At 66.0% G+C, this 57,671-nt stretch carries 48 protein-coding genes (2 of these 48 cut by a window edge); 24 read left to right on the top strand and 24 right to left on the bottom strand.

Going from position 1 to position 57,671, the window contains the following annotated elements; genetic code table 11:
- From K7G82_RS04990 to K7G82_RS04970, 5 genes are all read right to left on the bottom strand, one after another.
- Positions 1-763, bottom strand: the 5' portion of a protein-coding gene (locus K7G82_RS04990) for an MFS transporter (RefSeq protein ID WP_222988737.1). Its footprint begins 560 nt before the window's first position; only the first 763 of its 1,323 coding nucleotides appear in the window; its start codon is at positions 761-763; its stop codon lies off the left edge, out of view.
- Entirely contained in the window at positions 760-1,605 is an 846-nt protein-coding gene (locus K7G82_RS04985) for a ChbG/HpnK family deacetylase (protein ID WP_222988736.1), read from the bottom strand. The genes K7G82_RS04990 and K7G82_RS04985 overlap by 4 nt, the downstream gene beginning before the upstream one ends.
- Positions 1,602-2,876, bottom strand: coding sequence for a family 4 glycosyl hydrolase (locus tag K7G82_RS04980; RefSeq protein ID WP_222988735.1), 1,275 nt, complete (start codon positions 2,874-2,876; stop codon positions 1,602-1,604). Before K7G82_RS04980 ends, K7G82_RS04985 begins: the two co-directional genes overlap by 4 nt.
- Positions 2,873-3,841 (bottom strand): BadF/BadG/BcrA/BcrD ATPase family protein, encoded by a 969-nt coding sequence (locus K7G82_RS04975; RefSeq protein WP_222988734.1) that lies wholly within the window; start codon positions 3,839-3,841, stop codon positions 2,873-2,875. Before K7G82_RS04975 ends, K7G82_RS04980 begins: the two co-directional genes overlap by 4 nt.
- Before the next feature lie 181 nt (positions 3,842-4,022).
- A complete protein-coding gene (locus tag K7G82_RS04970; protein ID WP_222988733.1) occupies positions 4,023-4,817 on the bottom strand; it encodes an alpha/beta fold hydrolase in 795 nt (264 codons plus the stop codon).
- Positions 4,818-4,953: 136 nt separating this feature from the next.
- On the opposite strand from K7G82_RS04970, the gene K7G82_RS04965 reads away from it, so the two are divergent.
- A complete protein-coding gene (locus K7G82_RS04965) occupies positions 4,954-6,438 on the top strand; it encodes a CRTAC1 family protein (RefSeq protein WP_246623278.1) in 1,485 nt (494 codons plus the stop codon).
- Positions 6,439-6,501: 63 nt separating this feature from the next.
- Here the strand turns inward: K7G82_RS04965 and K7G82_RS04960 are convergent, their stop codons facing one another.
- From K7G82_RS04960 to pal, 3 genes are read right to left on the bottom strand one after another with little or no spacing between them, the layout of a single operon-like run.
- A complete protein-coding gene (locus K7G82_RS04960; RefSeq protein WP_222988731.1) occupies positions 6,502-6,804 on the bottom strand; it encodes a hypothetical protein in 303 nt (100 codons plus the stop codon).
- Positions 6,801-6,977 carry a hypothetical protein gene (locus tag K7G82_RS04955; protein WP_222988730.1) on the bottom strand — a complete coding sequence of 59 codons (177 nt, stop codon included), beginning with the start codon at positions 6,975-6,977 and terminating at the stop codon, positions 6,801-6,803. Before K7G82_RS04955 ends, K7G82_RS04960 begins: the two co-directional genes overlap by 4 nt.
- A gap of 1 nt (position 6,978) precedes the next feature.
- Positions 6,979-7,491, bottom strand: coding sequence for a peptidoglycan-associated lipoprotein Pal (gene pal / locus K7G82_RS04950; protein WP_343228528.1), 513 nt, complete (start codon positions 7,489-7,491; stop codon positions 6,979-6,981).
- Between the two features lie 295 nt (positions 7,492-7,786).
- Between pal and K7G82_RS04945 the strand changes: the two genes are divergently transcribed.
- The 5 genes from K7G82_RS04945 to K7G82_RS04925 all read left to right on the top strand — a co-directional run bounded on the left by K7G82_RS04945 (position 7,787) and on the right by K7G82_RS04925 (position 13,783).
- Positions 7,787-9,328, top strand: coding sequence for a sensor histidine kinase (locus K7G82_RS04945; RefSeq protein WP_222988729.1), 1,542 nt, complete (start codon positions 7,787-7,789; stop codon positions 9,326-9,328).
- Positions 9,325-10,005 carry a response regulator transcription factor gene (locus K7G82_RS04940; protein ID WP_222988728.1) on the top strand — a complete coding sequence of 227 codons (681 nt, stop codon included), beginning with the start codon at positions 9,325-9,327 and terminating at the stop codon, positions 10,003-10,005. The genes K7G82_RS04945 and K7G82_RS04940 overlap by 4 nt, the downstream gene beginning before the upstream one ends.
- Positions 10,006-10,152: 147 nt before the next feature.
- Positions 10,153-12,255, top strand: coding sequence for a PA5441 family protein (locus tag K7G82_RS04935; RefSeq protein WP_222988727.1), 2,103 nt, complete (start codon positions 10,153-10,155; stop codon positions 12,253-12,255).
- Between the two features lie 19 nt (positions 12,256-12,274).
- Positions 12,275-12,964: a DUF3142 domain-containing protein gene (locus K7G82_RS04930; protein ID WP_222988726.1), complete on the top strand. Its 690-nt coding sequence runs from the start codon at positions 12,275-12,277 to the stop codon at positions 12,962-12,964.
- 123 nt (positions 12,965-13,087) lie between these two features.
- Positions 13,088-13,783 (top strand): hypothetical protein, encoded by a 696-nt coding sequence (locus K7G82_RS04925; RefSeq protein ID WP_246623277.1) that lies wholly within the window; start codon positions 13,088-13,090, stop codon positions 13,781-13,783.
- A 572-nt stretch (positions 13,784-14,355) separates the two neighbouring features.
- Here K7G82_RS04925 and K7G82_RS04920 read toward each other — a convergent pair.
- Positions 14,356-15,384: a CapA family protein gene (locus tag K7G82_RS04920; RefSeq protein WP_222988724.1), complete on the bottom strand. Its 1,029-nt coding sequence runs from the start codon at positions 15,382-15,384 to the stop codon at positions 14,356-14,358.
- A 167-nt stretch (positions 15,385-15,551) separates the two neighbouring features.
- Here K7G82_RS04920 and K7G82_RS04915 point away from each other — a divergent pair, with 167 nt between their 5' ends.
- From K7G82_RS04915 to K7G82_RS04900, 4 genes are read left to right on the top strand one after another with little or no spacing between them, the layout of a single operon-like run.
- Positions 15,552-18,440, top strand: coding sequence for a TonB-dependent receptor (locus K7G82_RS04915; RefSeq protein ID WP_222988723.1), 2,889 nt, complete (start codon positions 15,552-15,554; stop codon positions 18,438-18,440).
- A gap of 29 nt (positions 18,441-18,469) precedes the next feature.
- Positions 18,470-20,023 carry an AbgT family transporter gene (locus K7G82_RS04910; RefSeq protein WP_222988722.1) on the top strand — a complete coding sequence of 518 codons (1,554 nt, stop codon included), beginning with the start codon at positions 18,470-18,472 and terminating at the stop codon, positions 20,021-20,023.
- Positions 20,020-21,855, top strand: a complete 1,836-nt coding sequence (locus K7G82_RS04905; protein WP_222988721.1) for a CocE/NonD family hydrolase — start codon at positions 20,020-20,022, stop codon at positions 21,853-21,855. The genes K7G82_RS04910 and K7G82_RS04905 overlap by 4 nt, the downstream gene beginning before the upstream one ends.
- 9 nt (positions 21,856-21,864) lie before the next feature.
- Entirely contained in the window at positions 21,865-22,782 is a 918-nt protein-coding gene (locus tag K7G82_RS04900; RefSeq protein WP_222988720.1) for a LysR family transcriptional regulator, read from the top strand.
- Positions 22,783-22,785: 3 nt separating this feature from the next.
- Here K7G82_RS04900 and K7G82_RS04895 read toward each other — a convergent pair whose 3' ends face one another.
- The 3 genes from K7G82_RS04895 to K7G82_RS04885 all read right to left on the bottom strand — a co-directional run bounded on the left by K7G82_RS04895 (position 22,786) and on the right by K7G82_RS04885 (position 27,643).
- Entirely contained in the window at positions 22,786-24,075 is a 1,290-nt protein-coding gene (locus tag K7G82_RS04895) for an aminotransferase class V-fold PLP-dependent enzyme (RefSeq protein WP_246623276.1), read from the bottom strand.
- A 35-nt stretch (positions 24,076-24,110) separates the two neighbouring features.
- On the bottom strand, positions 24,111-25,973 hold the full coding sequence (gene mdoH, locus K7G82_RS04890; RefSeq protein WP_222988719.1) for a glucans biosynthesis glucosyltransferase MdoH: 1,863 nt from the start codon (positions 25,971-25,973) through the stop codon (positions 24,111-24,113).
- A gap of 161 nt (positions 25,974-26,134) precedes the next feature.
- Positions 26,135-27,643 carry an OpgD/OpgG family glucan biosynthesis protein gene (locus tag K7G82_RS04885; protein WP_246623275.1) on the bottom strand — a complete coding sequence of 503 codons (1,509 nt, stop codon included), beginning with the start codon at positions 27,641-27,643 and terminating at the stop codon, positions 26,135-26,137.
- A 255-nt stretch (positions 27,644-27,898) separates the two neighbouring features.
- On the opposite strand from K7G82_RS04885, the gene K7G82_RS04880 reads away from it, so the two are divergent.
- Together K7G82_RS04880 and K7G82_RS04875 are read left to right on the top strand one after the other, a co-directional pair.
- Positions 27,899-29,653, top strand: coding sequence for a putative bifunctional diguanylate cyclase/phosphodiesterase (locus K7G82_RS04880; protein WP_222988718.1), 1,755 nt, complete (start codon positions 27,899-27,901; stop codon positions 29,651-29,653).
- A gap of 333 nt (positions 29,654-29,986) precedes the next feature.
- Complete coding sequence (locus K7G82_RS04875; protein ID WP_222989024.1) at positions 29,987-32,185, top strand: penicillin acylase family protein; 2,199 nt, start codon at positions 29,987-29,989, stop codon at positions 32,183-32,185.
- Positions 32,186-32,344: 159 nt separating this feature from the next.
- Here the strand turns inward: K7G82_RS04875 and K7G82_RS04870 are convergent, their stop codons facing one another.
- The 3 genes from K7G82_RS04870 to K7G82_RS04860 all read right to left on the bottom strand — a co-directional run bounded on the left by K7G82_RS04870 (position 32,345) and on the right by K7G82_RS04860 (position 36,612).
- Complete coding sequence (locus K7G82_RS04870) at positions 32,345-33,304, bottom strand: threonine ammonia-lyase (RefSeq protein ID WP_222988717.1); 960 nt, start codon at positions 33,302-33,304, stop codon at positions 32,345-32,347.
- The gene (locus K7G82_RS04865; protein ID WP_222988716.1) at positions 33,301-35,247 is read right to left on the bottom strand and encodes a S9 family peptidase; all 1,947 of its coding nucleotides are present in this window, start codon (positions 35,245-35,247) and stop codon (positions 33,301-33,303) included. The genes K7G82_RS04870 and K7G82_RS04865 overlap by 4 nt, the downstream gene beginning before the upstream one ends.
- A gap of 63 nt (positions 35,248-35,310) precedes the next feature.
- Positions 35,311-36,612 (bottom strand): Hsp70 family protein, encoded by a 1,302-nt coding sequence (locus tag K7G82_RS04860; RefSeq protein WP_222988715.1) that lies wholly within the window; start codon positions 36,610-36,612, stop codon positions 35,311-35,313.
- A 244-nt stretch (positions 36,613-36,856) separates the two neighbouring features.
- On the opposite strand from K7G82_RS04860, the gene K7G82_RS04855 reads away from it, so the two are divergent.
- Positions 36,857-37,699 carry a class I SAM-dependent methyltransferase gene (locus K7G82_RS04855; protein ID WP_222988714.1) on the top strand — a complete coding sequence of 281 codons (843 nt, stop codon included), beginning with the start codon at positions 36,857-36,859 and terminating at the stop codon, positions 37,697-37,699.
- Here K7G82_RS04855 and K7G82_RS04850 read toward each other — a convergent pair.
- Positions 37,651-38,637 carry an MBL fold metallo-hydrolase gene (locus tag K7G82_RS04850; RefSeq protein ID WP_222988713.1) on the bottom strand — a complete coding sequence of 329 codons (987 nt, stop codon included), beginning with the start codon at positions 38,635-38,637 and terminating at the stop codon, positions 37,651-37,653. The two genes, K7G82_RS04855 and K7G82_RS04850, sit on opposite strands and share 49 nt — an antisense overlap.
- A 30-nt stretch (positions 38,638-38,667) precedes the next feature.
- Between K7G82_RS04850 and K7G82_RS04845 the strand changes: the two genes are divergently transcribed.
- The 5 genes from K7G82_RS04845 to K7G82_RS04825 all read left to right on the top strand — a co-directional run bounded on the left by K7G82_RS04845 (position 38,668) and on the right by K7G82_RS04825 (position 43,850).
- Positions 38,668-39,177, top strand: a complete 510-nt coding sequence (locus K7G82_RS04845; RefSeq protein ID WP_222988712.1) for a phage baseplate assembly protein V — start codon at positions 38,668-38,670, stop codon at positions 39,175-39,177.
- Complete coding sequence (locus K7G82_RS04840; protein ID WP_222988711.1) at positions 39,177-39,494, top strand: DUF4280 domain-containing protein; 318 nt, start codon at positions 39,177-39,179, stop codon at positions 39,492-39,494. The genes K7G82_RS04845 and K7G82_RS04840 overlap by 1 nt, the downstream gene beginning before the upstream one ends.
- Positions 39,495-39,643: 149 nt before the next feature.
- Positions 39,644-40,036 carry a hypothetical protein gene (locus K7G82_RS04835; RefSeq protein ID WP_222988710.1) on the top strand — a complete coding sequence of 131 codons (393 nt, stop codon included), beginning with the start codon at positions 39,644-39,646 and terminating at the stop codon, positions 40,034-40,036.
- Positions 40,036-42,876 (top strand): response regulator, encoded by a 2,841-nt coding sequence (locus tag K7G82_RS04830; RefSeq protein WP_246623273.1) that lies wholly within the window; start codon positions 40,036-40,038, stop codon positions 42,874-42,876. Before K7G82_RS04835 ends, K7G82_RS04830 begins: the two co-directional genes overlap by 1 nt.
- A complete protein-coding gene (locus K7G82_RS04825; RefSeq protein WP_246623272.1) occupies positions 42,873-43,850 on the top strand; it encodes a diguanylate cyclase in 978 nt (325 codons plus the stop codon). The genes K7G82_RS04830 and K7G82_RS04825 overlap by 4 nt, the downstream gene beginning before the upstream one ends.
- A 44-nt stretch (positions 43,851-43,894) precedes the next feature.
- On the opposite strand, the gene K7G82_RS04820 is transcribed toward K7G82_RS04825, so the two are convergent.
- From K7G82_RS04820 to K7G82_RS04810, 3 genes are all read right to left on the bottom strand, one after another.
- Positions 43,895-45,811 (bottom strand): N-acyl-D-amino-acid deacylase family protein, encoded by a 1,917-nt coding sequence (locus K7G82_RS04820; RefSeq protein WP_222988708.1) that lies wholly within the window; start codon positions 45,809-45,811, stop codon positions 43,895-43,897.
- Positions 45,812-45,825: 14 nt separating this feature from the next.
- Positions 45,826-47,004, bottom strand: coding sequence for a serine hydrolase domain-containing protein (locus tag K7G82_RS04815; protein WP_222988707.1), 1,179 nt, complete (start codon positions 47,002-47,004; stop codon positions 45,826-45,828).
- A gap of 134 nt (positions 47,005-47,138) precedes the next feature.
- Complete coding sequence (locus K7G82_RS04810) at positions 47,139-48,161, bottom strand: alpha/beta hydrolase (RefSeq protein ID WP_222988706.1); 1,023 nt, start codon at positions 48,159-48,161, stop codon at positions 47,139-47,141.
- A 107-nt stretch (positions 48,162-48,268) separates the two neighbouring features.
- On the opposite strand from K7G82_RS04810, the gene modA reads away from it, so the two are divergent.
- Genes modA through K7G82_RS04790 form a run of 4 tightly spaced genes read left to right on the top strand, consistent with a single transcriptional unit; the run spans position 48,269 to position 50,783 of the window.
- Positions 48,269-49,039: a molybdate ABC transporter substrate-binding protein gene (modA, locus tag K7G82_RS04805; RefSeq protein WP_222988705.1), complete on the top strand. Its 771-nt coding sequence runs from the start codon at positions 48,269-48,271 to the stop codon at positions 49,037-49,039.
- A gap of 10 nt (positions 49,040-49,049) precedes the next feature.
- On the top strand, positions 49,050-49,760 hold the full coding sequence (gene modB / locus K7G82_RS04800) for a molybdate ABC transporter permease subunit (protein ID WP_222988704.1): 711 nt from the start codon (positions 49,050-49,052) through the stop codon (positions 49,758-49,760).
- Positions 49,750-50,400 (top strand): molybdenum ABC transporter ATP-binding protein, encoded by a 651-nt coding sequence (locus K7G82_RS04795; protein WP_222988703.1) that lies wholly within the window; start codon positions 49,750-49,752, stop codon positions 50,398-50,400. Before modB ends, K7G82_RS04795 begins: the two co-directional genes overlap by 11 nt.
- A complete protein-coding gene (locus tag K7G82_RS04790; protein WP_222988702.1) occupies positions 50,397-50,783 on the top strand; it encodes a hypothetical protein in 387 nt (128 codons plus the stop codon). Before K7G82_RS04795 ends, K7G82_RS04790 begins: the two co-directional genes overlap by 4 nt.
- 12 nt (positions 50,784-50,795) lie before the next feature.
- Here the strand turns inward: K7G82_RS04790 and dmeF are convergent, their stop codons facing one another.
- Entirely contained in the window at positions 50,796-51,734 is a 939-nt protein-coding gene (gene dmeF, locus K7G82_RS04785; protein WP_222988701.1) for a CDF family Co(II)/Ni(II) efflux transporter DmeF, read from the bottom strand.
- Positions 51,724-51,996, bottom strand: a complete 273-nt coding sequence (locus K7G82_RS04780; RefSeq protein WP_222988700.1) for a metal/formaldehyde-sensitive transcriptional repressor — start codon at positions 51,994-51,996, stop codon at positions 51,724-51,726. Before K7G82_RS04780 ends, dmeF begins: the two co-directional genes overlap by 11 nt.
- Before the next feature lie 161 nt (positions 51,997-52,157).
- Here K7G82_RS04780 and K7G82_RS04775 point away from each other — a divergent pair, with 161 nt between their 5' ends.
- Positions 52,158-52,505, top strand: a complete 348-nt coding sequence (locus K7G82_RS04775) for a MerC domain-containing protein (RefSeq protein WP_246623271.1) — start codon at positions 52,158-52,160, stop codon at positions 52,503-52,505.
- 210 nt (positions 52,506-52,715) lie between these two features.
- On the opposite strand, the gene K7G82_RS04770 is transcribed toward K7G82_RS04775, so the two are convergent.
- Entirely contained in the window at positions 52,716-54,200 is a 1,485-nt protein-coding gene (locus K7G82_RS04770; protein WP_222988698.1) for a serine hydrolase domain-containing protein, read from the bottom strand.
- A 151-nt stretch (positions 54,201-54,351) separates the two neighbouring features.
- On the opposite strand from K7G82_RS04770, the gene K7G82_RS04765 reads away from it, so the two are divergent.
- Complete coding sequence (locus K7G82_RS04765; protein ID WP_222988697.1) at positions 54,352-55,281, top strand: M55 family metallopeptidase; 930 nt, start codon at positions 54,352-54,354, stop codon at positions 55,279-55,281.
- Positions 55,282-55,321: 40 nt separating this feature from the next.
- Here K7G82_RS04765 and K7G82_RS04760 read toward each other — a convergent pair whose 3' ends face one another.
- Positions 55,322-56,446, bottom strand: a complete 1,125-nt coding sequence (locus tag K7G82_RS04760) for a PepSY-associated TM helix domain-containing protein (RefSeq protein WP_222988696.1) — start codon at positions 56,444-56,446, stop codon at positions 55,322-55,324.
- 2 nt (positions 56,447-56,448) lie between these two features.
- Positions 56,449-57,671 carry the 3' portion of a TonB-dependent receptor gene (locus K7G82_RS04755; RefSeq protein ID WP_246623270.1) on the bottom strand. 1,156 nt of this gene lie beyond the right edge of the window, so the window shows 1,223 of its 2,379 coding nt (coding positions 1,157-2,379); its start codon lies off the right edge, out of view — the gene reads right to left on this strand; its stop codon occupies positions 56,449-56,451.

The raw sequence follows: 57,671 nt of genomic DNA, 5'->3' as shown, positions 1-57,671 counted from the left end.
CGACATAATAGGTGAAATAATAGACGATCATCTTGCCGCTGATCACCGTGCCGATGCTCATCGCGGTGATCGCGGCGAGCAGCAGCAGCAGCGGCCTGTTGCAAAGGATCGCGCGCATCAAGGCTGCGATGGGCGGAGCCGCTTGTCCGTCTTCCGCGATCTCGTGCGTCGCCAGCACCATGAAGAGCAGGGCGGCGAAGGCGAGCGCGCCCCAGAGCATCGCGAGCGCGAACCAGCCAAGCGCGGGATCCTGCCAGAGCGCGACGAAGGGCTGGCTCGCCAGCGCGACCGCGAGCGCGGCGGCGGCACCGCCCAGCACCTTGAAGGTGGCGAGCGTGCTGCGCTCGCGCATGCTGGTGGTGAGCGACGCCGAGAGCGAGCCATAGGGGATGGAAACCACCGCATAGGCGGTCCGGAACAGCATCTGCGCGAGCAGCGCGAACCAGATTTCACCGGACAGGCCGAGCAGCGGCTGCGCGAAGACGAGCATGAACGAGAGCGAGAGCGGTGCCGCGCCGATCAGCACCAGCAGGCGATAACGGCCCAGCCGCGATCGGATGCGATTGGCGAACATGCCGACGAGCGGATCGATCAGCCCGTCCCAGATCATCGCCGCGCCGAAGATCAGCCCGGCGGCGGCATTGGGCAGGTGCAATATGTCGGTATAATAGAAAAGCAGGTAGAAGCTGGTGCTCTGCCAGAACAGGTCGGTGCCGAAGCACCCGAGCGCATAGCCCAGCCGCGTGCGCGCGGCGCCGGTCAAGCAAGGCTCCGCTGCAGATCGCGCAAGGGGCGATAGCTGATCCGCGTGAAGCCTTGCGCATTCACAAAGCCGGCGATCTCGGCGTCATGCGCGCAGCCATGATCGGCGACGCGGATATCGGCTTCGCGCAGATCATAGCCGCGCAGTTCAGGGCCATCGATCACGGGATGGATGTTGATTTCGCTGATGCCGGGCGGAAGGTCCGGAAAACGGTCATGGATCACGTCGCGCGTCGCCCGGCCCCATTCGGCGATCAATATATCGGGGAACGCGACGCCGCGCGCGGCCGCCCGGGCGCGGCCGGCATAGCCCAGCCGGGCCTCGTCCTCCGCGCTCGCCATTCTGAGCGGCAGGCGGAAGGTTTCCGCCATTTCCAGATAGATCTCGAACAGGCCGGCATCGAAATGCGTCGCGCCCATATGCGAGTCGAGATGGGTCACGTCGACGCCCCAGTCGAGCGCCTGTTCGATCTGCGCCCGGCATTCGCGGCGGACATCGTCGGGCCGCATGCGCGCATAAAGCTCGGCGACGGTCGCGGGCATATAACCCTCGGCATCGTGCAGCGATGCGGCCCCCGTCAGCGTGCGCCAGCGATAGCCGGGATATTCGGCGGTCAGCGTCAGGTGCACGCCCAGGTCGAGCCCCGCGAACATGCCGACGGCCTCGCGCGCCCAGGGGCACGGCACCATCAGCGTGCCGCTGGTCGCGAGCCCGTCGCGCATCGCCTGCTCGCAGGCCAGATTGGCGGCGTGGCTCGATCCCACATCGTCGCAATTGACGATCAGCAGCCGCGCATCGGCGGCGAAGCCGAGCCGCTGGTGGAGGGGCGGGCGGGCCGTCACCGGAAATCCAGCGCGTGCGCGGCCAGCATCTCGTCGAGCATCGGCACGGCGATATCGATGTCGCCGACCAGCGGATGCGCGAGCAGCGCCTGGAGCGCCACATCGCGCCGACGCGTCACCGCCGCTTCCACCGTCAGCGTCTCATGCGCCTTCACCGCCTGGACGAGCCCGCGAAAGGCGATCGGGATCTCCCCGGCGGGCAGCGGCGCGGCGCCCTGGGCATCGACGCGGCAGGGCAGTTCGACGACGGCATCGTCGGGCAGATCGCGAACCGCGCCGCGATTGAGCGTGCTCATCACGATCTCCCGCCCGCGATCGTTCAGAATGGCGTCGAGCGTGTCGAAGGTGACGCTGCTATAGCCATCGCCGCCCCGGCGCCGCAGCGCTTCGGGTTTCGTGTCCACGCATTGGTCGGCGGCTTCGGCCAGCACTTCCGCCTCGATCTCCGCCACCGCCTGCGCGCGGGTGCGGGGCGCTTCATGCATCGCCGCCACTTCGGCGCGGCGATGGAAATAGAGATCGCCGTATTTCTCGACCGGCAGCGCACCCAGCACCGCCGCCGTGCGCAGCGCGGAGGAGAAAAGCGGGTCTTCGTCGGTGTCGAGCCGGGCGAGCGCGGCGAGCGCGTCCGCCGTCACGTCGCGGCCATGCGCTTCGATCCGATGGATGAAGCCCAGATGGTTGAGGCCGATGCACGCGGTCCGGATATCGCCGAAGCGGGGGGCAAGCAGATGCGCCAGCCGCTGCTGCATGGTCGGGATGCTCGAACACAGGCCCAGCATGCGCGCGTCGCTGTGGTTGAGCACCGCTTCGGTCACCACGCCGCTGGGGTTGGTATAGTTGAGGATGAAGGCGGCCGGCGCGGCATCGGCGATCGTTCGCGCCATCTCGATCATCACCGGAATGGTGCGCAGCGCCTTGAACATGCCGCCGGGGCCCGTCGTTTCCTGGCCGATCACGCCGTAGCGCAGCGGGATCGCCTCGTCGGCGGCGCGCGCGCGCATGCCGCCGACGCGGATCTGCGTCACGACGAAATCGGCGTCGGCGACGGCCGCCCGCAGATCGTTTTCCGCCCGCACCGCGATCCGCGCCCCTCGCGCCGCGATCATCCGCCGCGTCAATCCCGCCATGATTTCCAGCCGATGGGGATCGGTGTCCGTCAGGCCGAGCGCACGGACGGGAAGCGCTTCGGCACGGTCGAGCAAGCCTTCGACGATCTCGGGCGTATAGCTTCCGCCGGCTCCGACGATGCAGATGTTCAGGTCTCTCACGCCGGAACCTCCGTTTTCGTGCCGCTATCCTGTGTTGCGAGCGTTTCGAACAATGCGGCCGGATCACCGCCCCAGGGGCGGGCGGCGAGCAGTACCGCGCCGAGCTCGGGTGAAAGGCGTATACCGGTCATGTCGGCGCGCGGGCAGATCGCCGCCAGTTCTTCGCGGAGCAGGCGCTGGAAGTCCGCCTGGCCTTCCAGGATGGTGCCGCCGCCAAATGCGGTGGCGAAACGCGCTTCGCCGGGCAGGCGGTCGCCCATCACCTTGGCGATCAGCGCATAATCGCGCGCGGCGGCATGGACCATGTCGGTCGCGGCGGGGTCGCCTTGCCGCCATGCGGCGAACACGATGCGCGCCATGCCGGTTCTTCGCGACGCCGCCTCGGGAGAACGCAGGTACCAGGCCGCGAAATCCGGCGCCGCGACGCCGCAATAAGCGAGCACCGCATCGAGAAGCGGGGTGGGCGCCGCGCGGCCGTCGATCATGCGCGCGGCGCGTGCGATCGCCGCGTCGCGGACGTCGTAGATGCGACCGACATCCAGGCTGTCATGGACGGTCTCGCCGCCGGGCTCGGCGCGATAGGCGCTGGTGAGCCCGGTGCCGAGCTGGACGAGCACGAGCCGGGCCTCAGGCGATACGCCGCACAGGGCGACGATGCCGTCATTGACGAGTGTCAGGCGCGATTCCAGGCCGTAGCGACGCGCGATGGTGGAGCGTTGTTCTGCCTGTTCATCGGTGAAATCGACACCCGAAAGCCCAATCGCGACATGTTCGATATCGCCGAGCGTCACGCCCGCATCGCTGCACAGGGTGTCGAGCAGGCCGGTGATTGTCGCGAAGAAGCGTTCGTTCGGTGCGCCGACGATCGCCGCGCCCTGCGCTCTGGCGCGTGCGACGATCCGTCCCTGCCTGTCGCAGATCGCGCCCGCGGTCTTCGCGCCCCCGCAATCCAGGCCGATGATCAAGCTTCCCCTCCCGCGGTATCATTACTTAGTAATCACTAGGTTTTGTGTATAGCAATTTGGGCAGGCGTGACAAGCGCCGATTCCGCGATGTTGAACGGGCATGTCGATACCTGCCACGGCCAGGGCGCTTGGCGGGCATCGGCAGATTTCGCTGGTGGTGCCGGGCGTTCCCGGCAAGCGGTCAGATCGCGGCGAGGAAAGCGGCGAAAAGGGCGGTCACTTCGGCTTCCCGTTCGCGATGCGGCACATGGCCGCAGCCTGCGATGATATGGACGGTCGCCGGGCCGCTCGTCAGCGCGGCGATGCGCTCGGCATGGACCGGCGATCCGAACTCGTCGGCTTCGCCATGGATGGCGAGCGCCGGGCAGGCCGGACGGATCTCGCTGCCGTTGAGCCGCCAATCGGCGAAGACGGGGGAAAGCCAGCTCTGCACCCAGGAATCGAGCACCCAGCGGGCCTTGTCGCCATGATAGCGGGCCAGCCTTTCGATCTGGCCGGGTTCGGCGAAGCCGCGTTCGGCGTCGCGGATGCCCTGGAGTGTGCGATCCTCGACAAAGGCCTGCGCGGATTCAGTGATCAGCGCGTGGCAGGTCTCGCCGAAATCGCTTGCGATCCAGGTCGCCATGCCGCCGCCGACGCTGTGGCCCAGGATCACGAAGTCGTCGATCGCGAGCGCTTCGCGTATCGCCGCGAAACCGCGCTGCGCTTCGGTGCGGATGAAGTCGGTTTCGATCGGGCGGGAATGCGCGTCGGATTGGCCGAAGCCGAGCCGGTCATAGGCGATCACGCGCCGGCCGGTCGCCTGTGCCAGCACGGCCGGAAAATCGCGCCACAGCGCGACGCTACCGAGCGAATCGTGCAGCAGTACGACGGGCGCCGCCCCGTCGTCGCCATCGACAGTCCAGCTTCGCGCGAAGAGTCGCCCCCTTGGCGTTTCGATCCAGTGATCTTGGACGGATGGAGCGGGCAGGGGCATGTCGGGTCCGGGGCAGGCGGGTGATGGCCGGCGACGTGGACCAGCAGGGCCGATGATGCAAGCGCTGCTGGCTCTTGCCCGTCGACGGCGGCACGTTCATGTCTGTCTGGTTCATGGCCTGCTCGAAAGGACAATGATGAGGCGTGCATCGGCCCTTGCCCTGTTGCTCCCTTTTGTCACCGCCGCGGCGGCACAACCGGCGCAATTGCCGTTCGAGCCCGTCCAGAGCGCTTTGTTCGCCATACCGGGAACGCTCGCCAATGCCTGGGCCGATTACGACCGGGACGGCGATCTCGATCTCGCGCTTGTCGGCCAGTCGGGCGCGGTCAGCCTGTATCGCAACGATCGCGGCAGCTTCGTGAGCGTCGGCGAGGCGCTCGGCCTGCCGCTTTCGGGGCCGGAGATGCGATCGGCGAGCTGGGGTGACTATGACGGCGACGGCTGGCCTGATCTGCTGGTCGGCCCCACCGACAAGGATCATTCCTCTCGCCTGTTCCGCAATGTCGGCGGCCGGCGCTTCGCCGATGTGACGGCGGAGACGGGCCTGGCGATTCCGGGCCGCTCGGCGCGTCACACCAACTGGATCGATTTCGACAATGACGGCGATGTCGATCTCTACGCGACCGATCGCGCCGGCGAGAACAGGCTCTACCGCAATGACGGCGGGCGGTTCGCGCTGGTGCCGTCCGATCGCGCGCCGGCGGACATGCGGCCGACGGTGGGGGCGTGCTGGCTCGACTATGACCGCGATGGCGACCTCGATCTGTTCACCGCCAATCAGGCGGGCGCGACCGACGGGCTCTGGCGCAACGATGGCGACCGCTTCGTCGATGTGGCGGCGGTGCTGGGCATGGACAATGCCGGCCGCACCAAGGACGAGGGCGGCGTGGGTTGCGCCGTCGGTGACTTTGATAACGACGGCTATCTGGACCTGTTCGTGCCCAATTACGGCCGCAACGCGCTCTATCGTGGCGGGCCGGGCGGCAGCTTCGCCAATGTCGCGGCGCAGGCCGGGGTGGGTGTCGACAACCATGCGGTCGGCGCCGCCTTCGGCGATTACGACAATGACGGCTGGGCGGATCTGATGGTCACCTCCTATGTCCGCTCGGGCAGCGATCTGCAGCCCAGGGATGCGCTGTTCCGCAATGGCGGCGGTGCCTTCGTCGATCTGCTGGCGAATGGCGGCATCGTCAATGTCGCCGATCATGGCGTGCAATGGGTGGATTATGACCGCGACGGCGCGCTCGATCTTTCCCTCACCGACAGTTTCGGAAAGGAAGGTGGGCATATCCTGTTCCGCAACACGATGCCGGGCGATGCCGCGCGACGCTCATTGAGCGTGCTCGTGCTCGACGCCCGGGGCCGCTACACCCGCGCGGGCGCGGAAGTGCGGCTCTACGATGCGGCCGGCGGGATCCTCGGGACCCGACAGGTGGAGACGGCGGGCGGCTATAGCAGCCAGAGCATGGGGCCGGTCCATTTCGGATTGAAGGCGTCCGATCCGGTGACGGTGGAGGTGAGCTTCATGGCCAAGGGCGGGCGCCGGACCGTGAAGGTCGCGGGCGTCCGCCCCCAGGCCTATGCCGGTCGGTCGCTGGTGGTCCGGCAGCCGGCGCGATAGGCCGGCCAGCGGGAGTCTCCGACAGGTGAAATTCCGGCGAGTGGCCTTTGTTGAAACCGATATTCAAGCCAGCCGGCACTTGAGATAGCGCGGCTCGCCGTCGATGACGAGCGATGCCGCGTCCCCGTCGATGACCAATGCGGCGATCGCCGAAGTATAGCGCCGGCCGATCGAGGACTCGATCTGCGTCAATGCGTAATTGCCTTTGGCCGTGGTCACATCGGCCAGCGTATCGGCATAACGAACTTCGAAGCCCAGATCGTTCGCGCAGCCGTAGATCGCGTCGGGCGGGTCGCGCGCCACGCCGCAGCCCGCAGCGAGCGGTATCAGGCAGAGCGACAGGACGATTGATTTCGGCCCGATCATCCGGCCCGCTCTTGCGGTTGAACGCGCGCCGCATCGATCGCCGCGATCCGGCGCGCATAACCGCTCGCCAGGCGATGATGCCTGTCGACCGCCTCTTCGCAGCCGGCATGTTCGGCGGCGCGCAACTCGTCCTTCCAGCGCCGGACCAGATAGGCCCTGTCGCGATCGCTCATTTTACAGCGGCGCGATGACCAGCGAGACGGCGCGACGATTGCGCGCATAGGACGCCTCGTCCGAACCGAGCGCTTCGGGACGTTCCTTGCCATAGGAAATGGTCGACAGGCGGGCGACGGAAACGCCCTGGCCGGCCAGGAAATTCTTCACGCTGTTCGCGCGGCGCTCGCCCAGCGCCAGATTATATTCGCGGGTGCCGCGTTCGTCGCAATGCCCTTCGATGGTCACGGCGATATTGGGATTGGCCTGGAACCATTGCGCCTGGCGCGCCAGAACCTGCTGCGCGGCCGGGGTCAGTTCGAACCCGTCCAGGTCGAAATAGACGCGGTCGGCGCCGGCCTTCGCGACCAGATCGGCCTGCAGCCGCGCGGTCGGATCGCCTTCCTCCTGCGCCGCCGTATATTCGCTGGCGCCGGGGGCCTGGCTGGCGACGGTTTCGGGTGCGGGCTTTTTCGCACAGCCCGATGCCAGCATTGTTCCAACGAGCAGTGCGGCGGCGATATGTGTCTTCACGTCGGTCCCCAAGATTGAGTGATGTCCGGGGTACGAGCCTAGGCGCTGTCGGTACGGCGGCGTTACTATAGGATTTAAATGCATGGACCCGGCGGCCCGGGGGGCTTAGCCCGGATCCTGCGCGGTGCCGATCTCACCCCCCAGATGTGAAATCGTTCCCAGACATCGCGCGTCCCACCACGACAGCGGACTGCTGTCAGCTCCCGGCATCAGTGCCGCTGTCGTGGACCAGAAGACCTGAAGCTGGAGCACGCGCCCAAGTGGAGATCGGTTTTTCGCACCGGACGCGTTCGAGATGATACTGTCCGGTTCCTATGGACAGATCCAGATGACTCCCGGCTTCGCCACAGACCGTTTTTCGCTCGCGTCGTTCCGCCCGCAATTCGGCCTGAAGGAATTCGCGGCGACGATCCTGATCGTACTCGCCTCGTCGGTCGCCGCGTTCGCGGTGGAACCCGAATATGGAGAGGCAGCGAGCGCGCTGATCTTCATGCTCGGCATCACCCTGGCGGGGGCCTTTTTCGGGCTTGTCGCGGGATTGCTCGCCGCGATCTCCGCTTTTCTCCTCTATAATTTCTATCTGACCGAACCCGTGCTGACGCTGCGCCTGGCGACGGGGCGTGACGTGGCGCCGCTGGTCGTGTTCAATCTCTGCGCGATCGTGACCGGCGTACTCGCCGGCCGGTTGAAGGATCGCGCCCAGGCCGCGAGCCGCAGCAATCGCAATCTCTCCACATTGCTGGGAGCCAGCCAGACGCTGCAGCGTGCGGTTCGGCCGCAGGATGTGGCGGAATCGCTCGACAGGGCGGCCGGACAGCTCGGCCTGGACATTTCCCTGTTCGTCTTACGCGGCGTGGCCCTGATCGCACTCGATGCCGCTGCCGACGAAGATGAACGCCGGGCTTTGGCCGAAACCGCGCTTGCGAGCATGGATGGATATGCGGAGGCCGGGGCATTGGTCGCGCACAGGCTGGATGGCAGCGATGGGATGATGGGGGTGATGACGGTCTCGGCCGGTTCGGAGCGTTTCGACGCGCCGTTTATCGCGGCGCTCGCCAATCTCCTGGCGCTCGCGCTCGAACGCGCGCTGCTCTCCGAACGCATCGCGGAGACCCGCGCGGCGGCGCGCACCGAAGAATTGAAGACCGCCTTGCTGTCGTCGGTCAGCCATGATTTCCGTACGCCATTGACCGCGATCAGCGCATCGGCATCCAGCCTGATCGATTATAGGGACCAGCTCGACGAACCCACATCGCTGCGTTTCCTGCGCGGGATCGTCGACGAATGCGACCGGCTGAACCGCTTCACCGCCAATCTGCTGGAAATGGGCCGGCTGGAAGCGGGGCAGGGCAGCGCCCGGCTGCAATTGCTTTCGGTGGGTGACATGCTGGGCACCGTCATCCATCGCGTGCGCACCCGCGCCGGCGACCGGGAGATCGTGCGAAGGCCGGGCGGCGCCGATCCGCTGGTGAATGCCGATGCGTCGCTCTTCGAACTGGTGCTGATCAATGTGCTCGACAATGCCGTGACGTACAGCGCGGATGGATCGCGGATCGAGGTGGATTGCGTGGAGGAAGACGGATTTTGCAGCATCACCGTGGCCGATCAGGGGCAGGGCATTCCCGATGCCGATCTTGAGCGGGTGTTCGAACGCTTCCACCGCGTCGTCCGGCCCGAACCGTCGCCGCGCGGCAGCGGGCTGGGACTGGCGATCGCGCGCAGCTTCGTCGAGGCATTGGATGGCGAGATCGTCGCGCGTACGCCGGGGATCGGAGCGGTGGGGACGCGGATCGTGATCCGTCTGCCCGTGGTGAAGCCCGGGGAGGTGCCGGCGTGAGTACCACCCGCATCCTGCTTGTCGATGACGAACCGTCCTTGCTCGCCGTGCTCGAACCGGTGCTGGCCGCCGCCGGCTACGCCGTCTCGGTGGCGAGCACGGGCATGAGCGCCCTGGCACAGGTGAACGACGACCGGCCCGATGTGATCCTGCTCGACCTCGGCCTGCCCGATATGGACGGCAAGGATGTGATCCGCAGCCTGCGCGGGCTGGAAGGGGTGCCCATCATCGTCATTTCCGCGCGTCACCAGGAAGCGGAGAAGATCGCCGCGCTCGACGAAGGCGCAGATGATTATGTCGACAAGCCCTTCGAGATCGGCGAACTGATGGCGCGCATCCGCGCCGCGCTGCGCCGCCATTCGCGCCAGCCCGCGACCTTCAGCGCCGGCCCTCTCGCGATCGACTTCGCGACGCGGATCGTGTCGCTCGACGGCGACGTGCTCAAGCTTTCCCCCAAGGAATATGAATTGCTGCGGACGCTGGCGCTGAGCGCGGGGCAGGTGGTGACGCACAAGCGGCTGCTGGCAGCCGGCTGGGGCGCGAGCGCCACCGATACTCAATATCTGCGCGTCTATATCAGCCTGCTCAGGCAGAAGATCGAGGAGGATCCCGCCGATCCGGAGATCCTGCTGACCGAACCGGGCGTGGGCTATCGTCTCGCCGCGCCGGTCGGCTGATATCAGCCTGCGCGGCGCTTGAGCGTTGCAAGGTGCAGATGCGTCGGCATCCCTGCACCTTGGCATGAGGACCGAACTTCGCGCTGGCGAAGCGGCCGGTTGCACGGCAATGGGCTGTGCCGCATCTTGCGCTTCGGGAGGATCGCCATGCAACGCGTCTGTTTCGCCTTCGCCTCGCTGCTTCTCGCCTCCGCCTGGTCGGCCCCGGCCGAGGCGAGCGGCGACTATGGCTGCTATTCGTCGTGGAAGCTGGCGCATCGCGACCTTAGCGGTTGCGACAATATGGCGGCGCTCGGGCCGGGCAACGATACGCGCGTGAACCTGACCCTGTTGATGCAGGATGCGCGTTCGGATGCGGCGCCCAACGCGCCCAACCTGCCGACGCCGGATCCGCTGTTCGAATGGTATGGTTTCCGCAAGAGCCTGGCGCCCCGCGCCGAAGGCGCGGAGGATGCGCGTTATGCCGATGGCGAGGGATCGCGATGCCGCAGCAATCCCACGGGGGCGGCGGGTTTCGAGGCGGCCGTCAACGCCGCCAGGAAGCTTTCCGACGGGGAACGCACGGCGCTGATCGCCGCGCGGCGCGGCTTGCAGCCCGATTGCGCCGGTGCTGGCGGCAGTCGGGCGGCGCTGGCGGGCACGGCGAATGCGCTGCGCTCGCCGCTGGCCGGCGCATTCGGCCATTATCTTCAGGGCGCGGCCGCCTTTTACGATGGAGATTATGACGCGGCGTCGGCCGAATTCCGCGCGCTCGGTTCCGCTGGCCAGCCCTGGCTCAAGGAAACCGCGCGATACATGATCGGCCGTGTCGAGGTGAATCGCGCGCAGATCGGCGCGTTCGACGAATATGGCTATCCGCGCGAGGCCGCGGAGAACGACAGTGCCGCGATCTCGGGCGCCGAGGCGGCGCTGCGTGCCTATCTCAAGGAGTATCCGCGTGGAACCTATGCCCCGTCGGCGCGGGGGCTGTTGCGGCGTGTCTATTGGCTGGGCGGGCAGACCGATCGGCTGACCGCCGAATATGCGGCCGCCTTTGTGCAAAGCCCGGCGGCGCGGGGCATCGACGACGTCACCCTGGCGGAGGAAGTCGACAACAAGCTGCTGTCACAGCTCAAGCCCGGGGCGGTGAAGGATCCGATCCTGCTTGCCACGCTCGATCTCGCCCGCATGCGCGGCGACGCGATCGCGTCCGACGGCATGTGCTGCGGCGGTGCGATCAGCCGTGAGGAACTTGAGGGGCAGCGCACCCTGTTCTCGGGCAAGGCGGCTCTGTTCGATTTCCTGCTGGCCTCTCACGCCTTCCATGTCGCCGGCCAGCCGGATGAGGTGCTGCGCCTGATCCCCGATGCCGCGCGGCAGCAGCGCTTCGGCCCACTCGCCTTCAGCCGTCAGATGCTGCGCGGCATGGCGCTGGAGGCGAAGCGGGATCGCAATGCACGCGGCTTCTGGCTGGAAATGCTGCCGGGCGCGACGCAGCCGCATCAGCGGGCGGCAATCGAACTGGCGCTGGCGATGAACGAGGAGCGCGGGAAGACGCTGGCGCGCGTCTTCGCTGCCGGCTCGCCGGTGCGCAACGCCATGATCCGCGAATTGCTGCTCGCCAATGTCGCCGATGCGGCGTTGCTGCGGCAGCAGGCGAAGGACGCCAATGCGCCCCGGCACGAGCGCGACGTGGCATTGTTCACGCTGCTCTACAAGGGCGTGACGCGTGGCGCCTATCGCGACTTTCTGGGCGATCTCTCGCTGGTGCCGGCCGATGCCAAGGCCGATTCCTATCTTTGGGGTTTTCCCGCCGTCGAACAGCCGCCGCTCGGCATCTTCACGCGTTCGACCGCGCTTGGCGATATCGGCTGCTCGCCGCTTCGCGATACAGCGACGCGGCTGGCCGCCAATCCGCGCGAACCGCGCGGGCTGCTTTGTCTGGCCGATTTCATGCGCGCCAATGGCTTCGACGGCTTCGCGCTCGATAGCGAACGGCCACGCGACGAACTGGCCGGCACCCCGTCGCTGTTCGCCGGCGGGGTGTTCTCGCGGCTGGAGATCTACAAGCGCGTGATCGGGGATCCCAAGGCGGCCGCCGACGACAAGGCCTATGCGCTGTATCGTGCGGTCAATTGCTATGGCCCGTCGGGCAACAACACCTGCGGCGGCACCGAAGTGCCGATCGATCAGCGCAAGGCCTGGTTCCAGCGGCTGAAAAAGGACTATCCGGCATCATCATGGGCGAAGGCGCTGCGCTATTATTGGTAGGCGCGCGCTCTGCTGCCTGATGTCGGCGCTGTCCCCGATGCTCGTTGCGGCATCCGTGCCTGCGGACAGGGTGGATGCGCGGGATCATGACGCCTTCTGGCTCTGGGCCGGCGTGCGGCCGCAGCCGGTGCTCGACCGGGCGAGGCGCGTCTATGTGCTGCAAGGACAGGTCAGCACCCGCGATACCGTCCGGCTGATCGCGCAGCGCCCGGCGATCCCGAGGATCGCCCATGCCGATGTCTGGATCGTCGTTCGCGTCGAAACGCTGCGCTGGCCCCCACAGCTCTACGATCAACTGCTCGTCCAGCTCGAACGCTGGCGTGCGGCCGGCAACAAGGTGGTCGGGATCCAGATCGATTTCGATGCGCGGACGCGGCATCTGGAGGATTATGCCGGTTTCCTCGCCGGATTGCGGGCGCGGCTGCCCGCCGATTGCCGGCTGGGCATCACCGGCCTGCTCGACTGGAGCGCCAATGGCGATCCCGCCGGGTTGGACGCGCTGGCGGGTGTCGTCGATGAGGTGGTTCTGCAAATCTATCAGGGGCGCCGGGTGATCCCGGGCTATGCCGGCTATCTCGCCCGGCTGGACCGCCTGAAGCTGCCCTTTCGCATCGGGCTGCTCCAGAATGGCGAATGGCGGCCACCGCCGGATCTGGAAACCAACCCGAATTTCGGTGGTTATGTCGTGTTCCTGACCAACGATCGCTGAAACGGCGGCCCGGCGGGTTGCCGCCCGAAGGGCCAGCGCTTAATATGGTGTACGATGCGTTCGGCGTATTCTCATTCTTCGCCGGACCGCGCCCGCGAACCGCTTGGGCGGCGGGCGATCGCGTTGCTGCTGGCGTTCGCGATTCACGGTCTTGGCCTGCTGCTGCTGTTCATGCTGGCGCCGCCGCAGCTTTTCGTGCGCAGGGAACCGCCCAAAAGCTTTCAGTTGCAGTCGGTTTCCGAAGGGCCCGAAGCGCCGAAGCAGAGCGAGAAGGGGGAACGCGCCAAGCCCAAGGCAGGCGAGGCCGCGGCGCCGCCACGCCCCGTCCTGCCGGTGCCGCCGCCCGTTATCGCCAAGCCGGTGGAGGAACAGCCGCCACCGCTCGACATGATCGTCCTGAGCAGGAAGGATTTCGCCGCCGCCGACATCTCGAAACTGGCGAAGGCCAATAATGGCGGGGCGGACAGCGGCGCGGGCAAGGACAGCGCGTCCGCGATCGGCCCGGGCGAGGGGCCGGGCGGCGCGCGCCTCTACAATGCCGAATGGTATCGCGAACCGACCGATGCGGAGATCTCCTATTATCTGCCGCCCGGCGGCGCGCGCGTGGGCTGGGCGATGATCGCGTGCCGGACGATACCGGACTATCGTGTCGAGGATTGCCGCCAACTCGGTGAATCGCCGCCCGGATCGGGCCTGTCGCGCGCGCTGCGCCAGGCGGCCTGGCAGTTCCGCGTGAAGCCGCCCCGACTCAACGGCAAGCTGATGGTCGGCGAATGGGTGCGGATCCGCTTCGATTTCACCGAGGGCAAGGTGAAGTGATCGGCAGGTTACTGAAAACTCTCCGTCATCCCCACGCAGGCGTATTGTGGTGTCCGGGATTTTTGCGGGAGGTCTGCGTAGGCCTCATAATTCCACGGAATGTTCCGACAATGCCAGTGCCCAGACATGGTTTGCAGTCGCAGTGCACCTCTCCTCCCCATCGAAGATGGGGAGGGGGACCGCCGACCGCAGGTCGGTGGTGGAGGGGAAATGCGATGGATCATCCAGCACCGTAGCTGCTGGCAATCCTGAGAGAATCCGCTTCAAAGGCAGCGCGAAACGGAGGCATCGTCCTTCCCCTCCACCACGCCGCTTCGCGTCGTGGTCCCCCTCCCCATCTTCGATAGGGAGGAGAATTCTTCCCGCCTCAAGCTTCGAATAAAATCCCGGACACCAGTGCACGCTGGTGGGGATCCATAAACGCAAGCATTGCCGCGACAAACTTCTCCTCTTTATCGAAGATGGGGAGGAGAAAATCGTTTCGGCGCGCATACTGATAAAAATCCCGAACTTCGCTGCGCTTGAACGGGAACAACGATGTGTGAACCCGGGCTCTCCGGTAGCTTGCCGGCTTATCGGCCAGTTCCGAACCGTGTCGATCGTTCCTTGGCCAGTACCGGATAGCCCGCCGAATATTCTCCGCCATATTTCCGTGCGTCGAGCTGCACGGGCACCAGATCGGCACCCTGGAAACGACCGTCACGGAAACGGGCATCGACGATCAGCGATCGCCATGTGGCGGGGCCATAGGCGCCGTCGGCCTTGCGCGTCTGGAAGATGAAATTGCCCAGGCCGTGGAAGATGGGCGCCCCCTTATACTGTTCCATGCCCTGCATCAGCGGCGTGCCGTGCGCGACGAAGGTCGAGGCGCCGGCATCGATGCAGGCGCGCGCAAAACTACGCTGCCATTCGGGCGTATCTGCCTGAACCTTCTCCCAATAATGATTGTGCAGGCAGAAGATCACGGTCGCAGCACTCGACCGGGCGGCGCGGATCGCGTCGAGCGTGCGCACGACGTCGCCGGGATCGAGTTCGCCCGATGCCAGCCGCCGGATCTCGGCGACACCGGGCCTTTCGGCGGTAGCGGCTGCACCGTCGCGGATCGCGCCGGCGGCGGCCGAGACCAGCGCCACACGACCGGCGGGTGTGTTCTGAAAAGCCGCGCGCGACGCGGTCTCTAGGTCGCGTCCGGTGCCGGCATGGACGATCCCGCGCCGGTCGAGCGCATCGATCGCGGTCAATATGCCGCCGCTGCCCAGATCCCAGGCATGATTGTTGGCGGTCGTCACCATCGTGACGCCCATCGTCTTCAGGCAATCGATCACGTCGGGCTTGGCGGCGTGGAGTACTTCGCCCGTGCGGGTCGGCGGCCCGGCGCCGGGGCCGTCGATGGCGGTCTCGAGATCGGTGAAGATCACGTCAGCGCCCGCCATGCGGCGGACGATCGCGTCCATGCCTGGCCAAGGCGGCGCGCAGAGATTCTGCTGGATCAGTGACTGGCCGAGCAGGATGACGCGCATGTCGCGCGGGCGGCGCGCCTGGGCGGCCGGAATACCGAGCACCAGGCCGGCGGCGAGCAGGCTTCGTCGATCGAGCATCATGCCGGATAGTCCCCCAAAACCGCTCTTCTGCAACGGGCATATCCAATCGTGCCGAATGCGGGCAAGGTCATGCCCGATCTGATATGGGTGGATGAAAAGCCGTCATCAGATTTCGCCGTGGCGCCGGATCGTTAAGCCAATAAGCCGAATCGGGGATGGAGGGAAAAATGACGGATTGGCTTTGGGCGCGGTCGCGTGCGGCACGGATGGGCGGCGCACTGATCGGCAGCAGCCTGATCGCACTGGCGATCGCGACGCCGGCCTTTGCGCAGGCGGCCGATCCGGCACCGGCGGAAGAGGCGGCCGAGGAGCCCGTCGATATCGTCGTCACCGGATCGCGCATCCAGCGCCGCGACGCCGAAACCGTCGGCCCGCTGCTGACCCTGACCGCCGACGATATCTCAAAATCGGGCACGGCGTCGCCGGGCGAACTGCTCCAGCGCCTGCCTTCGGCGGGTGTCAGCCTCAATTCCAACGGCACGCAGGGCACCTCCTATGGCGCGGCGTCGATCAATCTCCGCTATCTGGGCGGCGGCGAAGGCAGCGGCAATCGCGTGCTCGTGCTCGTCGACGGCCATCGCTGGGTCGATGCGGTGGGCCAGCGCGGATTTCGCGATTTCGTCGATCTCAACACCATCCCGATGGGCATGATCGACGGCGTCGAAGTGCTGAAGGACGGCGCGTCGGCGATCTATGGCGCCGATGCCATCGCGGGCGTCGTCAACATCAAGACGATCCAGCCTTTCGACGGCATTCGCGGCTCGATCCGCGCAGCGACCACCGACAAGGGTGATGGCGAGGAATATACCGCGATCCTCAATGTCGGGAAGCGCGTGGGCCGCGCCTCGTTCATCCTGTCGGGCAGCTATTTCAAGTCGCAGCCGATCCTGACCAGCGCGCGCGACCTGACGACGCTGTCGCTGGTGCCGGTGACGACGCCGGGGACGAGCCCCAACGGCCTCTACATCCTGCCCGGCCTTGCCAATAACGCCTATTTCGGCACCGCCGCCGGTTTCGGCAGCAGCGCCAGTCCGATCGCCTTCAACGGCGGCGCGGGTTATGGCGCGGGCAGTCTGGCGGACAACAGCTATCATGTCGCGTCGCTGCCCGGCGATTTCTACAACACCCAGGCGCAGGGCATCTATTCCACCGGCCCGTCGGAGCGTTACGGCATCTACGGCCGCTTCGGCTACGAAGTGACCGACGACATCAATTTCCATGTCGAGGGGCTGTACAACCGGCGCAAGTCGAACCAGCTCTTCTCGCCGGTGCTGCTCGATATCGGCGGCACGGCGGGCACGGTGCGGGGCTTCTCCATTCCCAACGGCCACGCCTATAATCCGTTCGGCACGGCGAATGGCGTGCCCGTGGCGAACGCGCTCGCCTTCGCCGCCAATTCAGCCTTCCGTATCCGCAAGGTGATGAGCGATGTCGGCAATCGCGACAATCGCCAGGATGTGGAGACGGTGCGTATCGCCGCCGGGCTCGACGGCGGGTTCGAGCTGTTCGGCAATCGCTGGAGCTGGGACATGTTCGGCAGCTATGCCAAGAACAAGATCAACTCGATCGCGCTCAACGGCATCAACTACGACAATCTGTTCCTGGGGCTCGGCAGTCCCGCCGCCTGCGCGGCGGTGGCCGGCTGCGTGCCCGTCAACCTGTTCGGCCCGATGACCGAGCAGCAGGCGGCGTTCATCCGCTTCACCACGCGCGAGTCCAATTATACCGAACTGTGGAACGCGTCCGTCAACGCCACGGGCAGCCTGTTCGCGCTGCCGGCGGGCGATGTCGCGCTCGCGGTCGGCTACGAATATCGACGCAACAAGGGCGTCGACAATCCCGATCCGATCGCCAACGCCGCGCCGACCTATCTGAACGGATCGCTCTACACCAAGACGACGGCGCAGACGCGTACGGCGACCTCGGGCAGCTACGACCTGCATGAAGTCTATGGCGAATTGTCGATCCCGCTGCTCAAGGATTCCGCGCTCGGCAAGGCGCTCGATCTGAGCCTCGCCGCGCGCTATTCGGATTATTCGACGGTCGGCGGCAAGGCGACCTTCAAGGCGGGGGCGGGTTATCGTCCGTTCGACGGGCTGCTGATCCGGGGCACCTATGCCCAGGGCTTCCGGGCGCCCTCCATCCTCGAACTCTATCAGGGCGCCCGCCAGACCAGCTTCCACGGCACCGATCCCTGCAACGGCGGTGCAGCCGCCAATGCGGGCAAGCCCGGCTGCGCGGGCGTGCCGGCGGGCTATAACCAGATCAACTATAATCTGAACGGGCTGATCCCCGGCGTCATCAGCGGCAACACCGCGCTGAAGCCCGAAACATCGGACAGCATCAGCGTTGGCGTGGCCATCACGCCGCTTTCCGGCCTGTCGCTGACCGTCGATTACTACAAGATCAAGATCAAGGACGCGATCGCCGCCCAGTCCGCGACGCAGATCCTGCAGCTTTGCGCGCTCCGGTCCGGCGTGTTCTGCGATCTGGTGAAGCGCGACGCGAGCACCGGCGCGATCCTGGAACTGCTCCAGGGCGCGCAGAACCTCAATTCGATCAGCACCGATGGCGTGGACGCCACGCTGCGCTACGATTTCCGCACCGATATCGGCAAGTTCGGCGCGGTGCTCGACGCATCCTATCTCGGATCCTTCCGCACCGTCTCGCCCGATCCGGCGACGGGGGCCACGATCATCGACGATCGCGCCGGCAAGGGCGATCAGCCGCGCTCCACCTATCCGCGCTGGAAGGGGCAGGCATCGCTGAGCTGGGCGGGCGAGGCGGTCGATGCGGTGCTGCGCGCCCGCTATATCGGCAAGACCACCGATATCGTGAACACGGTCAAGAACGCGCGCACCAGTGCGGTCACCTATATCGACGCGGAAATGGGCTTCGACGTGGAGGACGGGCGTGCCCGTTTCGGCATCGGCGTCAACAATCTGTTCGATCGCGCGCCGCCCGCATCCTATGCCAATGCGCCGATCAACTACGATATCTACACCTATGACGCGCGCGGCCGGTTCCTCTACGCCCGTTTCTCGGTGAAGATGTAGGATCGACCGGGGCGGGCGGAGACAGGCGCATGGACGATCAACCGGCGGTCGGGCGGCGGAGCTGGCTCGATCGCGTGGAGCGGCTGGGCAACGCATTGCCCGATCCCGCCTTCATCTTCGTCGCGCTGATCGTGGTGGTGATGGCGGTTTCCGCGATCGCGGCGGCGGCGGGCTGGTCCGCGATCAATCCGGCGACGGGCGAGCGGATCGCGGTGGAAAGCCTGTTCTCGGCGGACAATCTGCGCAAGCTGCTCGTCGAGATGCCCAAGACGCTCGCCGCCTTCCCGCCGCTCGGTTTCGTGCTGGTGGTGATGCTCGGCGCTGCGGTTGCGGAACGGGCCGGGCTCTTTACCGTGCTGATCGGGCGCGCGGTCCGCAACCTGCCGGTGCGCTGGCTGACCCCTTGCACCTATTTCATCGGACTGATGTCGCACCATGCCGGGGACGCGCCCTATGTCGTGCTGATCCCGCTGGCCGCGATCGTCTATGCGGAGGCGGGCCGCCATCCGCTCGCCGGGATCGCGGCGGCCTATGCCGGCATTTCGGGCGCCTTTGCCGGCAATGTCCTGCCCGGCCAGTTCGATGTGCTGATCCTCGGCATCACGCAGGCGGCGGCGCATCTGCTGGTTCCCGGCCATGTCCTCAATCCGCTCGGCAACTGGTGGTTTACTGCTGCGCTCGGCCTGATCGTGCTGCCGATCGTCTGGTTGGTGTGCGACCGGCTCGTCGAGCCTAGGCTGGCGCGCTGGCAGGCCGATGGCCCCGATGCCGGGCTCGCGGCCCCGGTGGGCGAACTGCATGTGTCGCAGCGCCGGGGATTGCGCCGGGCCGGCCTGGCGGCGCTGGTGGTGGTGGCGCTGTTCGCCGCGCTCACGCTGACGCCCGGCTTTCATCCCTTGATCGACGATGGCGCGCAGGGCGCCGCGCGGCTCACGCCCTTTTACGGCGCGCTGATCGCGGCCTTCTTCCTGCTCTTCCTCGCTTGCGGTTGGGCCTATGGCGCGGCGGCGGGCACGATCGCGTCGCACCGCGATGTCGTCGCGATGATGGGGCAGGGGATGCGCGATCTTGCTCCCTATATCGTCATCGTCTTTTTCGCCGCGCATTTCGTCGCGCTCTTCGCCTGGTCCGGGCTCGGCCCCGTCATGGCGATCAAGGGCGCCGAACTGCTGCGCGGGCTGGCCTTGCCGGTGCCGCTGCTGCTGATCGTGCTGCTGCTGATGTCGTCGGTCTTCGATCTGCTGATCGGTTCGGCAAGCGCCAAATGGAGCGTGATGGCGCCGATCGCGGTGCCGATGCTGATGCTGCTCGGCGTCTCCCCCGAAATGACGACGGCGGCGTACCGGATGGGGGATTCGATCTTCAACATCGTGACGCCGGTCGCGTCCAATTTCGTGCTGGTGCTGGTGATGTGCCAGCGCTGGGTGAAGGGCTTCGGCGTCGGATCGCTGATCGCGATGATGCTGCCCTTCTCGATCGCGATCGGGATTACCGGACTGGTGCTCGTCGCGGGCTGGGTGACGCTCGATCTGCCCGTGGGGCCGGGGGCGCCGGCGCGCTATGTCGTGGCGGCGGCGCAATGAACGATATGCCCGCATCGATCGCCGATGCGATGGTGCCGATGCGCGACGGCGTGCGGCTGGCCACCGACATCTATCTGCCGCCCGACTGGCAGGAGGGGGATCGTCTCCCCGTGCTGCTGGAGCGGACACCTTATGACAAGCGCGGATCGAACCATGGCGATTTCACCCGCGACGACCCCAGGCTGCGCAGCAAGCCGGAGATCGCGTGCTGGTTCGCCGATGCAGGCTATGTCTTCGTCCTGCAGGATTGCAGGGGGCGCTATGGTTCCGAAGGCGTCTTCACCAAATATCTGAACGAGGCGGAGGATGGCGCGGATACGCTCGCCTGGCTGCTTCAACAGCCTTGGTGCGACGGGCGCGTCGGCACGATGGGCCTGTCCTATGGCGCGCATGTCCAGAGCGCGCTCGCCTGTCTCGATCCGCCGGGGCTGGCCGCGATGTTCCTCGATTCCGGCGGCTTTTCGAGCGCCTATCACGGCGGTGCGCGCCAGGGCGGGGCGTTCGAACTGAAGCAGCTCACCTGGGCGCGGAAACACGCCCTGCTCGCGCCGGAGAGCGCGGCCGATCCCACGCGCCGCGCCGCGCTGGAAGCCGAGGATATCGGTGCCTGGACGCGCCGGCGCTGGCGCCGCGGCTATTCCCCGCTTGTTGCCGCGCCGGAATATGAGGCGTTCATCCTCGAACAATGGGACAATGACCGGCTGAGCGATTTCTGGAAGCAGATCGGTATCTATGCGCGCGGCTATTACAGCCGCTACGCCGATGTGCCGATGGTCCATATGGCGAGCTGGTACGATCCTTATTCGCAGACCGCGATCGACAATTTCACGGGGCTGGCGCCGATCAAGCGCGGCCCGGTGAAACTCGTGCTCGGCCCCTGGACGCATGGCCAGCGATCGGTGACCCATGCCGGCGACGTCGATTTCGGGCCGGAAGCGACGCTCGACGGCCATGTCGGCGCCGATTATTTCACGCTTCGCCGCGACTGGTTCGACCGCCATCTGCGCGGCCGTGACATTGCGGAGCCGTTGCCCGCGCCGGTGCGGATCTTCGTGATGGGCGGCGGCAGCGGGCGGCGCAACGGCGATGGCCGGCTCGACCATGGCGGGCGCTGGCGCGACGAACAGGCATGGCCGATCGCGCGCACCGTGCCGACGATGCTCCATCTCCATGGGGACGGCATGTTGCGGCCGGACGCGCCGGAAACCGGCTCGTCTCCGCTCGCCTATGATTTCGATCCGGCCGATCCCGTGCCTACGATCGGCGGCGCGATCGCATCGGGTGCGCCATTGATGTTCGCCGGCGCTTATGACCAGCGCGAGACCGCCGATCTCTACGGTGCGACGAAACCGGGCCGGGCGCTGGCCGATCGGGCGGATGTGCTGGTGTTCGAAACGTCGCCGCTCGATGCCGATGTCGAACTGACCGGCAGCGTCGTCGCGCATCTTCATGTCGCGTCCTCGGCGGTCGATACCGATTTCACGATCAAGCTGGTCGATGTTCATCCACCGAGCGCGGATTATCCGCAGGGCTATGCGATGAACCTGGCGCATGGCATCCTGCGTGCGCGATTCCGCAATGGCTTCGAAACGCCCGAGCCGATGGAGCCCGGCAGTGTCTATATGCTCAGCATCCCGACCTTCCCGACGAGCAATCTCTTCCTGGCCGGCCATCGTATCCGGATCGAGGTGTCGAGCAGCAATTTCCCGCATTTCGACGTCAATCCGAACAGCGACTGGCGCGTGCCGGGCGCGCCGCCGCAAGTGGCGCGCAACAGCGTCCATGTCGATCGGGATCACCCCTCTCATGTCGTGCTGCCCGTCATTCCCTGAGCCGATGTCATGACGGCGGCACGGCGATCGGCCGCTTCATTGGGCGTGCGCGCGCTCGGCACCTTTGCGGAGGTGATCCGCACGGGGTCCGCCACCGTCGCGGGCCGCAATCTCGGCATGACCCAGCCGGCGGTCAGCCGGATCATCGCGCAGCTCGAGGCGAATGTCGGCTTCGAGCTTTTCTATCGCGATCGCGGCCGGCTGATCGCCACCAAGGACGGGCTGGCGCTCGCCGAAGAGGTCGAACTGGCATTGGCGGGGCTGCGCCGTGTCGACAGCCTGGTCAGCGATATCGCGACATCGGCGGTCGGTGAATTGCGCGTCGTGGCGCCGCCCAGCTTCGCTGAAGGGTTGCTACCGGAGATCGTCGCCGCCTTTCTCGAACGTTTTCCCGGCGTGCGTTTCAGCCTGGATTCGCGGACGACCGAAACCGCCAAGGCGATGATCGCCACGCGCGTCGTCGATTGCGGCTTCATGAAGCTGCCCGTCGACGACAGCGATCTGCGCTGCGAACCGCTGATGGCCAATGGCTCGGTCTGCGTGCTCGCCGCCGATCATCCGCTGGCGCGCCACGCCACGCTGACGCCCGAATTGCTGGCGGATCAGCCGCTGATCCTGCTCGGTTCGGGCCGGCAATGGCGCGTGCAGGTGGACGCGGCCTTTGCCGCATATCGGCTGCGTCCGCGCGTCGGAATCGAAACCCACACCCATGGCTCCGCCTGCGCGCTGGCGGCACGCGGCGTCGGCATCGCGATCGTCAACGAACGGCTGGCGCGCAGCTATCTGCGTGATCCGCTCGTCGCGCGGCCGTTCACGCCACCGATCATGCATGAATATGCCTTCGTCACCTCGGCGCTGTCGCAGCCTTCAAGACTGGCGCGCGAATTCCACGATCAGGCGCGCGCGCTTCTCGCAGGTCAGGACTGATCTTCAGCCACGGGTGAGCAGGTCGGCGACAAGCGCGATCTCGTCTTCGCTGTTGTAGAGATGCGGCGAGAAGCGGATGAGCGGCTGGCCATCGGCTTCGTTCTGCGCGGTGGCGATCTTCGCGCTGCTCCACAGTCGGGCGCGCATGGCTGTGACATCCTTGCCCGGAAAGGCGACGGTGATCACGGGGCCGGACAGGTCGGGATGCGCCGCGCCGACGATCCTGGCGCCGGGCACGCGCGACAAGGCCGTCCGCATCGTCCTGGCGACATGGCGCACGCCGCCTTCGATCATGGTTTCGCCGATCCCGTCCATCATATCGAGCGCGGTTTCGATGGCCTCCAGCTTGGGATCGTCGCGCTGGCCGAGGATCTCGTATTTTTGCGCGGTTTCCAGATTCTTCGGGTCGGTCAGCCAATAGCCATGGCTCAGCATCAACGGATTGAGTTCGGCCTGCCGATCGCGTTTCACATAGAGCACGCCGCCTTCGAGCGGGCCGAGCAGCCATTTATGCGTGCTTGCCGAATAGGAATCGACGCCGAGCGCCGTCATGTCGAGCCTGAGCCAGCCAAACGTCTGCGCGCCATCGACATGAAGCCATGCGCCGGCCTTTCGGGCCAGCGCCGCGATGTCAGCGATCGGATAGGCGAGGCCGGTGACGTTGGTGATATGCGACAGGAACACGGCGCGCGTTCCCGGTGTGATCGCCGCGGCGAACGCATCGACGATCTGCTGCGGAGAGGTCGCTTCGACAGGCACGGGCAATACAACGAGTTCCAGCCCCTCGCGCCGTGCGCGCAGCCGCCAGGTATCGAGTGTCGATTGATGGTTGTGCGCGGTCAGTACGACACGGTCGCCGCGCTTCAGGTCCAGCCCCAGCACCGCGACGCTGTTCGCCTCGCTTGCGTTGCGGACAAGCGCGATCTCCTCGGCCCTGGCGCCAATCCGCGCCGCCAGCCGGGCGCGCAGCCGGTCCGCGATCAGCGGATAACGTTCGCGGAATTCGCGCGACGGATTGTCCTGAAAGGCGGCGTTTCCGCGCGCCTGCACATCCGCGACCTTGCGAAAGCTCGGGCCGATATTGGCGGCATTGAAATAACGGATATCGGGGGCGAGCAGCAATTGCGCGCGCAACGCGGCAGGGGTGAAACCGGGCTTCGCGGCCTGAACCATCGGCGAAGACAAGCTGGGCGCGGTCGACAGGGCGGGCGCCGCCGACAGGGCGAACGGGGCCAGCGTGGCGCCGTGCAGCATGTCCCGCCGCGAAATGCCGCCGGTTCCCGTCGATCCCATGCCATCTGCCCCCGATTGCCCGTTCGGGGGGCAGCCTATCGCATGGGGGGCGGTACGGATAGGGTGATGCGGTCGCCATCGGTCGCGGTTCGCAGTGCGCCGATCTCCGCCAGGTCGTTGGAAACAGGCAGGGCGGGCGCATCCTCATCGACCGCCAGCACGCCGCGCCGCGCAAGCCGATCCCCCCAATCCGCGCGCGCGGTCAGCGATGCGGTCACGGGCGCGAGCAACAGGCTGAAGACGATCGGCAGCAGCCAGGGCGTGGAGCCGCCGGCAATCAGGATCATCGCCAGGAAGGCCAGGCCGATACCGACATGATAGCGATAATCATTGAGGGCCTGGCGGAGCGGAATGCCGTGCGCGTCGCGCCGTTGCGGCCGCCAGCCGCTCGGCCTGCCGCGCAATATGTCGAACACCGCGATCGTCTGGCTGATCATGGTGACCGGCGCGACCAGCATCGCAAGCGGCACTTCGAGCATCATGCTGCGCAGCACGCTGCGCGTGCCGCCCAGCTTGTCGCGCTGTTCGCGGTCGATGGCGATCCATGCGAGCGACAGCAGCTTGGGGCCGAACAGCAGCGAAAGCGTCAGCATGATCGGCCAGAGCGACGGCGCGAAGGATGATGCATCGACCAGGCCCGCGCCCTGGAGCAGCGCCACCAGCGCCAGCATCAGCCAGAGCGGCGATGCGAGATAGGCGGAAGCGCCCATCAGCAACTGCAGCCGGTTGATCCAGTGGAAACCGGCGGCGGCGAGCAGGCGGATATGCTGGAGATTGCCCTGGCACCAGCGACGATCCCGCACCGCATGGTCGTTCAATGTCGGCGGAAATTCCTCATGACTGCCCTCGATCGACACCATATGGACCGCCCAGCCGCGCCGGCGCAGCAGGCCCGCCTCGACCATGTCGTGGCTCATGATGTGTCCACCGAACGGTTCGCGCCCCGCCAGTTCGGGCAGGCCGCAGCTTTCGGCGAATGCCTTGACGCGGATGATTGCGTTGTGCCCCCAGAATGTGGCCTCCGCGCCCGACCACCAGACCAGTCCGGCCGTCGAAATCGGGCCATAGGCGGCCGCGGCGAACTGCTGCCAGCGTGCGAAGATCGTGCGGCCGCCGACGACGCTCGGCACGGTCTGGATCAGCGCGATGCCGGGGCTGCGGTCCATCACGCCCGCCAGCCGCGCCATCACTTCGCCGCGCATCAGGCTGTCGGCATCGAGCACGACCATATAATCATATGCACCGCCGAAGCGGCGGACCCATTCGGCGATATTGCCGGGCTTGCGTGCTAGATTCTGCGATCGGCGGCGGTAATAGACGGGCAGAGGGCAGGCATCGCGTAGCGCGAGATAGGCTGCATGTTCGGCCTCGGCCGCGTCCGCGCCGGAATCGCTCAGCAGGAAGATGTCGAACTGGCGCGCGACGCCGGCTTCCGCCAGCGTCTTGGCCATGGTGTGCACGCGCGCCGCGATCGGCCCCATATCCTCGTGATAGATGGGGACGAGCACGGCGGTCCGCCGACGTGGGATGGCGGTCGGCCATGCCGAGAAATGCGGTTGGGCACGCCCCGCCAGCAGCACGCAGAAGCCGATCACGGCGTTCACGAAACCCAGCGCGATCCAGCAGAACAGGCTGAGCGTGAGCAGGAACAGTGCGCCGTCGAGCAGGCCCGGCAGCCTGAGCCCGGCGAGCGGGCGCATCATCTCGGTTGCCGCGAACATGCCGAGCGCGAGGGTGGCGACGACCACCAGGATCCGGCGCTCGATCATGTCGTCGGGCGTGGTCACCACCCGGCGGCCGGGGCGGGGGGCCTCCCGGAAGGACTGGACGGGCATTTCGATCGGGGCTTCGGCGGGAAGGCCGTCGGCAACGCCTGCCGGCCGGATGGGCGCCAGCATATCCGCCGGCAAGCGTGGGTGTGGGGAACCGTCCGGCAATGTGCGACCTGTTTGGCTGTTTTTACGGCAGTTCGTCCCTTTCCGCTGGAAAGGGGCGATGTCGGCTCAGAACTGCCGGGCCGGTGGAGCGTTCCGGAAGGCCGCCCCGTTTTTTGAACGTTTCAGCCGAGCAGATAGAGCCAAGTCTCTGTAAGTGACTGATTTTGCATATCCAATATCGCGCGCACGTCCAGCGGCTGCTCGCCGTCCCGTTGGATATCCAGGATGAGCCGCCAAAGATTGGCCTGGCCGTCGACCGGATAGCAACCCTGGTTGACCACGCGGCCGCCGTTCACGCTCGCGCGCGGCGCGACCGGGGATTTATGGGTCAGGCCGGCGAACCGGTCGCCCGCGAAATCGACGACGAACTTGACGATATCGGGCGAGGGTTGCTTGCCGGGAATATTGCCCTCGCCGATACGGCAGGCGACTGCGCGGGCGACCGCCAAAGGCTCCGGTTCGCCGCCGATCCAGCGCATCCGATAGTCATGAACCAGCCGATCGCCGGCGCGGGGCGCTCGTTCTGGCGTCCAGAATGCAACGACATTGTCCGCATATTCTGTGCTGGTCGGAAACTCGTAGAGCGTCACCGCGCCCTTGCCCCAGTCGCCTTCGGGCTCGATCCACAGGCTCGGGCGCTTTTCGTAGAAGACGCCGTCATCCTGATAATGGCCGAAATCGCGGTCGCGCTGCATCAGGCCGAAGCCCTTGGGGCGGGCATCGATGAAGCTGCTCGTGCGCGGACGCGGCGGGTTGGCGAGCGGCCGCCAGATCCGTTCGCCCGTGCCCGTGCGGATCGCGAGACCATCGGAGTCATGGATTTCCGGCCGCCAGTCGCGGGCCGGTCCACGATCGCCCTCGCCATACCAGTACATGCTGGTGAGCGGCGCGATGCCCAGGCGCTCGACCGATCGGCGCATATGAAGCACCGAACTCACCGACTGAACGGTTTCCTCGGCGCGCCGTTCGCTGACGATCCGGAAAGCGCCCGTCATGCTGGGCCCGTCGAGCAGCGCATAGACGGTGACGGCGCCGTCCCTGCCGCGTTCCAGCCAGACATGCGTGAAGACCGGGAATTCTTCCGGTGCATTGGCGCCCGTATTCACCGCCACTCCGCGGGCGGACAGGCCATATTGCGCAAGCGGTCCGGCCGCGCGGAAATAGGATGCTCCCTGGAACGCCAGCCAGTCGCCGCGCCCGCCGGGGTTCATGACGCGGAAGCCCGAAAAACCGCCGCCTTTGCCGATCGCCGCCATCGGATGATCGGCCGGATGGCGATACAGCGCCGGATCATAGGCGAAGGGACGGGCGATGCCGTTCTCGACCACCGCAATGGAAACGGGATGGCGCGCGGTTCTCGTCAACGGGAAGAAGCGGACGCCGCCATCGCCCCACAAGGTGCGGTCCGGCCGGTATTCGACGTCATTCGCGGCGTCATAGCCCATCTTGTCGAGCAGCGCGCCGGCATCGGCGGGCGGGCGCCACGCCTGGCGATGCAGTGCGAGCGCGCGGCGCTGGAGCAGTTCCCACGAAAAAGCCTCTCCGCGTCCGGCGGCCGCGTGCAAGGGCGCCAGCCGCGCCAGCGCCGCCATTCCCACCAACCCCGCAATCGCTTCGCGCCGTGTCGTCATTCATCGCCTCGATTATGGGCACATAACGATATGGAAGCTGAACGGCTCCCGAGCGGGGCGATGGGAGAGTCTGTTTGCAAAATGCGCCGATGCCTGTGGAGGGCGGTGCGGCTCTGGAAATGTGCTCTTCCGCACATTTCCAAACAGACTCTCAGATGATTCCGATCGCATCGGGCGGCACAGTCGCGTTCCAAAATGGTCGTTATTTAGAGTTGCGTAACGTTGATTCGGCAATCTCATTTCAAAGAGGTGCCATTGACCCAGCTCGACGCCAAAGCCGAAACAATCGGCACCCGCCCGCAGCGCATCGATTGCCGCAACCGCGATCGCGTCGCCGATATCCTTATACCTTTCGCGCATGTCGCTTATCAGGCGCTGATCACGACCGACGCGGCCGGCCGCATCACCTTCTGGAATCACGGCGCGGAGAAGATGTTCGGTTATGACAGCACCGAAGTCGAAGGGCAGTTGATCGAACTCATCGTGCCGGAACGTTTCCGCACCGCGCATCGTGAGGGCATGGCGCGGGTGGCGGCAGGCGCGCCGTCGCAGATGACGGGCCGGCCGATCGAAGTGATCGCCGTCCGTCGCGACGGTACCGAATTTCCTGCCGAAATGTCGCTGTCGATCTGGGTGGGGCCGCTGGGTCTCGGCATCGGCGCACAGTTGCAGGACATATCGGAACGGCGCGCGCGTGAGGAACGGCTCCACCATCTTGCGACGCATGACGATCTGACGGGCCTGCTCAATCGGAACAGCTTCAGGCTGCGGATCGAAGGGCAACTCGAGAAGACCGGCGTGGCGACGGTGCTCGTCGTCGACCTGGACGATTTCAAGGGCGTCAATGACGGGCTGGGCCATGCGGTCGGCGATACGCTGCTGCAGGCGCTCGCGCTCCGCCTGTCGGCGTCGATCGCATCCGACGAAGCCCTGGCAAGGCTGGGTGGCGACGAGTTTGCCATCTTGTTGTCGGAGACGCAGGATCCCTGCGGTGTCGGCTTGCGGGCGCAGGTGCTGATCGATCTGATCAGCCGTCCCTTTTCCGTCTGTGGGCATCAGCTTCACGTGTCCGGCAGCGTCGGGATCGCGATGGCGCCACTCCATGCCCGCGACGCCGAGGAACTGGTGGTGCGCGCCGATCTTGCCCTATTTCGGGCGAAGCATGATGGCGGGCGCCGCTATCGGCTGTTCGATACCGGCATGGAACGGCAGCTTTCCGCGACCCGCGCTTTCCAGGACGAGTTGCGCGACGCCTTCAAGGGGCGCCAGTTCGAACTCCACTTCCAGCCGCAGATCGGTCTGGCCGATCGCCGACTGATCGGTGCGGAGGCATTGCTGCGCTGGCGGCATCCGACGCGCGGGCTGCTCTATCCGCAATCCTTCCTGTCGGTACTCGAAACCCATGCTCTCGCCGTCGAGGTCGGGTCGTGGGTGATCGACGAGGCATGTCGCTGCCTTGCCTCATGGCGCCGGATGGGGATTCCCGCGCGCCGCATCAGCGTCAACCTGTTCGCGGCGCAGCTTCGTGCCGGTCCGCTGGTCGACGTGATCAACGATGCCCTGACGCGCCATGAACTGGCGCCCGAGGATCTGGAGCTGGAAATCACGGAAACCATTGCGCTTCGCCATGATTCCCGGATGCTGGAACCCCTGCGGGAAATCCATGCGCGCGGTGTCGGCATCGCGTTCGACGATTTCGGGACCGGCTTCGCATCGCTCAGCACCCTGAAGGATTTTCCGCTGACGAGCCTCAAGGTCGATCGCAGTTTCGTGCAGGATCTGGGCACAGACCCGCACAGCGCGGCGATCGTGAAGGGGGTTGTGACGATCGGCCACAGCCTGGGGCTGAACGTGATCGCGGAAGGGATCGAGACCGCCGATCAGGAAGCGTTGTTGCGCGAATGGTCGTGCGATGCCGGGCAAGGCTATCACTATGCGCGCGCCATTCCGTCGAACGAATTCGTCGCGATGTTCGCAGGCGACCGTGTCGCCGCGACCGGGCATCGGTGAGCGCAACCGAACCGGCCACATCCGATGGTCCAGTATATTGACAAGGGCCCGGATTGGGTGATGATGGCCGACGCAGCAAAGTCTGGGATGTCTGCGCGCCGGCCATCTGCGGGTATCTCTACTCGCCACGGATTGAAAATCCGTGGGCCGGCTATGACATCGCCGTTGATCGGTACCCACATATTTTCGACCAATGGCGTTTGTCGATGCGCCCTTCGCGATATGGCGCCCCCAGATCCCCGAAGCTGCGCCTGATCTGTCGTCGGCCCTTGTCCTTTGTGCCGCGATGACGGCATGAGCATCGGCACGAGACTGGATGACGAGGGGGCGGTGATGACGAGACTGGAAGCGAGCGGGGGCCTGATCGCGGTGGCCGCTGTTCTTGCGCTGGCGGCGCCGGCCCAGGCCGCGTGCGGCACCGCCGGGCAAGCGGGCGTCGCGGCGACGCGCACTGCCCCGCGCGAGGTCACCATCACGCGCGACAGCTGGGGCATCGCGCATGTCGAGGGCAAGACCGATGCCGATGCGGTGTTCGGCATGATCTATGCGCAGGCCGAGGACGACTTCAACCGGATCGAGACCAATTATCTCGTCAATCTCGGCCGGCTGGCGGAAACGGAGGGAGAAGGCGCGATCTGGCAGGATCTGCGCCAGCGCCTGTTCCTCGATCATGACGGTCTCAAGGCGGACTATGCCAAGAGCCCGCAATGGCTGAAGACGCTGATGGTCGCCTGGGCCGATGGGCTCAATCATTATCTCTCCACTCACCCGGAGGTCTGCCCGCGCGTGATCACGCGCTTCGAACCCTGGATGGCGCTGTCCTTCACCGAAGGCAGCATCGGCGGCGATATCGAAAGCGTGCCGCTGAGCCAGCTCCAGGCATTTTACGAGGATCGCACGATCCGGATGAGCGCGCTGGAGCGCGGACTGGTATTCCGCGAACCGCAGGGGTCTAACGGCGTCGCGATCGCGCCGAGCCACACTAGGGACGGCAAGGCGCTGTTGCTGATCAACCCGCACACCAGCTTCTTCTTCCGTTCGGAATTGCAGATGAAGAGCGGGGAAGGGCTCAACGCCTATGGCGCCGCCACCTGGGGGCAGTTCTTCATCTATCAGGGCTTCAACGAGAAAGCGGGCTGGATGCATACGTCCAGCGGCGTCGACAATGTCGACGAGTTCGCCGAGACGATCGTCGAAAGACCCGACGGTAGCCGCGCCTATCGGTACGGCAAGCAATTGCGCCCGCTCACCACCCGCGCGGTGACGCTCGCCTATCGCGCGGCCGACGGCACGATGAAGCAGCGCGGATTCACCGCTTATGCCACGCATCACGGCCCGATCGTGCGCAAGGCGGAGGACGGCAAGTGGATCGCCTTCGCGCTTATGAACCGGCCGATCGCGGCACTCCAGCAAAGCTATCTGCGCACCAAGGCGCATGATTATGCGAGCTTCATGAAGGTCGCCGAGTTCAAGGCCAATTCGTCGAACAACACATTGTTCGCCGATTCAAAGGGTGAGATCGCCTATCTCCACCCGCAATTCGTACCGATCCGCGACGACCGCTTCGATTATCGCAAGCCCGTCGACGGCAGCGATCCGGCGACCGACTGGAAGGGGCTGCATGCGCTGTCGAGCCTGCCCCGGGCGATCAATCCCGGCAATGGCTGGGTGTTCAACACCAACAATTGGCCCTGGACGGCGGCGGGCGCGGACAGCCCCAAGGCTGCCGCCTTCCCGCGCTACATGGATCAGGTGCGCGAGAATCCGCGCGGGCCTCATGCCGAGCGCGTGCTGGCCGGTCGCCGTGATTTCACGCCGCAGTCGTTGATCGACGCGGCCTATGATCCCTATCTGACCGCCTTCGCGCGTTTCCTGCCCAAGCTGATCGCGGCCTATGACAGGCAGCCCGATGCGAAGCTCGCCGGGCCGGTCGAATTGCTGCGCGGCTGGGATTATCGCTGGGGGCTCGATTCCGCGCCGACCTCGCTCGCGGTCTTCTGGGGCGAAGCGCTCTGGGCAAAGACCTCGGCGGCGGCGAAGGCGGCGGACATGACGGTCTGGGATTATATCGACGAACGCGCGACCGATGCGGAACGGCTGGCCTCGCTTCGCGAAGCTGCAGACCGGCTGACCGCCGATTTCGGCGGCTGGCGCGTGCCCTGGGGCGAGATCAACCGCTATCAGCGCAATGACGGCGCGATCGTCCAGACCTTCGACGATACCAAGCCCAGCATCGCCGTGCCCTTCACCTCGGCGCAATGGGGCTCGCTCGCCGCCTTCGGCGCGATGCGTTATCCCGGGACGAAGCGCTATTACGGCACGCGCGGCAACAGCTTCGTCGCGGTCGCCGAATTCGGGCCAAGACTGAAGGCGTGGGCGGTCAGCGCCGGTGGCGAAAGCGGCGATCCGGCGTCGAAGCATTTCGCGGACCAGGCGCAGCTTTATGCCGACGGCAAGCTGCGGCCGGTTTATTATTATCCCGAGGATCTGGCAGGGCATGTGGCGCGCCGGTACAAGCCGGGGGAGCGGTAAGAGGGCTAAAACTCTGGCACGTGGGGTCTGCCAACCCGAAGGCGCCTTGCCCTCCATGTCATCCCCGCGAACGCGGGGATCCAGCTTGTTCTTCTTTTTCCGGATGCTTCACGGAATAGCTGGATCCCCGCGTTCGCGGGGATGACAGGTAGAAGGGGCCTAACCGATCATCCCGCTCAGCGTCCCCAGATCGATATTCCCGCCCGAAACAACCGCGACGATCTTCCTGCCCGCGAATTCGGGCCGAAGCGCGGCGGCGATCGCGGCGGCGCCGGCGCCTTCCACGACCAGCCGGTGGCGCAGCGCGGCCTCCCGCACGGCGGCCGCGCATTCGTCGATCGAAGCCACCACCGTGCGATCGATGAAGCGTTCGACCAGCGGCCACATCTCGCCGAGCACGCGCAGCGATCCGATGCCGTCGACGAAGGAGGCGGTGCGATCGACCGTGACGGGTTCGCCCGCCGCGAAGGCGGCGGTCAGCGGCGTCGAGGTTTCGACCTCGCAGGCGATGATCTCCACCTTGCGGCCCATCAACTTCAGCGCCAGCGCGATGCCTGTCGAAAGCCCGCCGCCGCCGAAGGGAATGGTGATGGTTTCGGCATCCGCCCAATCCTGCGCGATTTCCAGCCCGATCGTGGCATTGCCGGCGATCACGGCCGCCTCGCTCACCGGATGGACGAAGGTCGCATCGGCGATGCCGGCGTCGCGCGTCTCCATGATCCGCCACCATTCGGCGAAATCATGGGCGTGGACGGTGGCGCCCAGCCGTTCGAGCATCGCGACCTTGGTCCTGGCCGCGCTGTCGGGCACATGGACATGCAGCGGCAGGCCATAGCGGCGCGCGGCGAAGCCCAGCCCTTGCGCGAAATTGCCCGCGCTGGCGGTCGCCAGCGTCTTGCCGCCCGCCTGCTGCGCGGCATGGGCGGCGTTGAGCCCGGCGCGCACCTTGAACGATCCGAAGGGTTGCAGGTTTTCGGGCTTCAGGCGCAAGTCCCGGTCCGCGCCGCCATCGCCCATCCACGGCAGCAGCGGCGTGCGAACGATATCGGGCGCGATCCGCGCCGCGACCGCCTCGATATCGCCCAGGCCGAGCGCGGATACCTGTTCGGCGAGCGTCACTTGGCTTCGAACAGGCGCTTGAGGAACACCGTTTCGACCTCGCGGCGCAGGTCGTTATTGTGTTTCTTCAGGAAGCCATGGCCCTCGTCGGCGAACACGACATACCAGGTCTCGATGCCGTTGGCGCGGATCTTGGCCACCACCTGATCGGATTCGGATTTGGGCACGCGCGGATCGTTGGCGCCCTGCATCACCAGCATCGGCCTGGTGATCTTGCCGACATTGGCCATGGGCGAGATCCGGGCGAAGACGTCGCGCATCTTCGGATCGCGCTCGTCGCCATATTCGGCGCGGCGATTGTCGCGGCGATAGGCCTCGGTATTGTTGAGGAACGACACCCAGTCGCTGATCCCGTAGCGTTCGACGCCGCCGACCAGCCGGTCCGAATAATGCGTCATCACCGCCAGCGACATATAGCCGCCATAGGACTGGCCATAGACCGCGACGCGCTTCGCATCGAGATCGGGCTGCGTGCCGATCCAGTCGATCAGCGCGCCGATGTCCTTGACGCTGTCCTCGCGCTTCTCGGCATTGTCCAGGTTGAGATAGCGTTTGCCGTAACCGTCGCTGCCGCGGACATTGGGCAGGATCACGGTGGCGCCCAGCACATTGGCGAAATATTGCGCGCCATAGTTCCAGATCGGGCGGGTCTGCGCCTCGGGGCCGCCATGGATATCCATGATCACCGGCGTCTTCGTGCCCGCCGGCACGTTGCGCGGGCGATAGACGAAAGCGGGGATCGAAAGGCCGTCGAACGATTTGAAGCGTACCAATGTGGGTTCGGACAGGGTCGCGGGATCGAGATCTCCCAGCTCGGAATTGGTCCAGCGCACCAATTGCCCGCCCGTCACGTCCCAGCTCCAGACGTCGCCGGCCGAGGTGGCGTTGGTCAGGCCGATCGCCAGCTTGCCGCCATCGGGTGAGAATTTGAGCGCGGTGAGCACGCCGCGCGGCAGTTCGGGCTGGGGCAGGGCGCGCCGCGTGATCCGATCCTGCACGACGACGCGTGAAAAGCCGTCCTCGTTGATCGCATAGGCCAGCACGCGTCCGCCCGTGCTCAGGTCATAGCTTTCGACATCCCATTTGAGATCGGGCGTGAGAACGGTTTCGCGCCCGCTGGCGATATCGATCTCGACCAGCCGGCGCGTATCGCTGCCGCCGTCGGAAATCGTGATGATGCTGCGTCCGCCGGGCAGGAAACGTGCTTGTTCGTAACGTGCCGGCGCCGCCTTGGGCGCGATGCGCGTCGCCTTGCCCGATGCGATGTCGAGCACGAACAACTGGCTCTCGCGATTGGAGATGCCGCGCGAGAAGAGCAGGCTGGCCTTGTCGGCCGAAATATCCTCCGGCCCGACATTGCCGGCATCGCGGTAGAGCAGGCGCGGCGCCGATGGCGTCGCCGGATCGGTTACGAAGATCGCGTAGCTGCCCGATCCTTTGGTCGCCTGTGCCCAGGCGAGCAGCTTGCCGTCGGCGCTGAACACCGGCGACTGGTTGCGCGTGCCCGCTTGGGTCAGTTGCACCGCTTCGCCGGTCAGTCCCTTGGCATAAAGCTGGAACCATTCGTCTCCGCCGGTGTCGCGCGTCAGCACGAAACGATCGGTGCCGGGGATGGTCGCTGCGCTGGCGACGGGCTCGGCGTAGAAACTGATCTGCGTCCGGTCCGCACCCGGCGCCTTGACGTGATGGAGCTGCTGGGTGGTGCCGAAGCGCGTCGCGATCAACATGCTGCCATCGGGCAACCAGTCCTCGAACTGCGCGGCGCGGCTGTTCTGATAGCGCTGCACCGCCGCCGTCACGTCCGCCGGGATCGCGGGCACATTCTCCAGTGTCGCGGTGCCGACCTGGCGGACCTGCGGGGCGCCGGTCTGCTGGGCATGGGCGGCGGTCGAAAGAAGGATGGGTGACAGCGCGATCGAGCAGCGCAGCAGCAGTTTGAACATCGGTGATCCCCTGAAGGTGCTGGCCGATGAAAGAGCAGCGGGAGGGGAAGTGGTCAAGGGCGGTCAGCTCGCCCAGGGTGCCAGATCGTCCTCCCGCGCGATCAGCGCCAGGCCGTGCGCGATCGAGGTGAGTTCGCCGCCGCTCATGATCGCGTCCGAGCCGAAGCGACGCGTGAAGATCGCGCGGACCATCGGCGTCAGCGAGGTGCCGCCGGTCAGGAAGACGCGATCGATCTCGCTTTCGCGCGTGCCGGCCGCCGCCAGCGCGCGATCGAGCGTCGCCTCGATCTGCGCCACATCCTCGGCGATCCAGCTTTCGAAATCGCTGCGATCGACATCGGCGTCGATCTCCAGCCCGGCGCCCGAGAAATGGAAATGCGCCTTGTCGTCCGTCGACAATGCTCGTTTGAGCCGGCCGACCGCGTCGTAGAGCGGATAGCCCAGCTCATTCTCGATCACCGCGATCATCCGTCCGATCGCATCACCATCGACCGCGCTGCGCTGGAGGCGGCGAAGTTCGTCGAGGGTGCGGCGGTTGCGCATCAGCGCCAGCCGCGACCAGTCCGCGAAATCGGCGAAATAGCCGCGCGGGATCTCCAGGATCTTGCCGAAGGATTGATAGGAACCGCCCTTGCCGAGCATCGGCAGGATCAGCCGGTCGACGATGCGCTGGTCGAACCGGTCGCCGGCGATGCCGATGCCGGCATGGCCGAGCGGCAGGCAGCGCCGCGCCGCGCCGGGCTCGGCAAGCTGGACGATCGAGAAATCGCTGGTGCCGCCGCCGAAATCGGCGACGAGCAGCCGCGCGGGGTCGGCCAACCGCGACGCATAGCTGAAGGCGGCGGCCAGCGGTTCGTAGACATAGTGGATCTCAGCGCCGAACCCCGAAAACATCGCATCGTAGCGCTGCCGGGCAAGCGCGGGATCGGGCCTTGCACCGGCATATTCGATCGGGCGGCCGACAACGACGCGACCGGGTCTCTCCTTCAGTCCGCCGCCGGCATGGGCGACGAACCTGTCGAGGAACAGCCGGCCGAGCTCTTCGAAGCGATAGCGCTTCTCGAACACCGATGCGCTTTCGAAGCTGGCGCTGGCGGCGACCGACTTGAAGGATTGCAGGAAGCGGCTGTCCTCGGGATAGGCGAGATATTCGGAGATCGCCCATGGGCCTGCCTCCACCGCCAGGCCGCCGCGCGCATCCTCGTCATGCCAGAAGCACAAGGCGGACCGGAACACCGCGCCATCGGCTTCCGGGCCGGTGAACTCGACCAGGTCGGTGGCGCCATCCGCGGAGGCGATCGCGGCGACGCTGTTGGTGGTGCCGAAATCGAGCCCGAGCGCGGAGCCGGGTGTGATCGTCTTCATGATGTCTCCGGATCGGCGCGTTGCTGGCGGGGCCGCCGCCTATGCCGATGGAGACGGGGTCGGCGCAACCCCGTTGAGTTCGCGCCGGCCAGTCGTTATCCGGACATCTCTTCGGAGTGTCCGCCAGTGATCCGCTAAGCCTCGCCCGGCCCAGCCGCAAAAAGCCGCTTCTGTGCCGGGGCATCGCCTTGCCTGATCATATCGTCTTCGCCGGGTGGTGAAGACCGGACACGGAATATCTCATATGTCTTCAGCTTCCATCGATATCGCGGCGCATAACCGTGCCGCCTGGGACCGGCTGGCCGCGCAGGATTGCGACTGGTCGCGTCCCGTCGACGCCGAAACCATCGCGGCAGCACGTCGCGGAGAATGGGCGGTCCATTTGACGCCATCTGCCTTGCCGCGCGACTGGCTCGGCGATGTCGCGGGCCGGCGCATCCTTTGCCTGGCGTCGGCGGGCGGGCAGCAGGCACCGGTGCTGGCCGCCGCCGGGGCCGATGTGACGGTGTTCGACCTGTCGGAGCGGCAACTCGATCAGGATCGCATGGTCGCGGCGCGCGACGCCCTGCCGCTACGCACGGTGCAGGGCGATATGCGCGACCTTTCCCGTTTCGACGACGGCGTTTTCGATATCGTCTTCCATCCGATCTCGAACCTTTACGTGCCCGATGTGCGGCCGGTCTGGCGCGAATGTTTCCGGGTTTTGGCGGAGGGGGGCCGATTGCTGTCGAGCTTCTACAATCCCGTCGTGTTCGTGGGCGATCGTGACCCGCGCCATGCCGAAGCAGGTTTTATCCGGCCGCGTTTCCCGATCCCCTATGCGGACTCGCGCGATCTGGACGAGGAGGTGCTTGCCGCGGAGCTGGCGCGCGGCGATGCGCTGGTTTTCGGGCATGGCCTGGCCGATCAGATCGGTGGGCAGATCGCGGCGGGTTTCGTCATCGATGGCTTTATCGAGGACATGCAGCCCAATCCGCGATTCCTGATCGACACCTATCTGCCGACCTTCATCGCGACACGGGCAGGCAAACCCCGATCTCAAAGTTCCATCAGGTCGCGCCCGACGACAAGATTGCCGGAAAAATAGGGACGGACCGCATCGTACCAGACCTGTTCGGCGACCTGCGGATAGCCGCCGGGCACGAAATGCGAGAGCACCAGCGTTTTCACGCCGGCCTCGGTGGCGATGCGGCCGACCTGTTCGGTGGAGGTGTGGCTGGCGAGCAGATGCGCCAGCAGCGTCTTCGCATTGCGTTCGCCCGCGGCCATCGCTTCGAGCGAGGGCAGGTGCATCACTTCATGGACGAGTATGTCGGCGCCACGGGCGAGCGCGACCAGATTGGTCGAGGGGGCGGTATCGCCCGAGATCACGATCGATCGATCGGGGCAGTCGAAGCGATAGGCGAATGCGGGTGCGACCGGGGGATGCGGCACCAGTGCGGCGGTGACGCGTATATTGGCGTCCTGCATCACCAGCCCGTCGGCGCGGATCTCGTGCGGGACGATCAGCTTCCTCAGCGCCGGACGGCCCTCATCCGCCATGCGCGTGCGGATATCATAGTCGTTGAGCGCCAGGAATTGCCGCGTCATCCGCTTGAGCGGCGGCGGGCCATAGGCATCGACCGGCCTCGCCAGTGTGGTCGACCAGGCGAGCATCAGCAGATTGCCGTAATCGGCATTATGGTCCGAATGATGATGGGTGATGAACAATGATCTGAGGCTGTCGAGGCTGAGCCCGGCGAGGATGAGCTGGCGGGCGACGCCGTTGCCGCAATCGACGATATAGGTCGCGTCCCCGACGGTGATCGCGGTCGCGGGGGCCGCGCGATTGGGTTTGGGTGTGGGGCCGCCCGCGGTGCCGAGCAGGATCAGCCGGGATCGCCGCTTGTCGGCGGCAGAAGCGCTTGTCGCCGTCAGGCAGGCCACGCCCGCCGCGCCAAGGGCGAGCAGAGCGCGCCGGTTCATGGGGGATCGGGGATCGTTCATCGCATCAGCGTTGCGGGTGAAGGCGTTTGCGTCAACCATGGCGATCCCGCGACGACAGGGAGAGCCAGGATGAACGACCAGACCAAGCGGCATTTCGGCAAGTTCAGGGGCGTGGCGGTCGATGTGGCGGATCCGCTGGCATTGGGCCGTGTCCGGGTTCAGGTGCCGGATATCGGCGGCGCAGAGATACTGGGTTGGGCGATGCCATGCGCGCCGGTCGCCGGGCCGCATGCCGGCATGATCGCGCTTCCGCCCGTGGGCGCATCGGTCTGGGTCGAGTTCGAGCGCGGCGATCCCGATTATCCGATCTGGGTTGGGGGATTCTGGAGCAGCCCCGCCGATATGCCGGCGACAGGCATCTCGTCCGCGGATTTCAGCCTCGCCGTCGTCACGCCGCAAGGCGCAACCTTCCTGATCGGCGATGCGCCGGGTCCGGCGGGTGGCATCGCATTGCGAAGCGGCGGCGCTTCGCTGATCGTCAACGAGACCGGCATTCATATCCAGAACGGCAAGGGCGCGTCGATCACGCTGGTCGGCCCCGTCGTGTCGGTCAATAATGGCGCGCTGGAAGTGATCTGATGACCAGCCCTGCAATCACCGCCGGTGCGATCCTGATGTGCCCGCATGGCGGACGGGCGTCGATCATCGGCGGGACCGTGCGCGTATTGGCCGGCGGCGCACCGATCGCGACGATCGGGGATGATTTTCCGGTTTCCGGGTGCGCCGATATCGAGCGGCCATGCATCCGGATCGAATGGCTGGCGTCGGCGACGCGCGTGCGCATCGGCGGGCGTCCGCCGGCCTTGCAAGACGGTACCGGGGTAGCGCTTTGCGCTGAAGGGAGCGGGGGTTCCGCGATCGTGGTTTCGAACCAGGTTCGGGTGATGATGCGCTGAGGCGGTCGGTGGCGGGATCGTTCATTGCGAATCCGAAATAGCACCCATTTTGGTTGCTTTTCCGCAGCTTTGCATATCCGCTATTAACCCTATCGCAAGCCCGGCTGCATAGTTTTGCAGGGGTTATGAACGGCAAGGCGATGTTTCTGATGAAGGCCCGGCGGCGGGATCGGATCGTCAAGGCCGCCGCCCCGGCTGCGGGCGGCTTCAAATGGCGCGACCTCGTGCCGGCCGCCGCATTGCTTTTGGTCGGCCTGATCGGTCTGGTCGCCGCGACGCTCGCGCCGACAGGGCGGGATGGCCAATATGTCGTCGTCGCGCCGCCCTGGTACGATTTGCCCGAAACGCTGGCGCTGATCCGCCGCGCCGATGGCGGAATCGTCGATGCCGGCGGGCCCGATGCCATGGTGATCGTGCATTCCGATGATCCGGGCTTCATCGATGCGGCCTATCGCGCTGGTGCCTGGGCGGTGATCGATCCGATGCGGCTTCGGGGCTGCGTTGGTTTCAGGCCGGCCTCGACGCCGGCACAGGGGGGATGATGTCAGAACTCGACAAGCTTCGCACGCGCTTCGCGCGTTTCCTGGTCCCCCTGCTCTGGCTGCATGTGCCGGTGCTGGCGATCACTGCGGCGATCGTCGACCGATCGGTGCTCGGCGCGGCGCTGGCGGGCATCCTGCTGGCCGGCGCCTATCATTTCGCATGGTGGCGCGGCGGCATCGCGCCCGCGAACCGCTATCTGTCCGCGATCGCGCTGATGGGGGAGCCGGCGCTCTTCGTTTATCTGCTGTCGAACAACCCGTGGCAGATGGACATGCATATGTACTTCTTCGCCATGCTGGCGCTGACGATCGCCTGGTGCGACCGGCGCGTCATCCTGGTCGCGGCGACAGCGGTGGCGATCCACCACCTCGTGCTTGATCTGTTGCTGCCTTCGGCGGTCTTCCCCAATGGCAACGACGTGCTGCGCGTGGGCTTCCATGCCGGAATCGTCGCGTTCCAGACGGCGGTGCTGGTCTGGCTCAGCGACATGCTGGTCGAAAGCTTCGATCGCATCAGCACGATGCGCGACGAGATCATGGCGAAGAATGTCGCGCTGGAAGAACGGACCCATGATGCCGAGGCCGCCAATCGCGCCAAGAGCATGTTCCTGGCCAATATGAGCCACGAGATCCGCACGCCGATGAACGCCATTCTGGGCTTCTGCCATCTCGCATTGCGCACCGAATTGACGCCGCGCCAGCAGGATTATGTCTCGAAGATCAATGGGGCGGGGGCCTCGCTGCTGCGGCTGATCAACGACATACTGGATTTCTCGAAGAACGAGGCGGGCAAGCTGGAGCTCGAATCGCGCCAGTTCGATATTCGGACGTCGCTCGAAAACCAGCTCCACCTCGTCGATGCCGATGCCGGCGCGAGGGGGGTCGCGGTTCGTTCGATCATCGACACGGCGGTGCCCGCGAGCCTGATCGGCGACGAGCTGCGCTTCAACCAGGTGATCCTGAACCTGGTGAGCAATGCCATCAAGTTCAGCGAGAACGGCACCGTCACCGTCTCGATCGGCGCCTCGGCGCAGGCCGGCAATGCGGTGACGCTGGAGGTGTCGGTCCGCGATACCGGCATCGGCATGACGCCCGAACAACAGGCGTCGCTCTTCAATTCCTTCACCCAGGCGGACAGTTCGACGACGCGCCGGTTCGGCGGCACCGGCCTGGGGCTCGCGATCAGCAAGCAGATCGTCGAACTGATGGGCGGCAGCATCGCCGTCGAAAGCCGGCTGGGCGAAGGCAGTGTCTTCAGCTTCACCGTGGAGATGGTGGCGGGCGATGCGTTGGCCGTGCCGGCGATGTTGCCCACGCAGACCATCGCGGCGTTGCGTGTCCTGATCGCCGACGACAATCCGGCGTCGCGCCAGATCCTGGAGGAGATTTTCGCATCCTGGTCGATGCCGGTCGATCTCGTCGCATCGGGGGCCGAGGCGCTCGGTGCGATCGAGACCGCGACGGCCGCGGGCGAACCCTATGATCTCGTCCTGCTCGACTGGAAGATGCCCGGGCTCGACGGCATGGAAACCGTGAAGGCGATGCGTGACAGCGAGCGCCTCACCAGCCTGCCCGTCGTCCTGATGGTCACGGCCTATGGCAATGATGAATTCCGCGCCGAAGTCGAACGTGCGGACATCGCTGCCTTCCTTGCCAAGCCGGTCGAACCGACAACGCTTCTCGAAACCATCACCGGCCTGTTCGCCGCTGAGGATGCGAAGCCCATCGAATCCGTCGAATCCTCGGACACGGTGCCGATGGTCTCACCGGCCTTGCGCGGCCTGCGCGTGCTGCTGGCGGAGGACAACGACATCAACCGCGAGATCGCGGTCGAATTGCTGAGCGATGCGGGGCTGGTCGTCGATGTCGCGGAGAATGGCAGGATCGCCTGCGAACGCGTCGAGGAAGCCGCCGGCCACTACGCCGCCGTGCTGATGGATGTTCAGATGCCGGAAATGGACGGGCTGGAGGCGACCGTGGAGATCCGTCGCCGCTGGAGCGCCGAACGCCTGCCGATCATCGCGATGACGGCGCATGCCTATGAGGCTGAACGGCAGCGCTGTTTCGATGCCGGCATGAACGACCATATCGCCAAACCCGTCGATCCGGCCATGCTGGTGCGGACGCTCGATCGCTGGTTGAAGCCGGGCGCCACGCTTTCGGGCGAAGCGCAGCCGGCGATAGTCGCGACGGAGCCGGCCACGGAGTTGCCCGATACATTGCCGCCCTTCGATATCGATGCCGCGCTCCGGCGCGTCAACGGCAAGCGCGCGCTGTTGCGCAAGCTGATCGTCGGTTTCGGTGACGGCTTCGCGTCCACGGTTGCCGATCTGCGCGCGCAGGTCGCGAGCGGTGCGCTGGTCGATGCCAGGCGGCTCTCGCATACGCTGAAGGGCACCGCCGGTTCGCTCGAACTCGTCGCCGTCGCGCAGGTGGCGGCCGAGATCGAAACCGCCATGGCCAACGGCTCGCTCGAAGGGATCGAATCCCTGCTGGCGCGGCTGGATGAACATCTTTCGCCGGCGATCGCCGCCGCCATCGGCCTGTCGTCCGGGGGGACGATCGCCGCCCCCCAGGCGACGGTCGCGATCGACCCGGCCGCCGTGGAATCGGCGCTGGCCGATCTGCGCGGAATGGTGAAGCGGCGCAGCCTGGGGGCGCGGGGCGGCTTCGATCGATTTGCCGAGGCGAGCGGCATGGCGGCCGAAGCGATCCGCCTCCATCCGCTCAAGGCTGCGCTCGATGCACTCGATTATGACCGGGCGGCGCAGCTGCTCGACGCGGAAACCGGCGATACCGCGAACCAGGGCCGGCCCGAATTGCAGGAAACACTTCCATGACGGACGCAATCATGACCCGGAAAGCCGTGGTCCTCATCGTCGACGACGAGATCTCGAACATCGAGATCATGAACGCCGTGCTCGAGGACAGCTATGAGATCTGTTTCGCGACCTCGGGCGAACAGGCGATCGAAACCGCGCGCACGGTGCTGCCCGATCTGATCCTGCTCGACGTGCTGATGCCCGGCATGGATGGGTATGAGGTCTGCAAGACGCTGAAGCAGGATCGGCTGCTCGCCGATGTGCCGGTGATCTTCACGACCGGGCTCGACGATCAGGATGCCGAGGCGCGCGGGCTTTCGCTGGGCGCGATCGATTATGTGACCAAGCCGATCCAGCCGATTATCCTGGCGGTGCGCGTCCGCAATCATATCGAACTCAAGCGACTGCGCGATCAGCTTGCCGAGATGGCCGTGACCGATGCGCTGACCGGGCTCAGCAATCGCCGCCGCCTTGAACAGGCGCTGGGCGTCGAGACGGCGCGGCTGGCACGGTCGGAGGACTGGCTGTCGGTAATCATGCTCGACATCGACTTTTTCAAGGCGTTCAACGACACCTATGGGCATCCGGCGGGCGACCGCTGCATCGCGATGGTCGCCTCCGCGCTCAACCGGGCGGTCCGTCGCGCTTCGGATCTTGCCGCGCGCTATGGCGGCGAGGAATTCGCATGCGTGCTGCCGGGCGCCGATGCCGATGCGGCGATGACGGTCGCCAGGGAGATCCAGGCGCAGGTCCAGTCGCTCAGCATCCCGCACACCCAGTCCAAGGTGAGTTCGTGCGTGACGGTCAGCATCGGCATCGCGAGCGCGCGTTGCCGGCCTGGCATGACGGCGGATCTCTGGATCGGCAATGCCGATCGTCAACTCTATCTCAGCAAGGCGACGGGCCGGAACCGGATCGTGGGAGAAACCTTCCACGCGGTTCCCGTCGCAGCGGAGAAGGGCTTCAGGCTCGTGTCCGAGCGGGGCGTTTGATACGCAGCCGCCGATGAGCATTGCTCATCGGCGGCTGCCGAGCGTCAGCGTACCGTTCCGCTACCCGGCAGGGTGATCGCGGCATTGCCGCCGAGCGCCACGGAGACGACGGGGGATTGGGCGCCGCCATCGGCATGGTCGAGCGTCAGCGTCGCGGCCATGCGCTTGCCCGCCTTGTCCCTGAGGATCGCGGTCAGGCTGCCCCAGCCCTTGGTCGTCTGCAGCACGCCCAGCCGGTCGGCAGTCCAGACCGTGCCCGATTTCGCATCGGTCAGCCTGATCGTGCCGCTGGCCTGACGCTGCCCGCTGGCCTGTGCCACCTGGAAACTGACCGCATAATCGGCCGATTTCGCGGTCGCGGTGACCGAGCGTGCTGCGGTTGCGGCGTTCATCGGCCGGCTCGGCATATGCGTGTCGCGCAGCAGCACCGCGCCCGATTTCGCGCCGGTCGCCGCGCCATCGACAAAACTCGCGACGCCGTTGACGATGACATGGCGAATGCCGTCGGAGGGGAGCGTCGGCTTGTCGAAGGTGGCATGGTCGCGCACCGTCTTCGGGTCGAACAGCGTCACATCCGCGCGCATGCCCGGCGCGATACGGCCGCGATCGACCATGCCGACGATGGCGGCGGGCAGGGCGGTCATCTTGCGGACCGCATCCTCCAGCGTGATCGCGCCGGTATCGCGGACATAATGGCCCAGCACCTTGGGGAAGCTGCCATAATAGCGCGGATGGCCGCGATTGGTGATCGCGGCGCCGCAATCGCAGGCGACCGCGGTGTCGGGATATTTCAGGAAGGTGATCACATCATCTTCCAGCCCGAAGGTCATGTTGGCGCGCACGAACGGTTCGCGCTCCAAGGTGCGCAGCACGGCTTCACCGGCCCCGATCTTTTCCTCGGCCATGATGTCGGTCAGCCGCTTGTTGAGATCGGGCAGGGCGATGCCTTCGGCGCCGCCCAGCCGCGTCGCCATCGCATATTCCGCCGCCTCGACGAGCTTGGGGCGAATCGCCGGATCCTTGAAGCGGGCGAGCATCGCATCGCGCCCGCCGTCGGCGGCCCAGCCGGGGACGAGAAAGGCCTGAAGCGCGGTCTGGCCGGCGAGATAGGGATAGATGTCGATCGCGGTCCAGGCGCCGCGCGCGCTGGCGGCGGACACCATCTTGAGCACGTTCGCGGCATTGCCGCGTTCCTTGCCCGCGCTCTTGATATGCGTGATCACCGGTACCAGCCCGGCCTGTTCGGCGACCGAGACGGTTTCCTCCATGCCCTTGAAGGAACTGAGATTGTCCTCCGGGCGCAGCCGGTCGTGATTGGGGAAATTGGTCCGCCAGGGTTTTGCGACCGAGACGATGCTGATCACCTCCTCGGGCTTGGCGTAATAGGCGGGGCGATAGTCGAGGCCGGAGGAGACGCCCCAGGCGCCGGCCTTGAGATTCTTCTCCAGCGCGGCGCGCATCGATGCGATCTGCGCCTCGGTCGGCCGCAGGTCGCGATCACCCATCGCGTCGCGCCACACCGCGTTGAAGCCGGTATAGGCGCCGATATTCTCGGCCAATCCCTTGGACGCATAGGCTGGAAGCTGCGTCGCGATATCGCTGCCGCCGCCGCCATCGGCATTGATCATCTCGGTGGTGACGCCCTGGGTCAGCATGTTGACTGCGGTCGAGACCGCATCGGGTTCGGCATGGCTGTGGAGATTGATGAAGCCGGGCGAGACCACCAGTCCGGCGGCGTCGATCGTCTTCGCCGCCCTGGCCGGCCCGATATCGCCGATCGCGACGATATGGCCGTCATCGATCGCGACATCGCCGCGATAGCCCGGCAGGCCGCTGCCATCGACGATGGTGCCGCCCTTGATGACGATGTCGTATTCGGGCGCGTCCTTGGCCATTGCCGGCGCCGCGAACGCCAGCGCGGCCGCCGACGAGAGGAACGAGAGCGTTACGATTGGGCGCATGCTTGTCTTCCTGATCACTTGCTTGTCGCTCCACCCTGTGAACCCAGCCACGCTTGCGCGACTTTCCAGTAAAGCTCGTTCGCGCCGCCATCGGTGTTGGTGAGCAGCACGATCGACGTCCCGTCATCGGGGTAGGTGTAGAGCATGGCGTTGAAGCCGTTGATCGCACCGCCATGGCCGATCAGGCGATGGCCGTCGCGGGTGCCCACACCCAGGCCCAGGCCATAATCCATCGGTGCCCGGCCATCGGGGCCGGGCTTGCGCGCCTGGCTGGTCAGGCGGCCGTCCTTGAGCTTGGCGGGCTCGATCATCAACGCCAGGCTTTCGGGCTTCACGACCTTGCCGGCGAACAATGCCTCGTGCCAGCGCAGCATGTCGGTCGCGGTCGATCGGATCGCGCCCGCACCGCCGGAAACGCTGACGGACAGCGCCACCGGATAAGCGAGCTTGCCGTCGCGCAGGCCATAACCCTTGGCGCGGCGCGGCACGATCGTGCGCTCGTCGTCATAGACGGTATCGGTCAGCCCCAGCGGCTTCACGATCATCTCGTCGAGCGCGACCGCATAGGGCTTCCCCGTGAGTTTCTCGACGATCGCGCCCGCCATCACATAGGCCGAGTTGTTGTAGCGATATTCGGTGCCGACCGGGAAATCGGTGAGATTGTCCTGACCCGCGATGTACGACACCATCTCCTTGGTGTCGTGCTCGCGCCAGCCGCGCGATGCCATGAAGACCTTGTCGGTATAGCTGTGGATGCCCGATGTGTGATCGAGCAGGTGGCGGACGGTGATCCCTTCCGGATGCGGGAAATCGGGGAAATATTTGCTGATGGGGTCGCTGAGCGAGAGCTGGCCGCGCTCGACCAGCATCATCAGCATCGCGCTGGTGAACTGCTTGGTGATCGATCCGATGCGGAAGATCGTGTCGGGCTTCACCGCCTGGCCGTCTTCCAGGTCGGCCATGCCATAGCCTTTAACCAGGACGATCTTGCCGCCCTTCATCACGCCGACCACGCCGCCCGCGAGTTTCTGGGTGGCGAGGCTGTCGGCCATCACCTTGTCGACCGAGCCGCTGTTGATCGTCGCCGCGGCGGAGCGGGGGGCGCCTGCCAAAGCGGGCGCGGGCAGCGCCTGCGCCATCAATAGCAAGAGCGGCGCGGCGCCCAGCCAGCGCGCGATCCTTCGATTCCTCATGTCCTTGTCCCTCCCAACCCCGCCGGCATGATTCGCCATATCGGAAAGCGTGAAATCCTGATCAGGATGTTTCAACCTGAATGGGCTCTTGGCAAGAAGAAAAAGTTGCAGAAGAAACGAATCTTGCCGGGCGTCTATCGCTGGAACGCGAACTCCACTGCCCGGCCGATGGCGGGCCAGACCGAGATGCCGTGCCCCTGATCGGCGAAGACCGCATAATCCGCGACTTCATAACCGGGTGCGCCCTTCACCGCTTGAAGTCGGGCGGTTAGGTCGCGCGCATTGGCGACCATATTGGATCGAGCGATCAGCGCGGCCACGGTTGCAGCGTCCATGCCGGGGATCGGTTGCTTGGGTGGCGTGCTTTCCTCCGAACCCATGGTGATGAGCACCCGGGGCGTCGCCTTGCCGGCCTTCACCGCCTCGACGAACGCGGCTTCGCCGGCGAGCACTGATCGGTTGTTCCACCAGATTGACGGGCTGGCGACGATGAAGCTGCGATAGGCCTGTGGTTCGGTGAAGAGCGCGCGCAGCACCGCCAGTCCGCCGAGCGAATGGCCGAACAATGCCTGATCCGTGGTGTCGACCTTTGTCAGCGCCGCGATGCGCGGTTTCACATCGACTTCGATCGTCTTGAGCAGTTGATCGAGCCCGCCGACATTGGCGGCGGTGTAAGGCGACTGGCCCGTTGGCGATTCCGCCGCAAGCTCCGCGTCGGTGGCGGGCAGCGTCAGGTCGTAGGGTCGTTCGCGCGCCCGGGCCCGAACCAGCGGATCCATCTTCGCCAGCGCCGCATCGGGTGGTCCGCGCCGCCGATCGGACTCAGCGATAAATTCGCCGCTGTCGGGATAACCGATGCCCACCACCACGACATCGGGCGCATTGCCGTTGCGGCGCACGGCTTCGGATACACTGCCGAAATAGCCGTTGCCGTCGAAAATATAGAGCACCCGATAGCCTTTGGCCGGCGCGGGATCGGTCGGCAGTGCGACATTGATCCGATACCGGTGCCCGTTGACCGAGGATGTGAAGTCGATCACCCGGCTGTTCGGGATGGTCACTTCGGCCGGTTGGGGTGAGGGCGGCGTTTGTGCGGACGCCGGCCCGGCGATCGTCCAGAAGGCAAGGCCCAACAGCAACTGCGTAACCGGTTTCATCGCTTCCCCCGAATCAGTGTGGCCGGACGGTGCAGACGCAACCGGAACATTGCAATCGGCGGTTGCATCCCATTGCACCTGGCCCGGGGACGGGCCAATGTGATTCCATGGTCCAATTGCTCCGCTTGCTGGCCGGCCTGGTGCTGGCCGCCGCATCCTTCATGCCTGCTGCGGCGCAGGAACGCGCCCCTTTGGTGCTCGCGGCGGCAAGCCTGCAGGAATCGCTGAACGCGGCGGCCGATAGCTGGGCCGCACGGGGAAATGCGCGTCCGGTGCTGTCCTTCGCCGCGTCCTCGGCGCTGGCGCGCCAGATCGGATCGGGCGCGCCCGCCGATCTGTTCATCTCGGCCGACGAACCGTGGATGGACGATGTCGCGAAACGTGGGTTGCTGCGTCCCCGCACGCGCATCTCCTTCCTGGCGAACCAGTTGGTGCTGGTGGCTCCGGTTTCACGCCCGGCGCGCCTCAACATCGCGCGGGGTTTCCCGATCGCGCGCGCGCTGGGCGGCGGGCGGCTCGCCATGGCCGATCCCGATACCGTGCCGGCGGGCAAATATGGTCGTTCGGCGCTGACCGCGCTCGGCGTCTGGCCGCAGGTGCAGGCGCGGGTGGCACGGGCGGAGAATGTCCGCGCCGCGCTGGCGTTGGTCGAGCGTGGCGAAGCGCCGCTGGGTGTGGTCTATGCGACGGATGCGCGCGCATCGCGCCATGTGGTGGTGGTCGGCACCTTTCCGGCCGCCAGCCATCCGCCGATCACCTATCCTGTCGCCGTCTTGAAGTCGGGGCGCAATCCTGTGGCGGCGGATGGGTTTCGCCGATTCCTGATCTCGCGTGACGGCCGGGCGATCTTCGCGCGATACGGCTTCGTTTCGCGCTGATCGCCAGGCCATGTCCTCCTTCCTAGCCCTCACGCCCGACGACTGGGAGATCATCCGGCTGTCGCTGAAGGTCAGTCTGGTCGCGGTGGCGCTGACCATGCCGATCGCGTTCGGACTGGCCTGGGTGCTGGCGCGGCTGCGTTTTCCCGGCAAGCTGCTGCTGGATGGTCTGGTCCACCTGCCTTTGGTGGTCCCGCCGGTCGTCACCGGCTGGCTGCTGCTGCTGGCGTTCGGCGCGAACGGCCCGGCGGGGCGCTGGTTCGCGGACTGGCTGGGCATCGAGTTCATGTTTCGCTGGACCGGGGCCGCGCTGGCGGCGGCGGTGATGGCGCTGCCGCTGATGGTGCGCGCGATGCGCCTGTCGATCGAAGCGGTCGATCCGCGACTGGAGGGCGCGGCGCGGACATTGGGCGCCACACGCTGGCGCAGCTTCCTCACCATCACCCTGCCGCTGTCCTTGCCCGGTGTACTGGCGGGGGCGGTGCTGGGCTTCGCCCGATCGATCGGAGAGTTCGGCGCGACGATCACCTTCGTTTCCAATATTCCGGGCGAGACCAGGACTTTGCCGATCGCCATTTACTCCGCGTTGCAGGTGCCGGGCGGGGAAGAGGCGGTCACGCGGCTCGCGATCATCTCTGTCCTGTTGTCGCTGGGCGCTTTGATCGCTTCGGAGGCGCTGTCGCGCCGCGCCGGGGCGGGACGGGGCGGCCATGTCCTTTGAGATTTCGGTCAGCCGTCGGCTTGGCCAAGGCGTGATCGCGCTCGACATGGCCGGTGGCGACGGCATCACCGCGCTGTTCGGGCCGTCGGGTGCCGGCAAGACGAGCATCCTCAATATGGTGGCGGGCCTGCTCAGGCCCGATCGGGGGCGCGTCGCGGTGGCGGGGCGCACCTTGTTCGATGGCGATGCCGGGATCGATCTTGCCCCCGAACGGCGCGGCGCCGGTTATGTGTTCCAGGATGGGCGGCTGTTTCCGCATCGCCGCGTGCGCGCGAACCTGCTTTACGGCGCCCGCCTCGCCACGCCGGAAGCGCGGGCGACCGGGCTCGATATCGCGCTCGACGAGGTCGTCGCCTTTCTCGGTATCGGCCATCTGCTCGATCGCTGGCCGCGCACGCTCTCGGGCGGGGAGGCGCAGCGCGTCGCGATCGGCCGCGCCTTGCTCGCCTGTCCGCGCTTCCTGCTGATGGACGAACCGCTCGCATCGCTCGATGCGGCGCGGCGCGACGATATCATGGCGGTGATCGAGCGCGTTCGCGACGAGTTCGGCCTGCCGACGCTCTATGTCAGCCATGACCGCGCCGAGGTCGAGAGGCTGGCGACGCGGATCGTCGCGATGCCGCAGCGAGACACGGCGTGAAGGAACTGATCCGGTTCCTGCTGGCGCCCTTGCCGGCATCGATCGCGGCCGCCTGCATTTCGGTCGCCACCGGCGCATATCCCTGGCCATTGTCGATCGTGATGCTGGTGTGTCTGCTGCTTTATGCCGCCCAGCTCGTTTTCGGTTTTCCCATCCGTCTGCTGCTGATCCGCCAGGCCCGGCGTTCTGCTGCAAGCCATGCGATCGGCGGGTTCGCCATGACCGCGATCCCGGCCGCGCCCTATACGATCTGGGGCATGGTGGAGCATGGCCAGACCTTGGCGTCGGCCGCCGTCTTTTTCTGGCTGATGGGCTGTTATGGCGCGTTGACCGGGCTCACTTACTGGCTTCTCGCACGGGGGGAACTGCGCCGTCGGGCCTGATCGTTTCGTGGATCAGGTTTCGACGGTCAGGTGGCCGATCGCCCGCAGCGGGGATAGCCGTTGGCGGACAGCCGATGAGGATGGCGCGCCGGCGACGCGGACGATCGCCGCGTGGGCGGAGGGGCCTATGCGCCAGACATGCAGATCGGTGATGCGCGCATCGCCCGGCGCTTCCACGCGCGAACGGATTTCGTCGGCGAGCGCTGGTTCGGTGGTGTCGAGCAGGACATGCGCGCTGTCGCGCATCAGCGACCATGACCAGCGGGCGATGACCGCCGCGCCGACCAGTCCCATCGCCGGATCGAGCCAGACCCAGCCCAGATAGCGCCCGGCGAGCAATGCCGCGATCGCGAGCAGAGAGGTGAGCGCATCCGCCAGGACATGGAGATAGGCGGCGCGCAGATTATTGTCCCGTTCGTGATGGTGATGATCGTCGTGGTCATCGTGATGGCCATGCGCATGGCCATGATGATGCGCGTGTCCGTCCGATAGCAGGAAGGCGCTGATCAGGTTCACCGCCAGCCCGGCGACCGCGACGATGGTCGCTTCGCCAAAGGCGACGCGCGCCGGTTCGGCAAGGCGCATCGCGGATTCCACCACGATGCCCAGCGCGATCAGGCCGAGCGCGAGCGCCGAGGCAAAGCCGGCGAGGTCGCCGATCTTGCCCGTGCCGAAACTGTAGCGCGGATCGGCGACATGGCGGCGGGCATAGCCATAGGCAATCGCGGCGATGCCGAGCGCACCCGCATGGGTGGCCATATGGAAGCCATCGGCAAGCAGCGCCATCGATCCGGTCGCGTAGCCGGCGGCGATCTCAGCAACCATCATCAGCGCGGTGATCGCGACGACCCGGCTGGTGCGTCGCGCATTGCGATCATGCGCCGCGCCCAGAAAATCATGGCCATGATCGGCGGGGATGGCGTGGGGCCCGGCGGGCGGATCAGCGGACATGGCGGCGCAGCAGCATGACGAGTTCCTCGGCGGCGGCGTTGCGCTCCGCATCGGACAGGCCGGGGGCGGCGACATGGGCCTGGAGATGATCCGCGACGAGTTCGTCCATCAGCCCTGCCACCGCACCGCGTACCGCTGCGACGAGATGGAGCGTTTCGGCGCAGCCGGCATCGGACTGCACCGCGCGTTCGACCGCGCCGACCTGCCCGGCGATCCGCCTGATCCTGGCGAGGATCGCGTCCCTGTTCTTCGAGATATGCATAGGATAGGGGGGTATCCTATATCTGGATAGCCGACAAGCCCGGCACGCTTCCGGGCTTTCCACTTCGAAAATATCTCTGCGTCGCTCTTGCAATCAATGATACAAAGTATCATCTGCCGCGCATGCGACGGAATGGGACCCAACAGAATTGGCTCGACGGCTTGTCGATCGGGGCCTCGGCGCTCTGCCTGATCCATTGCCTGGCGTTGCCGATCCTGATCGCGGCATTGCCGGCGCTGGCGCGCGCGCTCGATCTGCGCGAGGGGTTTCATCTGCTCGTGCTTGCCGCCGCCATCCCGACCAGCGCGGTTGCGCTGATGGCCGGGCATCGCCGTCACGGCGCACTCGTACCGGTCTTCACCGGCATTGCCGGCCTTGTGCTGATGACGATCGGGGCGCTGTTCACCAGTCGCGCCGCCGCTGAAACCGCGCTCACCGTCGCGGGCAGCCTGTTGCTCGCGAGCGCGCATATCGCCAATTGGCGACTGCGCGCTCGCGCAACCGGTTAGAGCGGTTTGCGATCTGATTGAATCAGATCGACCGCTCTAAGTCTTTGTTGAACCGCGATTTCCGAGTCGTCAGATGATTTCATCTGGCTGGAAATCGCTCTAATACCGGGATGCGCTGAGTGTGACTCATCGCATCCCGGTCAAGCCCGCGCGGCGCTTGAGCGTTCCAGGGTGCGATGCGTCAGCATCCCTGCACCCTGGCATAAGCCTTCAAGGCTGTTTGTTGAGCGAGATCCAGTGCGTCAGCGCGTTGCGCACGCGCTGATTGTCGCCATCTCCCGCCGCCGTCGCCGCGCCATTGAGCGTGGTGCCGCTCAGCTTGAGCGCGAGGTGGACCGAATAGCTGTAGCGCAGTGTTTCCGGGTTGGGGATGCGCGCATTCAGATCGCCGTCGAAAAAGCCCTTGTCGAAGCGGGCCCGTGAAACGATCGTCGGCAACTGATCGCCGAACTTCGCGCGGATCAGGCCGTCGGGCTGGAAGGTCAGTTCGACGGGCACATCCTTTGCCGAGGTGTGCAGCGTGCCTTTCCAGGTGCCGACCAGATCGGCGGAAGGGGTGAAGGCGGGCGCCTTGGGCTCATCTGCCGTGATCGGGCTGGGTTTCCAGCCGGGCAGCACCACCGCTGCGATCTTGTCCGCGATGATGCGCGGGGCCGGGCTGCTCGAATTGGTCAGCACGACGATGGCGGTATTGCGATCGGGGAAAAGCTGCATCAGCGTCGCGACGCCCGCCATGCCGCCCGAGTGGGAAACGACGCGATATCCGTCCTTGGTGCGGGTGCCGAAGCCCAGGCCATAGGCGCTGCCCTCGTCGCGGATCGCCTGCGGATCGACGCCGCGATGCATCTCGTCGATCGATGCGTCCGAAAGGATCGCCTTCTGGCCCGAGAGATGATCCTTCAGATGGAAGCCGGCGAAGCGGATCAGGTCATGCGCGCTCGAATAGACCGCCGAGGCGCCGGGATGGTCGAATTCGTAGAAGGGCACCGGTTCGCCGTCCCGGCCGTAACGCATCGCCGCGAAACGCTCGAGCCCGGGGCCGATATCGACCGATGTGTGGGTGAGGCCGAGCGGCACGAACACCTCGCGGCGCATGAAGTCCGCATAGCTGACGCCCGAAACGCGGCTGATGATGGCATCGAGCACGCCATAGCCGAGGTTGGAATATTGATAGCGCTCGCCAGGCGCCGTGAAGAGGTTGCCATAGGTCTGGATCGTATAATCCATCGGCGGCCGGGCGACGGGCTCGTCCTCGTAGAAGAACTGATAATGAAGCGGCAGGCCGGCGGTATGCCCGGCGACGCGGCGCACCGTGGCGTCCCGTGCATCGCCGACGCGCGCGGTGAGCTTGCCCGCGCCCAGATAGTCGTTGGCCGGCTTGTCGAGATCGACTTTGCCCGCCTGCACCAGCGTCATCAGGCCGGTCGCGGTGATCGGCTTGGAGATCGATGCGAGCGAATACATGGTGTGTTCGTCGGCCGCGATGCGCTTTTCGCGATCGGCCCAGCCAAAACCTTCCTCCCAGACGATCTTGCCGTCCTGCATCACCGCGACGGCGACCGAAGGAACCGACTTGTCCTCGATCTGCTCGCGAATGGCGGCGCGCACGGTATCGAAGCGATCGGCCTGGGCCGGCGTCGCGGCCCCCGTCAGCACCAGCGCGCCCAGCATCGCGCGCGTCATCGTCAACGTCATGATATCTCCCCTCGCTCTTTCGAGCGTCTGTTTCGAATTTCGGAATTGATTCGCCAATTATGAAAACTGCAATCCCGCATGGAAAAGCGCAACGGAAATGCTAAGGATGCCGATCAACGCATCATTTCAATATATGACAGGGGGAAGATCCGTGCCGATCCGATCGCAGACATTCCGGGGATTCATCGCGGCGGCCTTGCCCGGCATGGCGATGCTCGCCGCGCTTCAGCCGGCAGAGGCGCAGGCGCAGGGCAAGCGTATCTTCATCTCGATCGACATGGAGGGGATCGCGGGCGCGGTGACGCCCAACCAGATCAGCGGCACGGGCATCGACTATCAGCGTCAGCGCAAGATCATGACCGACGAATTGCTGGCGGCGATCGCGGGCGCGCGTGAAGGCGGTGCCACCGAGTTCGTCATCGCCGACGCGCATGGCGACATGCAGAATATCCTGATCGAGGAACTGCCCGCCGATGTCCGGCTGATCCGGGGCAGCCCGCGCCCCTTGATGATGATGGAGGGCATCCAGAACGGCCGCTATGACGGCGCGATCTTCATCGGTTATCACTCCAGCGCCTCCAACCCGCGCGGCGTGCGTGCGCACACCTTTTCCAGCGCACGCATCTCCGAAGTGAAGTTGAACGGCGTGCCGGCCTCCGAAGGATCGATGAACGCCGCGCTCGCCGCCCAATATGGCGTACCGGTGATCCTGGCGACGGGGGACGACGCGGCGGTCGAGGAACTCGCACCCGTCATTCCCGGGGCGGAGACCGTGGCGGTCAAGCGCAATATCGGTTTCCATGCCGCCGAAAATCTCGTGCCGGCCGAGGCGCAACGGCAGATCCGCGCCGCCGCGACCAAGGCCGTCCAGAAGAGCGCGCAGATCAAGGTGGCCAAGGCCGCGCAGCCGGTAACGATCGACCTGACCTTCCATTTCTATCGCCCGGCCGAACTGCTGGCCTATCTGCCCAATGTCGAGCGCACCGGCGCGCGTTCGGTGCGCTGGAAGTCGGCCGATATGGCGTCGGCGATGAAGTTCATGGAATTCGCCATGTCGTATAATGTGGAACTGCAACCCTGAATTGGTTCCTGCCGGTCGGCGCCAGGCCTAGCTTGCAACGTCAAGTCGGCCGGCGCCGTCGCCACCAGAGCAGGATCCCGGTCATGCAGAGCGCGGCGGTCGCCAGGCCGGCCACGAATATCGCGATCCGGCCGGCCATGCCGAACGCCTTTCCCGAATGCAGCGGATATTGCCAGGCGAAGAACAGGTCGCCCGCGCTTTCGCCATTGTCGTGCCGCTGCCCGACGACTTGCCCGTCGGACATGCGGATATAGGTCCAGAGCCGCCCCATCCCGTCCAGGTCGCGCGGGTCGAAACTGCGCACGCCATAGACCCCCTTGCCGGCGATCGGCGCGACGCTGTCGGCCGGGCCGGCGCCATATCGGCGCGCGATGGCGACGGCATGGGCGATGCCGATGGCGGGCGCCGTTCCGGCCTCGACGGTATCGTCGAACGCATAATGCAGCCGGTCCGAGACCGGGGAGAACAGCCGGACGGCGTCGCGGCTTTCTTCCTGCCAGGTCAGGCAGACGCCGGTCACGGCCAGCACCAGCGTGGCGGGATAGAGCCACATGCCCGGCGCACGGTGAAGGTCGAACAGCCGGCGCAGCCTGCGTCCCTTGACGAGAAAGGCCGAACGCAATGCCGCCAGCCGGGGTACCGCGAGCAGTGCGGCGGGGATATGGTCGATCGCCCAGAGCAGAGAAACCAGCCCCAGGAACCATGCCATCGCCGGGCCGAGCATCAGATCCATGTGCAGCGCATAGAGGCTGTCCATCACATGGCGGCGGTCGAACGCCGGCGATCCGCCGACCCGCCAGCCGAGCAGCCGCCCGCTGTCCGGATGCGCGAACATCTGCACCGGCGCGCCGTTCCCGTCGGCGCCGATCAGCATGATCGTATCGCCCGGCCGATCGGGCAGGTCGATATAGCGCGGGGAGAAGCCGGGCAGCGCGGCATGCGCGGCGGCAAGCGCATCGTCGGCGGCGGACTCGGTGCCCGCCGCGACGACGGGCACCGAATGCCAGTCAGCATTGAGCCAGCGATCGAGTTCGTCGTAGAAGACGATCGCCGATCCCGTCAGCGAGAGGGCGAGCAGCCACAGCGCGGCGAACAGGCCGAACCAGCGGTGCCACAGTCGCAGCAGCCGTCGCGGCGAAACCGTCCGGCGCGCGGCCGCCGTCATGATCAGAAGCGGACCGAAACCGTCAGCCTGATGTCGCGGCCCGGCTCGCGCACGCCGACCACGCCTTCATAATCGGGGATGCCGCTATAATCCGCCACGCTCGAATGCGCGCGGTACCGCCTGTCGAACAGGTTGTAGACGCCGGCGAGCAGGGTCAGCCGGTCGCTGCCCAGCGGCTGCCAGCGACCGAACAGGTCGACGACGGTATAGCCGGGCTTGTCGACAAGTTGCGTCGTCGGGATCCAGCCGATCTCGACATTGCGGTGGAGCACTTCGATATCGTTGAGATCGTTGTAATGCGTCACGCTCGCTTCGAAACCGAGCGTGTCGGACGGGCGATATCCCAGCGTCAGGTTCCAGTTGTCGCCCACCGACGTGCCCAGCCCGATATGCTCATAGCCTTCGACCGGATGGCCGTTGATGCGCGATCGATAGTGGTTGAAATAGGCGTCGATCGAGAATGGACCATGGCTGTAGCCGGCACGCAACTCGATGCCATTGGCTTTGAACTTGCCGATATTCTCGTAATAATTGGGGGCCTGAGGGGCGGGGCCGTTGCCGATCTGATCCAGGATCACATCGTCGATCACCATGTCGTAATAGACGGCCGAGGCGCGGAATCCGTCGCGGTTGAACGCCGCGCCCGCCTCGTAATTGTCGACGCGCTCAGGGCGCAGGCCGGGTGCGAGCGCGATTCGGCCGGGGCGCTTCTCCAGCGTGAAGGCGTCGCCGATCTCCTTGCCGCGAAACGCCTGCGCGAAGCTGGCGTGCAGCGTCAGCCCGTCGGCGAGTTCGTAGCGCAGGCCGGCATTGACGCTGATCCCGTCGCTGTCGGTGCCGTCGGCATAGGTCACCTGCGTCAGATCATAGGCGTCGTAGCGTGCGCCGACGCTCAAGGTCAGCGGATCGGCGATGCGCCAGTGATCCTGGATATAGAGGCCCAAAACGGTGCCGGTTTCGACGAAGCGGCCGATTGCCGGATCCCATGCCCATGGACCCCAGATCGAGGCATCCTCGAGATAGCGGCTCTCGACCCGGTCGTCGCGATATTCGGCGCCCGCGACGATATCGTGCCGGCCCTGGCGGAAACGGCCGCGAATATCGAAGCCGTAACTGCGGATCGCTGCGCCATAAAGGCCCCAGCGATCGTAGCGATCCTGCACGAAGCGCGAACGCGTCCAATATCCCGTCGCTTCGATGTCCACGCCCTCGCCGGCGTCGAGCC

The organism is Sphingomonas colocasiae, assembly GCF_019880585.1.
GTDB classification, from domain to species: Bacteria; Pseudomonadota; Alphaproteobacteria; order Sphingomonadales; family Sphingomonadaceae; genus Sphingobium_A; species Sphingobium_A colocasiae.
This window is presented reverse-complemented; position numbering and strand designations above follow the sequence as displayed.

What these genes read in the sequence shown, in the direction of transcription:
- K7G82_RS04935 (WP_222988727.1), top strand. Translation starts at nt 10,153, where the DNA reads ATGCAACGCGTCTGTTTCGCCTTCGCCTCGCTGCTTCTCGCCTCCGCC.
- K7G82_RS04965 (WP_246623278.1), top strand. Translation starts at nt 4,954, where the DNA reads ATGAGGCGTGCATCGGCCCTTGCCCTGTTGCTCCCTTTTGTCACCGCC.
- K7G82_RS04815 (WP_222988707.1), bottom strand. Translation starts at nt 47,004, where the DNA reads ATGAGGAATCGAAGGATCGCGCGCTGGCTGGGCGCCGCGCCGCTCTTG.
- K7G82_RS04895 (WP_246623276.1), bottom strand. Translation starts at nt 24,075, where the DNA reads ATGGGATCGACGGGAACCGGCGGCATTTCGCGGCGGGACATGCTGCAC.
- K7G82_RS04910 (WP_222988722.1), top strand. Translation starts at nt 18,470, where the DNA reads ATGGACGATCAACCGGCGGTCGGGCGGCGGAGCTGGCTCGATCGCGTG.
- K7G82_RS04865 (WP_222988716.1), bottom strand. Translation starts at nt 35,247, where the DNA reads ATGTTCAAACTGCTGCTGCGCTGCTCGATCGCGCTGTCACCCATCCTT.
- K7G82_RS04850 (WP_222988713.1), bottom strand. Translation starts at nt 38,637, where the DNA reads ATGGTTGACGCAAACGCCTTCACCCGCAACGCTGATGCGATGAACGAT.
- K7G82_RS04955 (WP_222988730.1), bottom strand. Translation starts at nt 6,977, where the DNA reads ATGAGCGATCGCGACAGGGCCTATCTGGTCCGGCGCTGGAAGGACGAG.
- K7G82_RS04830 (WP_246623273.1), top strand. Translation starts at nt 40,036, where the DNA reads ATGTCAGAACTCGACAAGCTTCGCACGCGCTTCGCGCGTTTCCTGGTC.
- K7G82_RS04930 (WP_222988726.1), top strand. Translation starts at nt 12,275, where the DNA reads ATGTCGGCGCTGTCCCCGATGCTCGTTGCGGCATCCGTGCCTGCGGAC.
- K7G82_RS04860 (WP_222988715.1), bottom strand. Translation starts at nt 36,612, where the DNA reads ATGAAGACGATCACACCCGGCTCCGCGCTCGGGCTCGATTTCGGCACC.
- K7G82_RS04795 (WP_222988703.1), top strand. Translation starts at nt 49,750, where the DNA reads ATGTCCTTTGAGATTTCGGTCAGCCGTCGGCTTGGCCAAGGCGTGATC.
- K7G82_RS04885 (WP_246623275.1), bottom strand. Translation starts at nt 27,643, where the DNA reads ATGACGACACGGCGCGAAGCGATTGCGGGGTTGGTGGGAATGGCGGCG.
- K7G82_RS04780 (WP_222988700.1), bottom strand. Translation starts at nt 51,996, where the DNA reads ATGCATATCTCGAAGAACAGGGACGCGATCCTCGCCAGGATCAGGCGG.
- K7G82_RS04970 (WP_222988733.1), bottom strand. Translation starts at nt 4,817, where the DNA reads ATGCCCCTGCCCGCTCCATCCGTCCAAGATCACTGGATCGAAACGCCA.
- K7G82_RS04920 (WP_222988724.1), bottom strand. Translation starts at nt 15,384, where the DNA reads ATGATGCTCGATCGACGAAGCCTGCTCGCCGCCGGCCTGGTGCTCGGT.
- K7G82_RS04960 (WP_222988731.1), bottom strand. Translation starts at nt 6,804, where the DNA reads ATGATCGGGCCGAAATCAATCGTCCTGTCGCTCTGCCTGATACCGCTC.
- K7G82_RS04945 (WP_222988729.1), top strand. Translation starts at nt 7,787, where the DNA reads ATGATACTGTCCGGTTCCTATGGACAGATCCAGATGACTCCCGGCTTC.
- K7G82_RS04900 (WP_222988720.1), top strand. Translation starts at nt 21,865, where the DNA reads ATGACGGCGGCACGGCGATCGGCCGCTTCATTGGGCGTGCGCGCGCTC.
- K7G82_RS04810 (WP_222988706.1), bottom strand. Translation starts at nt 48,161, where the DNA reads ATGAAACCGGTTACGCAGTTGCTGTTGGGCCTTGCCTTCTGGACGATC.
- K7G82_RS04825 (WP_246623272.1), top strand. Translation starts at nt 42,873, where the DNA reads ATGACGGACGCAATCATGACCCGGAAAGCCGTGGTCCTCATCGTCGAC.
- K7G82_RS04905 (WP_222988721.1), top strand. Translation starts at nt 20,020, where the DNA reads ATGAACGATATGCCCGCATCGATCGCCGATGCGATGGTGCCGATGCGC.
- K7G82_RS04760 (WP_222988696.1), bottom strand. Translation starts at nt 56,446, where the DNA reads ATGACGGCGGCCGCGCGCCGGACGGTTTCGCCGCGACGGCTGCTGCGA.
- modB (WP_222988704.1), top strand. Translation starts at nt 49,050, where the DNA reads ATGTCCTCCTTCCTAGCCCTCACGCCCGACGACTGGGAGATCATCCGG.
- K7G82_RS04840 (WP_222988711.1), top strand. Translation starts at nt 39,177, where the DNA reads ATGACCAGCCCTGCAATCACCGCCGGTGCGATCCTGATGTGCCCGCAT.
- K7G82_RS04915 (WP_222988723.1), top strand. Translation starts at nt 15,552, where the DNA reads ATGACGGATTGGCTTTGGGCGCGGTCGCGTGCGGCACGGATGGGCGGC.
- K7G82_RS04875 (WP_222989024.1), top strand. Translation starts at nt 29,987, where the DNA reads ATGACGAGACTGGAAGCGAGCGGGGGCCTGATCGCGGTGGCCGCTGTT.
- dmeF (WP_222988701.1), bottom strand. Translation starts at nt 51,734, where the DNA reads ATGTCCGCTGATCCGCCCGCCGGGCCCCACGCCATCCCCGCCGATCAT.
- K7G82_RS04835 (WP_222988710.1), top strand. Translation starts at nt 39,644, where the DNA reads ATGAAGGCCCGGCGGCGGGATCGGATCGTCAAGGCCGCCGCCCCGGCT.
- K7G82_RS04770 (WP_222988698.1), bottom strand. Translation starts at nt 54,200, where the DNA reads ATGACGTTGACGATGACGCGCGCGATGCTGGGCGCGCTGGTGCTGACG.
- K7G82_RS04855 (WP_222988714.1), top strand. Translation starts at nt 36,857, where the DNA reads ATGTCTTCAGCTTCCATCGATATCGCGGCGCATAACCGTGCCGCCTGG.
- K7G82_RS04845 (WP_222988712.1), top strand. Translation starts at nt 38,668, where the DNA reads ATGAACGACCAGACCAAGCGGCATTTCGGCAAGTTCAGGGGCGTGGCG.
- modA (WP_222988705.1), top strand. Translation starts at nt 48,269, where the DNA reads ATGGTCCAATTGCTCCGCTTGCTGGCCGGCCTGGTGCTGGCCGCCGCA.
- mdoH (WP_222988719.1), bottom strand. Translation starts at nt 25,973, where the DNA reads ATGCTGGCGCCCATCCGGCCGGCAGGCGTTGCCGACGGCCTTCCCGCC.
- K7G82_RS04820 (WP_222988708.1), bottom strand. Translation starts at nt 45,811, where the DNA reads ATGCGCCCAATCGTAACGCTCTCGTTCCTCTCGTCGGCGGCCGCGCTG.